General features: G+C 73.2%; 42 protein-coding genes (2 of these 42 running past the window's edge). 35 read left to right on the forward strand and 7 right to left on the reverse strand.

Annotated elements, in window-relative coordinates:
* The 12 genes from ligA to ACH4K1_RS07885 all read left to right on the forward strand — a co-directional run.
* Positions 1-157 carry the final stretch of an NAD-dependent DNA ligase LigA gene (gene ligA, locus ACH4K1_RS07830; RefSeq protein ID WP_398087619.1) on the forward strand. Its footprint begins 2,063 nt before the window's first position, so only the last 157 of its 2,220 coding nucleotides appear in the window; its start codon lies off the left edge, out of view; it ends in the stop codon at positions 155-157.
* A gap of 392 nt (positions 158-549) precedes the next feature.
* A complete protein-coding gene (locus ACH4K1_RS07835; RefSeq protein WP_398087621.1) occupies positions 550-2,778 on the forward strand; it encodes a putative bifunctional diguanylate cyclase/phosphodiesterase in 2,229 nt (742 codons plus the stop codon).
* A 114-nt stretch (positions 2,779-2,892) separates the two neighbouring features.
* A complete protein-coding gene (gatC, locus tag ACH4K1_RS07840) occupies positions 2,893-3,189 on the forward strand; it encodes an Asp-tRNA(Asn)/Glu-tRNA(Gln) amidotransferase subunit GatC (RefSeq protein WP_003966094.1) in 297 nt (98 codons plus the stop codon).
* A gap of 5 nt (positions 3,190-3,194) precedes the next feature.
* Entirely contained in the window at positions 3,195-4,688 is a 1,494-nt protein-coding gene (gene gatA / locus ACH4K1_RS07845) for an Asp-tRNA(Asn)/Glu-tRNA(Gln) amidotransferase subunit GatA (protein WP_398087623.1), read from the forward strand.
* A 5-nt stretch (positions 4,689-4,693) separates the two neighbouring features.
* On the forward strand, positions 4,694-4,927 hold the full coding sequence (locus ACH4K1_RS07850) for a hypothetical protein (RefSeq protein ID WP_073771756.1): 234 nt from the start codon (positions 4,694-4,696) through the stop codon (positions 4,925-4,927).
* Positions 4,928-4,943: 16 nt separating this feature from the next.
* Entirely contained in the window at positions 4,944-6,452 is a 1,509-nt protein-coding gene (gene gatB / locus ACH4K1_RS07855; protein WP_398087624.1) for an Asp-tRNA(Asn)/Glu-tRNA(Gln) amidotransferase subunit GatB, read from the forward strand.
* 164 nt (positions 6,453-6,616) lie between these two features.
* Entirely contained in the window at positions 6,617-7,888 is a 1,272-nt protein-coding gene (locus ACH4K1_RS07860) for an arsenic transporter (RefSeq protein WP_398087920.1), read from the forward strand.
* Between the two features lie 144 nt (positions 7,889-8,032).
* On the forward strand, positions 8,033-10,141 hold the full coding sequence (locus ACH4K1_RS07865; RefSeq protein ID WP_398087626.1) for a phosphocholine-specific phospholipase C: 2,109 nt from the start codon (positions 8,033-8,035) through the stop codon (positions 10,139-10,141).
* Between the two features lie 207 nt (positions 10,142-10,348).
* Positions 10,349-12,589 carry an MMPL family transporter gene (locus ACH4K1_RS07870; protein ID WP_398087628.1) on the forward strand — a complete coding sequence of 747 codons (2,241 nt, stop codon included), beginning with the start codon at positions 10,349-10,351 and terminating at the stop codon, positions 12,587-12,589.
* The gene (locus tag ACH4K1_RS07875) at positions 12,567-13,148 is read left to right on the forward strand and encodes a GNAT family N-acetyltransferase (RefSeq protein WP_398087630.1); all 582 of its coding nucleotides are present in this window, start codon (positions 12,567-12,569) and stop codon (positions 13,146-13,148) included. Before ACH4K1_RS07870 ends, ACH4K1_RS07875 begins: the two co-directional genes overlap by 23 nt.
* A gap of 264 nt (positions 13,149-13,412) precedes the next feature.
* Complete coding sequence (locus ACH4K1_RS07880) at positions 13,413-13,589, forward strand: hypothetical protein (RefSeq protein ID WP_398087632.1); 177 nt, start codon at positions 13,413-13,415, stop codon at positions 13,587-13,589.
* A 134-nt stretch (positions 13,590-13,723) separates the two neighbouring features.
* Positions 13,724-16,864 carry an AAA family ATPase gene (locus tag ACH4K1_RS07885; RefSeq protein ID WP_398087634.1) on the forward strand — a complete coding sequence of 1,047 codons (3,141 nt, stop codon included), beginning with the start codon at positions 13,724-13,726 and terminating at the stop codon, positions 16,862-16,864.
* 56 nt (positions 16,865-16,920) lie between these two features.
* On the opposite strand, the gene ACH4K1_RS07890 is transcribed toward ACH4K1_RS07885, so the two are convergent.
* The 3 genes from ACH4K1_RS07890 to ACH4K1_RS07900 form a co-directional block, all read right to left on the reverse strand.
* A complete protein-coding gene (locus tag ACH4K1_RS07890; protein WP_398087636.1) occupies positions 16,921-17,232 on the reverse strand; it encodes a DUF6191 domain-containing protein in 312 nt (103 codons plus the stop codon).
* A 38-nt stretch (positions 17,233-17,270) separates the two neighbouring features.
* Complete coding sequence (locus ACH4K1_RS07895; RefSeq protein WP_398087637.1) at positions 17,271-18,482, reverse strand: PQQ-dependent sugar dehydrogenase; 1,212 nt, start codon at positions 18,480-18,482, stop codon at positions 17,271-17,273.
* Between the two features lie 183 nt (positions 18,483-18,665).
* Positions 18,666-19,622 (reverse strand): aldo/keto reductase, encoded by a 957-nt coding sequence (locus ACH4K1_RS07900; protein WP_228990251.1) that lies wholly within the window; start codon positions 19,620-19,622, stop codon positions 18,666-18,668.
* Positions 19,623-19,785: 163 nt separating this feature from the next.
* Between ACH4K1_RS07900 and ACH4K1_RS07905 the strand changes: the two genes are divergently transcribed.
* From ACH4K1_RS07905 to ACH4K1_RS07945, 9 genes are all read left to right on the forward strand, one after another.
* The gene (locus tag ACH4K1_RS07905) at positions 19,786-20,733 is read left to right on the forward strand and encodes a 2-hydroxyacid dehydrogenase (RefSeq protein ID WP_398087638.1); all 948 of its coding nucleotides are present in this window, start codon (positions 19,786-19,788) and stop codon (positions 20,731-20,733) included.
* A gap of 409 nt (positions 20,734-21,142) precedes the next feature.
* Positions 21,143-23,968 carry a putative bifunctional diguanylate cyclase/phosphodiesterase gene (locus tag ACH4K1_RS07910; RefSeq protein WP_398087639.1) on the forward strand — a complete coding sequence of 942 codons (2,826 nt, stop codon included), beginning with the start codon at positions 21,143-21,145 and terminating at the stop codon, positions 23,966-23,968.
* A 225-nt stretch (positions 23,969-24,193) separates the two neighbouring features.
* Positions 24,194-26,044, forward strand: a complete 1,851-nt coding sequence (locus ACH4K1_RS07915) for an acetolactate synthase large subunit (RefSeq protein WP_398087640.1) — start codon at positions 24,194-24,196, stop codon at positions 26,042-26,044.
* 23 nt (positions 26,045-26,067) lie between these two features.
* Complete coding sequence (ilvN, locus tag ACH4K1_RS07920; protein ID WP_073771744.1) at positions 26,068-26,595, forward strand: acetolactate synthase small subunit; 528 nt, start codon at positions 26,068-26,070, stop codon at positions 26,593-26,595.
* A 117-nt stretch (positions 26,596-26,712) separates the two neighbouring features.
* Positions 26,713-27,714: a ketol-acid reductoisomerase gene (gene ilvC, locus ACH4K1_RS07925; RefSeq protein WP_228990023.1), complete on the forward strand. Its 1,002-nt coding sequence runs from the start codon at positions 26,713-26,715 to the stop codon at positions 27,712-27,714.
* 294 nt (positions 27,715-28,008) lie between these two features.
* Positions 28,009-29,601: a phosphoglycerate dehydrogenase gene (serA, locus tag ACH4K1_RS07930; protein WP_398087642.1), complete on the forward strand. Its 1,593-nt coding sequence runs from the start codon at positions 28,009-28,011 to the stop codon at positions 29,599-29,601.
* Between the two features lie 284 nt (positions 29,602-29,885).
* Positions 29,886-32,420 (forward strand): Tox-REase-5 domain-containing protein, encoded by a 2,535-nt coding sequence (locus tag ACH4K1_RS07935; protein ID WP_398087643.1) that lies wholly within the window; start codon positions 29,886-29,888, stop codon positions 32,418-32,420.
* 115 nt (positions 32,421-32,535) lie between these two features.
* The gene (locus tag ACH4K1_RS07940) at positions 32,536-33,234 is read left to right on the forward strand and encodes a hypothetical protein (RefSeq protein WP_398087645.1); all 699 of its coding nucleotides are present in this window, start codon (positions 32,536-32,538) and stop codon (positions 33,232-33,234) included.
* The gene (locus ACH4K1_RS07945; RefSeq protein ID WP_398087646.1) at positions 33,231-33,782 is read left to right on the forward strand and encodes a hypothetical protein; all 552 of its coding nucleotides are present in this window, start codon (positions 33,231-33,233) and stop codon (positions 33,780-33,782) included. Before ACH4K1_RS07940 ends, ACH4K1_RS07945 begins: the two co-directional genes overlap by 4 nt.
* Before the next feature lie 231 nt (positions 33,783-34,013).
* Here ACH4K1_RS07945 and ACH4K1_RS07950 read toward each other — a convergent pair whose 3' ends face one another.
* On the reverse strand, positions 34,014-35,636 hold the full coding sequence (locus tag ACH4K1_RS07950; RefSeq protein WP_398087648.1) for an amidohydrolase: 1,623 nt from the start codon (positions 35,634-35,636) through the stop codon (positions 34,014-34,016).
* A 141-nt stretch (positions 35,637-35,777) separates the two neighbouring features.
* Positions 35,778-36,404: a TetR/AcrR family transcriptional regulator gene (locus tag ACH4K1_RS07955; protein WP_398087650.1), complete on the reverse strand. Its 627-nt coding sequence runs from the start codon at positions 36,402-36,404 to the stop codon at positions 35,778-35,780.
* Between the two features lie 69 nt (positions 36,405-36,473).
* Between ACH4K1_RS07955 and ACH4K1_RS07960 the strand changes: the two genes are divergently transcribed.
* A complete protein-coding gene (locus ACH4K1_RS07960; protein WP_398087651.1) occupies positions 36,474-37,949 on the forward strand; it encodes a purine-cytosine permease family protein in 1,476 nt (491 codons plus the stop codon).
* A 140-nt stretch (positions 37,950-38,089) separates the two neighbouring features.
* Positions 38,090-39,160 (forward strand): polyprenyl synthetase family protein, encoded by a 1,071-nt coding sequence (locus tag ACH4K1_RS07965; RefSeq protein WP_398087653.1) that lies wholly within the window; start codon positions 38,090-38,092, stop codon positions 39,158-39,160.
* Positions 39,161-39,229: 69 nt separating this feature from the next.
* On the opposite strand, the gene ACH4K1_RS07970 is transcribed toward ACH4K1_RS07965, so the two are convergent.
* Positions 39,230-40,378: a PucR family transcriptional regulator gene (locus ACH4K1_RS07970; protein ID WP_398087655.1), complete on the reverse strand. Its 1,149-nt coding sequence runs from the start codon at positions 40,376-40,378 to the stop codon at positions 39,230-39,232.
* Between the two features lie 191 nt (positions 40,379-40,569).
* Between ACH4K1_RS07970 and ACH4K1_RS07975 the strand changes: the two genes are divergently transcribed.
* A complete protein-coding gene (locus ACH4K1_RS07975; RefSeq protein ID WP_145799077.1) occupies positions 40,570-41,496 on the forward strand; it encodes a proline dehydrogenase family protein in 927 nt (308 codons plus the stop codon).
* Positions 41,497-41,549: 53 nt separating this feature from the next.
* Positions 41,550-43,181 (forward strand): L-glutamate gamma-semialdehyde dehydrogenase, encoded by a 1,632-nt coding sequence (gene pruA, locus ACH4K1_RS07980; RefSeq protein WP_398087657.1) that lies wholly within the window; start codon positions 41,550-41,552, stop codon positions 43,179-43,181.
* 227 nt (positions 43,182-43,408) lie between these two features.
* Here the strand turns inward: pruA and ACH4K1_RS07985 are convergent, their stop codons facing one another.
* Positions 43,409-44,134, reverse strand: coding sequence for a nitroreductase family protein (locus ACH4K1_RS07985; RefSeq protein ID WP_398087659.1), 726 nt, complete (start codon positions 44,132-44,134; stop codon positions 43,409-43,411).
* Positions 44,135-44,356: 222 nt separating this feature from the next.
* Between ACH4K1_RS07985 and ACH4K1_RS07990 the strand changes: the two genes are divergently transcribed.
* From ACH4K1_RS07990 to ACH4K1_RS08035, 10 genes are all read left to right on the forward strand, one after another.
* Positions 44,357-45,418: a S1 family peptidase gene (locus ACH4K1_RS07990; protein ID WP_398087660.1), complete on the forward strand. Its 1,062-nt coding sequence runs from the start codon at positions 44,357-44,359 to the stop codon at positions 45,416-45,418.
* Between the two features lie 168 nt (positions 45,419-45,586).
* A complete protein-coding gene (locus ACH4K1_RS07995; RefSeq protein ID WP_398087662.1) occupies positions 45,587-46,138 on the forward strand; it encodes a GNAT family N-acetyltransferase in 552 nt (183 codons plus the stop codon).
* Positions 46,139-46,466: 328 nt separating this feature from the next.
* Complete coding sequence (locus ACH4K1_RS08000) at positions 46,467-46,595, forward strand: hypothetical protein (RefSeq protein WP_398087663.1); 129 nt, start codon at positions 46,467-46,469, stop codon at positions 46,593-46,595.
* Between the two features lie 124 nt (positions 46,596-46,719).
* Positions 46,720-47,763, forward strand: a complete 1,044-nt coding sequence (locus ACH4K1_RS08005; protein ID WP_398087665.1) for a 3-isopropylmalate dehydrogenase — start codon at positions 46,720-46,722, stop codon at positions 47,761-47,763.
* Between the two features lie 255 nt (positions 47,764-48,018).
* Entirely contained in the window at positions 48,019-49,122 is a 1,104-nt protein-coding gene (locus tag ACH4K1_RS08010) for a branched-chain amino acid aminotransferase (RefSeq protein ID WP_398087667.1), read from the forward strand.
* A 160-nt stretch (positions 49,123-49,282) separates the two neighbouring features.
* Entirely contained in the window at positions 49,283-50,314 is a 1,032-nt protein-coding gene (locus ACH4K1_RS08015; protein ID WP_398087669.1) for an agmatine/peptidylarginine deiminase, read from the forward strand.
* Between the two features lie 71 nt (positions 50,315-50,385).
* Positions 50,386-51,030: a TetR/AcrR family transcriptional regulator gene (locus tag ACH4K1_RS08020; RefSeq protein ID WP_398087671.1), complete on the forward strand. Its 645-nt coding sequence runs from the start codon at positions 50,386-50,388 to the stop codon at positions 51,028-51,030.
* 274 nt (positions 51,031-51,304) lie between these two features.
* Positions 51,305-52,912: a citramalate synthase gene (cimA, locus tag ACH4K1_RS08025; RefSeq protein ID WP_398087673.1), complete on the forward strand. Its 1,608-nt coding sequence runs from the start codon at positions 51,305-51,307 to the stop codon at positions 52,910-52,912.
* Positions 52,913-53,388: 476 nt separating this feature from the next.
* Positions 53,389-56,505 (forward strand): glycoside hydrolase family 3 N-terminal domain-containing protein, encoded by a 3,117-nt coding sequence (locus ACH4K1_RS08030; protein ID WP_398087675.1) that lies wholly within the window; start codon positions 53,389-53,391, stop codon positions 56,503-56,505.
* 66 nt (positions 56,506-56,571) lie between these two features.
* Positions 56,572-57,671 carry the 5' portion of a hypothetical protein gene (locus ACH4K1_RS08035; RefSeq protein ID WP_398087676.1) on the forward strand. 283 nt of this gene lie beyond the right edge of the window, so the window shows 1,100 of its 1,383 coding nt (coding positions 1-1,100); the start codon lies at positions 56,572-56,574; its stop codon lies beyond the right edge, outside the window.

The following is a 57,671-nucleotide window of genomic DNA, read 5'->3' on the forward strand; positions in this document are numbered from 1 at the left end:
CGACAACCCCGGCTCCAAGTACGACAAGGCGATGCAGCTGAAGGTCCCCGTGCTCGACGAGGACGGCTTCGCGATCCTGCTCGAAGACGGACCCGAGCGCGCCCGGGAGGCCGCGCTGCCCGTCCCGGAGGCCGCGCCCGAGGCCGAGGGGGAGTGACGGCGGGGCGGCAGCGGACCGACCGGGCGGAGCAGCCGCCCGCAGGGCCGGCGTTCGCCCCCTGTTCGCCGGATCGCAACGCCTTCGAGACGCTCCCACGGAGTGGCGCGCTCCCCTCCGGGGAAGAAAAAAGGAAAGGGGACAGAGGGGCGAAGAAGGGCCGCCTGTTCCCCGAACGGCCCTGTCGCACCACCCGTTCGGGTCAATAGCAGATGGTGACGGGTGGTCGGTTCGCATTCGGGCAAGAGCTGTAGAGCGCTGCCCCTGGAAGCCTTTCGCGGCCTACTGTTGAGACGTACGCCCGCCGTGCACGGCCCCCGACCGGGCCGTGGCGCCCACGGAAGCGGGCGCCACCGAGGGACAACGGCACCGCCGGCTGTGAGAGGGACGGAATGAAACCGACCGAGAGCGCCGCCCCGGTGTCGCGGCTGCAAGGTTTCGTCGGCCTCACGCCCCCCGTGGGCGCAGTCGTCGTGGCGATCGCCGCGCTCCTGCTGGCGGTCGGGTCGTACCGGACGGTCCAGCAGGACCACGCCCTCTTCCCGGACGGGGCGGTCGGCTGGTCCTTCGCCGTGCTCACCGGGATCGTCGTCGGCCATCTGGTCGCCCTCGGCCGCGACCGGTGGTGGGGCGGCACCGGCTCCGGCGCCGCCCTCACCCTCGCCGTGCTCCTGCTGTACGGCTGGCTCCCGGCCGTCCTGGTCTCTTCCGCCGTCGTGGTGCTCGTCGGGGCCGCCCGCCGGCACCGCTGGTGGCAGGGGCTGCTGCACGGCGGGGTCGACATGCTCGGCATCGCCGCGGCCGCCCTCGTGCTGGCCGCCTTCGGCGAGGTCCCCACCGTCGAGCAGCCCTGGCGGCCACTCGACTGGGGCATCACCGCCGTCCCGGAACTGCTCCTGACGGCCTCCACGTATCTGCTCGTCACCCGGGTCCTGCTGTGGTACGCCCAGGTCCCGCACAGCGGCGGGCTGCCCACCATCGCCCGGACCGCGATGCTGCGTCAGGGGCTCGTCGCCGTCGCCCTCCTCGGGCTCGCTCCGCTGATCTGCGCCGTCGCGGTCTCCATGCCGGTCCTGCTGCCGCTGTTCGCGGTGCCGCTCATCGCCCTGGACTCCACGCTCTGGATCGCCCGCGCCCGCGCCGAGGAGCAGTTGCGCGACCCGCTGACCGGGCTGCCCAACCGGCAGTGGCTGCTGGAGCGGACCTGGTCGGCGCTGGAGGACGCGGAGTCCATCGGCGGCCGCTCCGCGCTGGTCCTCATCGACCTCGACCGGTTCCGCGCGGTCAACGACACCCTCGGGCACCTGGCCGGCGACCGGCTGCTGCTCCAGATAGCGGAGCGCCTGCGGCTCGCCCTGCCGCGCGGCGCGGAGGCGGCCCGGCTCGGCGGCGACGAGTTCGCCGTGCTGCTGCCGCACACCGACTCCACCACCAGCGCCCAGCAGGTCGCCCGTCACCTGGTCGCCGAGCTGTCCTCGCCGCTCGACCTCGACGGGCTGACCCTCGTCCTGGAGGCCAGCGCCGGGGTCGCGGTCCACCCGGACCACGCCCTGGACGCCGAGGGCCTGCTGCGCCGGGCGGACGTCGCGATGTACCAGGCCAAGCGGGACCGCACGGGCGTGGAGGTCTACGAGTCCAAACGGGACAGCAACACCCCCGACCGGCTCGGGCTCCTCGGCGACCTGCGCCGGGCGCTGGACGCGGGCGAGGTCGAGCTGCACTACCAGCCCAAGGTCCGCTTCGACGGGCAGGTCGCCGGGCTGGAGGCGCTGGTGCGCTGGGTGCACCCGGAGCGCGGCCGGGTTCCCCCGGACGAGTTCATCGCCATCGCCGAGTCCTCCGGGCTGATGCCGCACCTCACGGAGTACGTCCTGGAGACGGCGCTGGCCCAGGTCGCCCGCTGGCGGGGGCAGGGCCTGTTCGTGCCGGTGGCGGTCAACGTCTCCCCCCGCGACGTGCACACCCCGGGCTTCGCGGGGAGCGTCGCCGCCCGGCTCGCCCGCCACGGCGTGCCCGCGGGAGCGCTCCAACTGGAGATCACCGAGCATGTGCTGCTGGAGGACCCGCAGCGTGCCGCCGACACCCTGGCCGGTCTCACCGCGCACGGGGTGAAGATGTCCCTCGACGACTTCGGCACCGGTTACTCCTCCCTGGTCCACCTGCGCCGGCTCCCGGTCAGCGAGCTGAAGATCGACCGCTCCTTCGTGGCCCGCCTCGCGGTCGACCACGAGGACGCCGAGATCGTCCGCTGCACCATCGATCTGGCCCACTCGCTCGGCCTGGTCGTCGTCGCGGAGGGCGTCGAGGACGATACGACGTGGGAGCGGTTGCGGGACCTGCGGTGCGACGCGGTGCAGGGCTGGCTGGTGGCCGCCGCGATGCCGCCGCAGGAGACGACGGCCTGGCTGCGGGCGCGCGGCGAGCACGGCTGGCGGCGGCCCGCGGAGCTGAAGGCCCAGGCGGCCGCCGCCACCGGCTCCGCGACCGGCTCGCTGAACCCGTCGCTCAACGGCGCGGTCAACGGCGCGGTGAACGGCGCGGTGAACGGCGCGGTGAACGGCGCGGTGAACGGCGCGGCGAACCGGGTGGTGAACGGCCCGGCGGAGTCCGACACCCCCTGAAGACCACAGGGGCGCGGCCCGTGAAGGCGTAGCCCGATCGGGGTGGGGCACCCGCCCTCGGGAGACCCCATAGGATTGGGCCAAAACCGCACACCAACCCCTGAGGATCGCTGCATGCCTGGCATCACGCGCGAGGAGGTCGCCCACCTCGCCCGGCTGGCGCGTCTGGAGCTGAAGGGCGAAGAGCTCGATCACTTCGCCGGTCAGCTCGACGACATCATCGGCGCGGTCGCCCGCGTCTCCGAGGTCGCCGACCAAGACGTACCGCCGACCTCCCACCCGCTGCCGCTGACCAACGTCATGCGCGCGGACGAGGTCCGTCCGTCGCTCACCCCCGCGCAGGCACTCTCCGGCGCCCCGGCCCAGGAGCAGCAGCGTTTCAAGGTGCCGCAGATCCTGGGGGAGGACTGATCATCATGACGGATATCATCAAGCTCACCGCGGCCGAGATCGCCGCGAGGATCGCCTCCGGCGAACTGACCGCCGTCGAGGTCACCGAGGCCCACCTGGCCCGGATCGACGCCGTCGACGAGAAGGTCCACGCCTTCCTGCACATCGACCGCGAGGGCGCACTCGCCCAGGCCCGCGCCGTGGACGCCAAGCGGGAGGCGGGCGAGAAGCTCGGCCCGCTGGCCGGCGTCCCGCTCGCGCTCAAGGACATCTTCACCACCAAGGACATGCCGACCACCGTCGGCTCCAAGATCCTCGAAGGCTGGGTGCCGCCGTACGACGCGACGCTCACGCAGCGGCTGCGCGCCGCCGACGTCGTCATCCTCGGCAAGACCAACATGGACGAGTTCGCCATGGGGTCCTCCACCGAGAACAGCGCCTACGGCCCCACCGGCAACCCCTGGGACCTCACCCGCATCCCCGGCGGCTCCGGCGGCGGCTCCTCCGCCGCCCTCGCCTCCTACGAGGCCCCGCTCGCCATCGGCACGGACACCGGCGGTTCGATCCGCCAGCCCGCCGCCGTCACCGGCACCGTCGGCGTCAAGCCCACCTACGGCGGCGTCTCCCGCTACGGCATGGTCGCCTTCTCGTCCTCCCTCGACCAGGGCGGGCCCTGCGCCCGTACGGTCCTGGACGCGGCGCTGCTCCACGAGGCCATCGCCGGGCACGACCCGATGGACTCCACCTCCATCGACGCCCCTGTCCCGCCGGTCGTCGAGGCCGCCCGCAACGGCTCCGTCCAGGGCATGCGCGTCGGCGTCGTCAAGCAGTTCCGCGGCGAGGGCTACCAGGCGGGCGTCCTCCAGCGGTTCGACGAGTCGGTCGAGCTGCTGACGTCGCTCGGCGCCACGATCGTCGAGCTGGACTGCCCCTCCTTCGACCTGGCGCTCTCCGCGTACTACCTGATCGCCCCGTCCGAGTGCTCCTCCAACCTGGCCCGCTTCGACGCCATGCGCTACGGGCTGCGGGTCGGCGACGACGGCACCCGGTCGGCCGAGGACGTCACCGCGCTCACCCGCGAGGCCGGCTTCGGCGACGAGGTCAAGCGCCGCGTCATCCTGGGCACGTACGCGCTCAGCTCCGGTTACTACGACGCGTACTACGGCTCGGCCCAGAAGGTCCGCACCCTCATCACCCAGGACTTCGAGAAGGCGTTCGAGCAGGTCGACGTGATCGTCTCCCCGACGACCCCGACCACCGCCTTCCCGATCGGCGAGCGCGCCGACGACCCGATGGCGATGTACCTCGCGGACCTGTGCACCATCCCCACCAACCTGGCCGGCAACTCCGCCATGTCGCTGCCCTGCGGCCTGGCCCCGGAGGACGGCCTGCCGGTCGGGCTGCAGATCATCGCCCCCGCCATGAAGGACGACCGGCTCTACAAGGTCGGAGCGGCCGTCGAGGCCGCCTTCGTGGAAAAGTGGGGGCACCCGCTGCTTGAGGAGGCTCCGTCGCTGTGAGTGCCATGGCAAAGAAGGCCAGTAACTTCAAGAAGTCCAGGACCGGGCTGTACGTCTCGCTCGGCAGTACCGCGTTCGGCGCGATCAGCGTCGCCAAGCAGGCGAAGCTCGCCCGCAACGACAACGACGTGCTGCGGCTCGTCGACGCGGCGGTCTCGGCCGCCGCCATCGTCACCGGACTCGCGATCCTCTATCGCGAACTGAAGCGTCTCGGCGACGACGACGTTCTGCTGGGCTGAGAGGGAAAGTTTCACCGTGACTGTCACCGACCTGGTGTCGTACGAGGACGCGCTGGCGTCCTACGACCCCGTCATGGGCCTCGAAGTCCATGTCGAGCTCGGCACCAAGACCAAGATGTTCTGCGGCTGCTCCACGGAGCTGAAGCAGGACGCCAACTCCCAGACCTGCCCGGTCTGCCTCGGACTGCCCGGCGCGCTGCCGGTCGTCAACGAGATCGGTGTGGAGTCGGCCATCAAGATCGGTCTCGCGCTCCACTGCGAGATCGCCGAATGGTGCCGTTTCGCCCGGAAGAACTACTTCTATCCGGACATGCCGAAGAACTTCCAGACCTCGCAGTACGACGAGCCGATCGCCTTCAACGGCTACCTGGACGTCCAGCTGGAGGACGGCGAGATCTTCCGCGTGGAGATCGAGCGCGCCCACATGGAGGAGGACACCGGCAAGTCGACCCACGTCGGCGGCGCCACCGGCCGCATCCACGGCGCGTCCCACTCCCTGCTCGACTACAACCGGGCCGGCATCCCGCTCATCGAGATCGTCACCAAGCCGATCGAGGGGGCCGGGGCCCGCGCCCCCGAGGTCGCCAAGGCGTACGTCGCCGAGCTGCGCGAGCTGATCAAGGCCCTCGGGGTCTCCGAGGCACGCATGGAGATGGGCCAGATGCGCTGCGACGTCAACCTGTCGCTGCGCCCCAACGGCACCACCGCCTTCGGCACGCGCTCCGAGACGAAGAACGTGAACTCGCTGCGCTCCGTCGAGCGGGCCGCGCGCTTCGAGATCCAGCGCCACGCCGCCGTGCTGTCCTCGGGCGGCACGATCGTGCAGGAGACCCGGCACTTCCACGAGGAGGACGGCTCCACCACGGCCGGCCGCATCAAGGACAACGCCGAGGACTACCGCTACTTCCCCGAGCCGGACCTGGTCCCCGTCGCCCCCGCGCGCGACTGGGTCGAGGAGCTGCGCAAGGGCCTCCCCGAGCTGCCCCGGCTGCGCCGGGCGCGGCTCAAGGAGGAGTGGGGCGTCTCCGACCACGACATGCAGTCCATCCTCAACGCGGGCGCGGTCGACCTGATCGTCGCCACGACCGAGGCGGGCGCCCCCGCGGACCAGGCCCGCAAGTGGTGGATGGGCGAGCTGGCCCGCAACGCCAACGAGACCGGCCGCGGTCTGGACGAGCTGCCGATCACCCCGGCGCAGGTCGCCCGGGTGGCCGCGCTCGTCGCCGCGGGCGACCTCAACGACAAGCTGGCCCGCCAGGTCATCGAGGGCGTCCTCGCGGGCGAAGGCGACCCGGACGCCGTCGTCGAGAAGCGCGGTCTGAAGGTCGTCTCGGACGAGGGCGCGCTGTCCACGGCCGTGGACGAGGCCATCGCGGGGAACGCGGCCATCGCGGACAAGATCCGCGGCGGCAAGGTCGCGGCGGCGGGCGCGCTCGTCGGCGCGGTCATGAAGGCCACCCGGGGCCAGGCGGACGCGGCGCGCGTACGCGAGCTGATCCTGGAGAAGCTCGGCGTCGAGGGCTGACCGCCCGATCGTCCCGAAGGGGCGGCGCGCCCGTACGTACCCCTTGTACGTACGGGCGCGCCGCCCCTTTCACCGTCCCGCGCCGCCCCTTCAACCGTCCCGTCCCGCCCGGACCCGCACCGGGCCGGCCCCGGCGGTCGCCACGCAGAACCTGAGAGCATCCGCTGAACACCCTCACCGCCGAGCTCGTCTCCTTCGCCCTGCTCCTGGGCGTCCTCGCCTTCGCGGTCCTGCGCCCCCGCGGCCTGCCGGAGGCGACCGCCGCCGTACCCGCCGCGATCCTCGTGGTGGCCGTGGGGGCGGTCTCCTGGTCCGAGGCGCGGGAGCAGGCCGGAGAGCTGCTGCCCGTCGTCGGGTTCCTCGCCGCGGTCCTCGTGCTGGCCCGGCTCTGCGCGGACGAGGGGCTGTTCCGGGCCGCCGGTGAACTGGTCGCCCGCGCCTGCCGGGGCCGGACCCGGCCCCTCCTCGGCGGCGTCTTCGCCGTCGCCGCGATCGTCACCGCCGTCCTCAGCCTGGACGCCACCGTCGTCCTGCTCACCCCGGTCGTCCTCGCCACCGCCGCCCGGGTCGGCGCGCGGCCCCGCCCCTACGTCTACGCCTGCGCGCACCTCGCCAACTCCGCCTCCCTCCTGCTCCCCGTCTCCAACCTCACCAACCTGCTGGCGTTCACCGCGAGCGGCCTCTCCTTCACCCGGTTCGCCGCGCTGATGGCGCTGCCGTGGCTCGCCGCAGTCGCCGTCGAGTACGCGGTGTTCCGCCGGGCGTTCCGGGCCGACCTGGCCGCCGGGGCGCACCCGCCCGATCCCGAGGCGGAGCGCACGCCCGTGCCGGTCTTCACGCTCGTCGTGCTGGCGCTGACGCTGGCCGGGTTCGTCGCCACCTCGTTCGCGGGGGCCGAACCGCTGTGGGCGGCGCTGGCCGGGGCCCTGGTGCTCGGCGCGCGGGCGCTCGCCAAGCGGGAGACCACGCCCCTGGCGGTCGTCCGCTCGGCCAACCCGCTGTTCTGCCTCTTCGTCCTCGCGCTCGGCGTCGTCGTGAAGGCGGTCGTCGACAACGGGCTCGGCGACGGGATCGCCGCCCTGCTGCCCGACGGCGACACCCTGCCCGCCCTGCTCGGCGTCGCCGCGGTCGCCGCGCTGCTCGCCAACCTGATCAACAACCTGCCCGCCGTCCTCGCCCTGCTCCCGATCGTCGCGGCCGCGGGGCCCGGACCGCTGCTCGCCGCCCTCATCGGGGTCAACATCGGGCCGAACCTGACCTACGTCGGATCGCTGGCCACCCTCCTGTGGCGGCGCATCCTGCACGCCCACGGCGACGCCCCCGAACTGGGCCGCTTCACCCGGCTCGGGCTGGCGACCGTACCGGCGACGCTCCTGGCCGCCACCCTCGCGCTGTGGGCGTCGCTGCACCTCATCGGGGCGGGAACCGGGGCGTGACCGGGGCGTGCATCGAGGGGGAGCGGCCGGTTGGACTTCTCGTCCGACCTCTTGGACGTTCACCACCGGGCCGTACGCAGTCCTTCCCGAAGCCACCTGGCGTGGCTAGCTTCCCGGCTGTAACCACCGGACCAGGAGGCTCCTTTGACCACGGACATGTCACGGCGACGGCTCTTCGCGCTGGGCGGCGGCGCGCTCGGCGCCGCTGCGGCCGGATCGTTCCTGCCGCCCTCGCTCCAGGCCGCCATCGCCGCGCAGCCCGCGCACGCGGGGTCCGGGGGAGGAGGCCTCGACTCGATCAAGCACGTGGTGATCCTCATGCAGGAGAACCGTTCCTTCGACCACTACTTCGGCACCCTGCGCGGCGTACGCGGTTTCGGCGACCGCAACGCCGTGGAGCTGCCCACCGGCGGGACGGTGTTCGAGCAGCCCGGTGCGGCCGGCGCCGCCGTGCTGCCCTTCCCGGTGCGCGAGGCGGCCGAGAAGCAGAAGAAGGACCTCCAGTACATCGGCGCCCTCGACCACTCCTGGAACGGCGGGGCGAAAGCCTGGGGCGGCGGCTGGATGAACGGCTGGATCAGCGCCAAGACCGCGGCCACCATGGCGTACTACGACCGCCGCGACATCCCGCTCCACTACGAGCTGGCCGACACCTTCACCGTCTGCGACGCCTACCACTCCTCGATCCACACCTCCACCAGCCCCAACCGCAACCACCTGTGGAGCGGGAAGACCGGCTTCGAGCCGAACGGGAAGCGGGCCGTCGGCAACGACGCGTACAACGAGGGCACCCACCCCGGCTACGACTGGTCCACCTACGCCGAGCGACTGGAGGACGCCGGGCGCAGCTGGCGGACGTACACCGAGTGGGAGAACTTCACCGACAACCAGATCGAGTTCTTCGCCACCTTCAAGGCGATCGCCCGCAAGGCGCTGGCCAGGACCGGCGGCCACACCTACATGGAGTCCTTCTACGCGAAGGTCCGCGGTGCGTCCGAGGCCGAGCGCACCCGGCTCCTCGGCCTGCTGGACGAGGGCGTCGCCACGCTCGACCGGCGCGAGCGGTCCCTGTTCGAGCGGGGGCTGCGCCGGGTTCCCACCGGCTCCCTGGCCGACGAGTTCGCCAAGGACGTGGCCGCCGGGACGCTCCCGGAGGTCTCCTACCTGGTCCCCTCGGCCATCGACTCCGAACACCCGAGCGTCTCCTCGCCCGTGCACAGCGCCACCATCGTCTACAAGATCCTCGACGCGCTCGGCAGCCACCCCGACGTGTGGCGGCACACCGCCGTGCTGATCAACTACGACGAGAACGACGGCTTCTTCGACCACGTCCCGCCGCCCGTCGCGCCCCCCGAGGTGACCGACGAGCAGTGGGGCGGCCGCCCGACCGGGCTCGGCATCCGGGTGCCGATGCTGGTCGTCTCGCCGTGGACCGTGGGCGGCTACGTCTGCTCCGAGGTCTTCGACCACACCTCCGTCATCCGCTTCCTGGAGCGCTGGACCGGGGTGGAGGAGCCCAACATCGGCCAGTGGCGGCGCCGCGTCACCGGCGACCTCACCTCCGCCTTCGACTTCACCCGGGCCCGCCGGCAGCCCGCCGTCGAGCAGCCGGCCGCCATCCCGCCGCTCAGCGGGCGCTGGCAGCCCCAGCCGCCCGCCGTCCAGCACCTGCCCGAGCAGGAGCCCGGCGTACGCCCGGCGCGCCCGCTGCCCTACCAGCCGGACGCGCAGGCGCGCAGGACGGACGGCGGAGTGCGCGTGGAGCTGGCCAACACCGGCCGGTCCTCGGCGCACTTCGCGCTGTACCCCTACACGGGCGAGTTCCCCGCCCCGCAGCACCAGGACGTCCGGGGCCGCGCGCACTGGACCGTGCCGGTGAGCGGGGACGCGTACCGCTTCACGGTCACCGGGCCGAACGGCTTCCGGCGCGAATTCGCCGGACCGGCCGACGGGGGAGCGGAGGTCGCCAGCCGCATCGACCCCCGCGACCGCGACCTCCACCTCACCCTGCGCAACACCGGCCGCCGGACCCTGACCTTCCTGGTGCGGCCGCTCGGCTACGTGGACGAGGACGACGTACGGGACTGGACCCGCCGCGTCACGGTGAAGCCGGGCCGCAGCCGGTCGCTGGTGCACTCGGCGGCCGACGCCCACGGCTGGTACGACCTCGAGGTCACGGCCGAGGGGGAGGACGGCTTCCGGCGGCGGCTCATGGGCCACATCGAGAACGGCCGCGCCAGCGTCTCCGGCTGACCCCGCCGTTCCGGCCCGGCCCGCCGACGGGTCGCAGGGCCCGATCCGTCCCGTATAAGGGGCAGATCAGGCCCTGTGACCATGGCCACGAAACGGACAAAGGATCATCTATTGCTGTCAGAGTGGCGTTCTCAGGTCATGAGACGTTTACGGGCAGATCACATTATCTGCGGGTAAAGGTCCACGAACCCGCAGGGAGCTCGTCCGTTGGCTGCCATCGCCCGCTGGTGCATCAGGCACCGTCTCGTCGCCGTCCTCATCTGGCTCGCCGCCCTCGGCGGTGCCGCGGCCGCCGCGGGGTTGGCGGGTTCCGCGTACTCCAACGACTACGAGGTCCCCGGCGCCGAGTCCGGCCGGGCCGCCGAACTCCTCACGCGCGGCTTCACCGACCTCGGCGGCGACACCGCCACCGTGGTCTGGCACACCGCCGACTCCACCGTCCGGGCCGCCGACGTCGAACAGACCATGAGCCGCACGCTCCACGCGATCGAGGAGCTGCCCGGCGTCGGTGCGGTGACGAGCCCCTACGGGGCCCCGGACACCGGCCAGATCAGCGAGGACGGCCACACCGCCTACGCCGCGGTCACCTTCGACCGCCCCGCCGACGAGATACCCGCGGCCCAGGCCCAGGCCCTCGTCGACACCGCGAAGGCCGCCGAGGGCGACGGGCTCCACGTCGAACTGGGCGGCGCCGTCGTCGCCCTCACCGAAGCGCCCTCCGTCCACCTCACCGAGGGCATCGGCGTCGTCGTCGCCGCCGTCGTCCTCTTCCTCGCCTTCGGCTCGCTCGCCGCCAGCCTGCTGCCCATCGCCACCGCCCTGGTCTCCGTCGGCACCGCCTACGCGGGCATCGTGCTGCTCGGCCACCTGATGACCGTGGCCGACTTCGCCCCGATGCTCGGCATGCTCATCGGGCTCGGCGTGGGCATCGACTACGCCCTGTTCATCGTCACCCGGCACCGCAGAGGGCTCCGGCGCGGCATGTCCGTGCCCGAAGCGGCCCGGAACGCCGTCGCGACCACCGGCCGCGCCGTCGTCTTCGCCGGAGCCACCGTCTGCATCGCCCTGCTCGGCATGCTCGTCCTGCGGCTCGGCTTCCTCAACGGCGTCGCCATCGCCGCCTCGCTCACCGTCGTCCTCACCGTGCTGGCCTCGGTCACCCTGCTGCCCGCACTGCTCTCCCTCATCGGGATGCGGGCGCTCAGCCGCCGCGAGCGCCGGCAGCTCGCCGAACACGGGCCCCGGCCCGAGGTGCCCACCGGCTTCGCCGCCCGCTGGTCCGCCTTCGTCGAGCGCCACCCCAAACTGCTCGGCGCCATCGCCGCCGTCGTCATGGCGGTCCTCGCCCTGCCCGCCCTCGGCCTCCACCTCGGCACCTCCGACCAGGGCAACAACCCGGCCACCGCCACCACCCGGCAGGCGTACGACCTCCTCGCGGACGGTTTCGGGCCCGGCGTCAACGGGCCCCTCACCATCGCCGCCCGGCTCGACGGGGCGGACGACCGGCTCGCGCTGAACTCGCTGCCCGAGAAGCTGCGGACCACCGAGGGCGTCGCCTCCGTCAGCCCGGTCACCTACAACGGCTCCGGCGACACCGCCTTCCTCACCGTCGTCCCCGACTCCTCCCCGCAGTCGCAGGACACCAGCGAGCTGGTCGACCGCATCCGGGACGACGTCCTGCCGCCGGTGAAGGCCGACACCTCGCTGGAGGCCCACGTCGGCGGGGTCACGGCGAGCTACGACGACTTCGCCGAGATCATCGTCGGCAAGCTGCCCCTCTTCGTCGGGGTCGTCATCGCCCTCGGCTGCCTCCTGCTGCTCCTGGCCTTCCGCTCCATCGGCATCCCCCTCAAGGCCGCCGTGATGAACGTGGCCGCCGTCGCCTCCTCCTTCGGCGTCGTCGTCGCCGTCTTCCAGTGGGGCTGGGGCAGCGAACTGCTCGGCCTCGGCAGCGCCGGACCCATCGAGCCCTTCCTCCCCGTGATCATGGTCTCGGTCCTCTTCGGCCTCTCCATGGACTACCAGGTCTTCCTGGTGGGCCGGATGTACGAGGAGTGGCTGGAGACCGGCGACAACCGGCGGTCCGTCCGGGTCGGCCTCGCCGAGACCGGCAGGGTCATCAACTCCGCCGCCGTGATCATGATCTCCGTCTTCCTCGCCTTCGTGCTCAGCGGCGACCGGGTCATCGCCATGTTCGGCATCGCGCTGGCCACCGCCGTCGCCCTGGACGCCTTCGTCCTGCGCACCCTGCTGGTGCCCGCCCTCATGCACATGCTCGGCGGGGCGAACTGGTGGCTGCCGGGCTGGCTGGAGAAGCGGCTGCCGCGGATCAGCATCGAACCGCCCGACCGCGTACCGCTCCGTGCGAAGATCCCGGGGGTGCGCGCCCCGGAGGAGGGCGTCGCGCGGTCCGAGGAGGAGCACGATGTTCGCCATATCGCTGGGTGACGACCGGGCGGAACTGCGCCCGCTGGAAGTCTGGCAGGACGAGGAGTTCCTGGCCCACATGGACCGGGCCCGCGAGCTGGTCGACCCCTGGATCCCCTTCGCCTCCTTCGCCACCGACCGGGAGTCGGCCCGCGGGCTGCTCCAGCGGTACGCGGAGAAGCAGGCGACGGACACCGGGCGGCTGTACGGCATCTGGCTGGAGGACGTCCTCGTCGGCGGCGTCCTCTTCCGGATCTTCGACACGGCGTCCGGCACCTGCGAGATCGGCGTGTGGCTGGAGCCCGCGGCCCAGGGCCGGGGCCTGATCACCCGCGCCGCCGAGCGCCTGATCGACTGGGCGGTGTACGAGCGCGGCATGCACCGCGTCGAGTGGGACGCCTCCGCCGCGAACACGAAGTCGATCGCGGTGGCGAAGCGGCTCGGCATGACCCGCGACGGGGTGATCCGGCAGAACTACCTCTACCGGGGCGTCCGCCACGACACCGAGGTCTGGTCCGTCCTCGCCCCGGAGTGGAAGGCGCGGCGCGACGCCGGAGCGGACGCCCCGGCCGCCGGCTGACCCGGCCCCGGAGCTCCCGCCGCCCCAGGGCTCCCTACGGCACGGAATCCGGGATTCCCCGGCCGCCCGCGCTCCGGCCCCGGAACCGTCCTGAACGACGGGACGCGCCCTAAGGCCCCCGCCCCCGCGAAGATGCGGAACTCGCCCGATGCGGCGCCCCCTCCCGGCGGACGACAGTGGACCCACAGCGGAGACAGGGCCCCGGCCGACCGGCCGGGCCGCCCCACCGGCCCGCTGCCGCCGTCGACGACCAGGGAGAACCCCGTGTACGAGTACGAGATCTACCGCACCGCCTCCGCCGAGCTGATCCGCCGGGCCGACGCCGAGCGCGAGCTCGGCCGGGCCCGCACCGCCCGCCGGGCCGCCCGCCGCTCCGGACGCCGTGAACCGGAGGGGCGGGTGAGGGAGGACGACCGCGCGCGCTTCGCCCCGGCCGCCTGACCGTGGCCGGGCGCGGGACGGCCCCCGCACCCGGCCCCGCCGACGCCCCCTTCGCACCGGGCGCGGCGGGGCCCTCGGCCGCGGCCCCCGGGACGCCCGGTGGGAGCCGCGTGGCGGCGGCAGCAGGGGAGAGCATGATCACCGTGCGCGAAAAAGTTCCCGCCGCCTCGTACGCGTATGCGATGCTCGGCGGCGTGGAGACCAGGTCAGTCAGCCCCGAGTTCATCGGACGCGCCGAGGAACTCGCCTCGCTCACCGAGGCCCTGGGGCGGGCCGCGTCCGGCGACCCGCAGGCCCTGCTGATCGGCGGCGAGGCGGGCGTCGGCAAGACCCGGCTGGTCGAGCAGTTCGTCACCACCGCCGAGCGGCGCGACGCGGTGGTCGCGGTCGGTTCCTGCGTCGAGATCGGCGCCGACGGACTGCCGTTCGCCCCCTTCCCGACCGCCCTGCGCGCCCTGCGGCGGGCCCTGCCCGAGGAGATGGCCGCCGCCTGCGCCGGCCAGGAGGGCGAGCTGGCCCGCCTGCTGCCCGAACTCGGCGAGGCCCACCGGGACGCCACCGACGAGCACAGCATCGCCCGCCTCTTCGAACTCACCGCCCGCCTGCTGGAACGGATCTCCGCCGACCGGCCGGTCGTCCTCGTCCTGGAGGACCTGCACTGGGCGGACGCCTCCACCCGGCACCTCCTCGCCTACCTCTTCCGCACCCTGGGCGCCGGCCGCCTCATGGTCGTCGGCACCTACCGCGCCGACGACCTCCACCGCCGCCATCCGCTGCGCCCCCTCCTCGCCGAGCTGGACCGGCTGCGCACCGTCACCCGCGTCGAACTCGACCGCTTCAGCCACGACGAGGTCGGCCGCCAGCTCGCCGGCATCCTCGCGCAGACCCCGCAGGCCGCACTCGTCGACGAGATCTTCGAACGCTCCGACGGCAACGCCTTCTTCGTCGAGGAGCTGGCCCGCTCCCTGGAGTGCTGCGGCGACGCCTCCGGGCTGACCGAATCCCTCCGCGACCTCCTGCTCGTCCGGGTGGAGGCGCTGCCCGAACACGCCCAGCGGATCGCCCGGATCGTCGCCGAGGGCGGCTCCTTCGTCGAACACGAGCTGCTGGCCGCCGTCGCCGGGCTGGGCGAGGTCGAACTCGACGAGGCGCTGCGCGCGGCCGTCGGCGCCAACCTCCTGCAACCCGCCTCCGACAACGACGGCTACCGCTTCCGCCACTCCCTGGTCCGTGAGGCCGTCAGCGACGACCTGCTGCCCGGCGAGCGCACCCGCGTCAACCGCCGGTACGCCGAGGCCCTGGAGGCCGACCCCTCCCTCGTCCGGGACGACGAACGCGCCACCCGCCTCGCCAGCTACTGGTACGCCGCCCACGACGCCGCCAAGGCCCTGCCCGCCGTCCTGCGGGCCGCCGTCGAGGCCCGCCGCCGCTACGCCTACTCCGAACAACTTCGGCTGCTGGAGCGGGCGATGGAGCTCTGGGACGACGTCCCCGACGCGGTGCTCGCCACCCTGCGCCCCTTCGACTACGCGGAGGTCTACCCGGCCTCCGGCTGCGACCCGGAGAACACCCCGCTGCGCTACCTGGACGTGATGGCCGAGGCCACCGTCGCCGCCCACTTCGGCGGCGACCGCAAGCGCGCCCTGGCCATCTCCAAGAAGGCGATGCGGGTCCTGGCCTCCGAGGCCGACCCGCTGCGCGAGGCGTGGTTCTGGGTGCAGCGCGCCCGCCTGGTCCAAGGGCTCGACAAGGGCGACGGCTGGCAGGAGCTGGCCACCGCGCAGGAGCTGGTGCGCGGGCTGCCGCCGTCCCCCGTGCTCGCCGACGTCCTGACCAATGTGGCCAGTTGGCGGGCGCTGCACCAGCCGGGCCCGCAGGCGCTCGCCGACAGCGACCGCGCGGTGGAGTACGCCCGGCTCGTCGGCGACGAGTACATCGAGCTGCACGCCCGCCTCACCCGGGGCTGGCTCACCGCGGACGCGGGCGGTGTCGAGGACGGCCTCGCCGAGATGTACGCGGTCCGGGACCGTGCCGAGAAGCTGCACCTGATGAACCTCCTCGGCCGGGTCAGCGTCAACCTGCCCTCCTCGCTCGAGGCGATGGGCCGTTCGCTGGAGGCCGTCGCCGCCGCCGACCACGGCATCGAGATCTGCCACAGCCACGGCCTGGCCGACTCCGGGGCCTGGGTCTACGCCAACCAGGCCCAGTCCCTCTTCTCCCTCGGCCACTGGTCCCAGAGCGAGGCCGCCGCCGCGTCCGCCGCCCGCCTGGCACTGGCCCCCAAGGCGAAGGGGCTCGCCGCCCTCCGCCGTACCGAGCTGGCCGTCGCGCGCGGGGACCTGGCCGAGGGGGAGGAGCTGCTGGCCCTGGCCCGGGCCCGCTTCGGCCAGCGCGATCCGCAGCCCCAGCACCTGCTCGCCCCGGTCCGGCACACCATGCTGCTGGCCGCCTCGCAGGGCAGGCTCGCCGAGGCGCGGGCCGCGTTCGAGGAGCTGGCCCGGCACGGCTTCCCGCCCGGCACCCAGCGCTACGCCCTGCCGCTGCTCCAGACCGCCGCCATGATCGAGGCGGACGCCCGCGGGCTGCCCGCCGCCGAACCGGGCCGCCCGGAGCTGCTCGCGCTGATCCGCCGGTGCGGGAAGAACCTCCCGACGCTCGTCCCCGTCTGGGCGGCCCACGGCCTCTTCATCGACGCGGAGCTGGCCCGCGCGGAGGGCGCGGACACCCCCGGACACTGGGCGCGCGCCGCCGAGGCCTTCGCCCCGCTGAGCCGCCCGTACGAACTGGCCCAGATCCACCGCCGCTGGGCGGAGTCCCTGCTCATCGCCCCCGGCGACCGGTCCACCGCCACCGCCCTGCTCCACCGCGCGCTGGAGACCGCCCGCCGCCTCGGCGCGCGCCCCCTGGCCGAGGCGGTCGAACAGCTCGCCGCCCGGGCCCGCATCACGCTCGACGGAGCGGCCCCGGCGTTCCGCACCGACCCGGCCGTCCACCCGGCCGTCCTGACCGGCGGAGACGGCCCCGGGCGGGCACGGCCGGACGAGGAGGACCCGGCGATCGCCGCCGTGGCGTCCTTCGGACTGACCCCGCGCGAGCAGGACGTGCACCGGCTGGTCGCGGCGGGCCACACCAACCGCCGGATCGCGGAGGAGCTGTTCATCTCGCCGAAGACCGCGAGCGTGCACGTCTCCAACATCCTGGCCAAGCTCGGCGTCTCCAGCCGGGGCGAGGCCGCCGCGCTCGCCCACCGCCTGAGGCTCTACCCGACGCCGTAGGAGCGGGGGCGGGCCGGCGTCCCGCTCCGGCCCCTATGCCCCGGGGGCCTCCGGTCCTACGCCCCGGGGCCCTCCGGCTCACCGTCCTGGCGCTCCGGTGCACCCTCCCGCGCGGGCGTGCCCTTCGGAGGCCCGGGGGCCGCGGCGTCCCGGGCCGGTCCGGCGCCCTTCCGCGCGGGTGCGGCGTCCCGTCCCGCCGCGTCGTCCCGGGCCGGGGCGCGGACGGTCACCTTCCCCGAGCCAAGGTCTATCGGCCCGCGGTGCGGATCCCCGACGCCGAGGTCCACCCGGCTCAGCGCCAGCCGCTTCCGCTCGTCCGAGGTATGCCTGCGCCCCGGGGCGAACAGCTCCTCGAAGAAATTGAACACGGGCCGTGCTCCCTCCGACATGCCGCGCGGACGGCCGGCTACTCCACCTCCACCCGGAGGACTCTGTCGTCCCCGGTCTTCGGCGTGCCCCGTCCGTCCGTGTTGCTGGTGACCAGCCACAGGCGGTCGCCCCCCGCACTCACCACGGTGCGCAGGCGGCCGTGCTCCTCCTCCAGGAACGGCTGGGGGGCCGCATAAGGTTCCTTCGCCCGGTCGCCGGAGAGCGGAATCCGCCACAGCCGCTCGCCGCGCAGCCCGGCCATCCAGATCGACCCCTTGGCGTACGCGATCCCGCTGGGGGACGCCTCCGAGGTCTTCCACTGCGCCACCGGGTCGATGAACCCGGCCTCGCCCTTCTTGCCCTCGGCCTCGGGCCAGCCGTAGTTCCCGCCGGGCTCGATCAGGTTCAGCTCGTCCCAGGTGTCCTGCCCGAACTCGGCGGCCCACAGCCGTTTGTCCGCGTCCCAGGCCAGGCCCTGCACATTGCGGTGGCCGTACGAGTACACCACCGAGTCCGCCTCCGGATTGCCGTGCACCGGCTCGCCGTCCGGGGTCATCCGCAGGATCTTGCCCGCCAGCGACTCCTTGTCCTGGGCCAGCCCGGTGTCCCCGGTCTCGCCCGTGCCCGCGTACAGCATCTTGTCCGGCCCGAAGGCGATCCGGCCGCCGTTGTGGACGCCGCCCTTGGGGATACCGCGCAGCACGGTGTCCGGAGCCCCGAGCTGCCGCCCCTGCGGGCGCTTCTCGTCATAGCTCATCCGTACGATCCGGTTGTCGGACGCGGTGGTGACGTAGGCGTACACCAACTGGTCCGCGCCGAAGGTGGAGGCGACGGCGAGCCCCAGCAGCCCGCCCTCGCCGGACGACGACACCCCGGGCACCGAACCCAGCAGCGTCCGCTTCCCGCTCCCGCCGTCGATCCGGTGGACCGTGCCCTCGTCGCGCGAGGAGACCAGCAGGTCGCCGCCGGGCAGCGCGGCCAGCCCCCAGGGCGACGCCAGCTTCTCCGTCAGCGTCGCCACGACCTTCGCCGAACCCTTCGCCGGCGGCAGGTCGGCCGACCGGCTCGGGGAGGCCGGGGGAGCGGAGCCCCCCGAGGCCGTCGGGGAGCCCGCGGGCTGCCCGGACGAACTCCCGCCCCCGTCGCCGGAACACGCGGCGGTCAGCAGCAGGGCGGCCGACGCCAGCGCGGCCACCACCCCTCTGCGCACGGCCGGGGACTGCACAGGTCCGAACAGAGCACCACGCACGGAACCGATCCTTTCGACGGTTGCCCGACTACCCGCTCCCGCACCGTGTACGTACCGCGCACCCGGCCCGGGAGCTCCCGATCCGCCCATTCTCCCGCCGTACCGGCCGCGGCGCCCCGGACGACGGGGACCGGCCGCGCCACCCCCGCAGGGGAGGGGACCGGCGCCCCCGCGCCCACCCCCTCAGTCCCACGACTCACGGGCGGCGGGCAGCGCGTCGATCTCCGCCAGGTCCCGGCCCTCCAGGGCCACGCGGGCCGCCCCGGCGTTCTCCACCGCCCACTGCTCCCGCTTCGCCCCCGGCACCGGCACCACGTGCGGGCCCTGGCGCAGCACCCAGGCCAGCGCCACCTGGGCCACGGTCGCCCCGCGGCGCTCGGCGACCCGCCGCAGACCGGCCACCACCGGCTGGTTCGCCGCCATCACCTCCGCCGTGAACCGGGGGTGCCGGGCCCGCAGGTCCTCCGGCTCGAACCCCTGGCCCGGCTTCAGCGTTCCGGTCAGGTACCCGCTGCCCAGCGGCATCGCGGCCAGCAGCCCCACCCCGCGCGCCACGCACCACGGCAGCAGCTCGGCCAGCGCTTCGCGCGACCACACCGACAACTCCGCCTGGACGGCGCTGACCGGAAAGATCTGCTGGATCCGCTCCAACTGACGGACCGTTCCCTCATGCGGGCCCGCGCCCGACCGGCGCGGCGCCCGGGCCCCCACCGCGCACAGCCCGAGCGAGCGCACCTTGCCCGCCGCGACCAGCTCCGCCATCGCGCCCCAGGTCTCCTCCACCGGCACCTCGGGGTCGGCCCGGTGGAGCTGGTACAGATCGATCACATCGGTCTGGAGCCGTCGCAGCGAGGCGTCGCAGGCCCGCCGGACGTACCCCGGGCGGCCGTTGGCGACGATGTGCCCGTCGCCCACCAGCAGCCCGCACTTGGTGGAGACGAACGCCTCGTCGCGGCGGCCCTTCAACGCCCGCCCCACCAGCAGCTCATTGGTGAACGGACCGTACATGTCGGCGGTGTCGAGCAGCCGGACGCCCGCGTCCAGCGCCGCGTGCACCGTCCGCACCGAACGGTCGCCGAGCTGCTGCGACGCGCTGTAACCCCAGCTCATCGGCATGCACCCCAGACCGACCGCGCCCACGGCAAGCCCCGCCGCCCCGATAGTCCTGCGCTCCAACTCCCCGAACCCTTCCTCGTATGCGGTCACGGGGCCGTACCGCGACCCAAAAGTAACCTCTGGCCTCCCCGGCCCTCCGCGCAGCCGTCCTGGAGCGTCCGCACCTCTGTCGCATAGCCTCCTGACCATGACTGCGACGAAACCCGCTGTGTGGCTGCCCTTCCCGGCCGAAGAGATCGACGGGCTCCCCGACGGCCTCGACTACCGCTACTGGGACGGCGAACCGGACTACCCCGGGGACCCCGCCGACTGCGCCTACTACGTCGTGCCCTACATGAAGGGCCCCGAGGTCGCGGTGCGCCCGCTCGCGAAGATGGGCTCCGTCCAGGTGGTGCAGACGCTCTCCGCCGGCATCGACCACGTGGAGCCCGGCCTCGACCTGCTGCCGGCCGGGGTGCGGCTCTGCAACGCCAAGGGGGTCCACGAGGCGTCCACCGCCGAACTGGCGCTCGCCCTGGTCCTCGCCTCCCTGCGCGGGCTCCCCGGGTTCGTCCACGGCCAGGACGAGGAGGAGTGGCGGTCCGGTTTCTACCCGGCGCTCGCCGACAAGTCCGTCCTCATCGTCGGCTACGGCTCCATCGGCTCGGCCATCGAGGACCGGCTCGCCCCGTTCGAGTGCGCGCGGGTGACGCGCGTCGCACGCTCCGCACGTGCCTCCGCACGCGGCCCCGTACAGGCGATCGACCAACTGCCCGCCCTGCTCCCCGCGTCCGACGTCGTGATCCTCTCCACCCCGCTGAACGCGTCCACGCGCGGCCTGGTGGACGCCGGCTTCCTCGCCGCGATGCCCGACGGCGCCCTCCTGGTCAACGTCGCACGCGGCGCAGTCGTCGACACCGGAGCCCTGCTGGCCGAACTGGAATCCGGACGCCTGCGTGCGGCACTCGACGTGACCGACCCGGAACCCCTGCCCGCCGGCCATCCTCTCTGGCATGCTCCTCATGTCTTGATCACGCCTCATGTGGGCGGCAGCACCTCCGCGTTCGAACCGCGCGCCAAGCGGCTCCTGGCCGCACAGCTCACCCGGTTCGCCGCCGGGGAGCCGGTGGACAACGTCGTCCGCACCACCGGCTGAACCCTCCCGGACAGCCACGCTACGGGGCGGTCCGGATGCGCACAGTACCGCTCACCTCGCCTTTCGTCACTGAGCGTAGAGAAGCTATGGCCCTGCGTGACCGACCTGGTGTATCGTCCGATCCGGGGGGCTGCGCTGTGAAAGGGACGGCGCGGGGGGAGCACCGGAACGCGAGGGGGCGACGGGCGATGTGCTGGCCATGGAGAGACGATCCGACGTGGACGAGCGAGCGGCTGAGGCCGTCCGCGCCGACGGAGCGCGGCGCCCGCCGATGGCCGGATCCCTGCCCCGGGCGGGGAGCGCCGAAGCGCCTGCGCCCGGCCCGCGACGGGCGGTTCCGCGGCGGTGCGGACGAGAGCCGGGCGCCGGGGGCCGACTGCCCGGCCGGCCCGGGCCGGGGAGCCCTCCGGTGAGCGCGCTGGGGGCCCCGCTCTCCCCGGGACCCGCCGGCTCCTCCGGGATGCGGTCCCGGGTCCTGCTCGGCCTCGTCTGCGCGGGGTATTCGGTGGGCGCCGCCGCGGGCTGGGGCTCGCCCCGCGTCGCCGTCTTCATGGGGGACTTCGGCCTCGCCGCCGCCGCGCTGGTCGCCGCCGTCTCCTGCTTCCTGTACGCGCGGGCGGTCGGCGGCCGGCTCCGGCCCGCCTGGCTGCTGTTCTCGCTCTCCTCCCTCATGGCGGCCTGCGGCAACGCCGTCTGGGGCTGGTACGAGGTGGTCCTCGGCGTCCCCGTGCCCGCCCCTTCCCTCGCCGACGTCTTCTTCCTCTGCTTCGCGCCGCCCGCCATCATCGGCCTGCTGGTGCTCGCCAAGCGCCCCGTTACCCGGGCCGGCTGGATCTGCCTGGGGCTGGACGCCTGGTTGATCGGCGGCTCCCTGCTGACGCTCGCCTGGAGCCTCGCCCTCGCCCACGCCCACGCCACGCAGCTGGCGGGCGTGCAGGACCCCGACGTGGCGCCCGCCGCCCTCGCGCTGGCCTACCCCCTGCTCGACATCGTGCTCGTCTCGATGGTGCTCGCCCTGCACTTCCGCCGCTCCGGGGTGAACCGCTCGGCGGTGAACACCGCCATCGCGGCCCTCGCCCTCACCGTCCTGAGCGACGCGGTGTTCACCTCGCCGCTGCTCCGCTCCACCTACCACTCGGGCCAACTCCTCGACGCCGGGTGGTTCGCCGGGTCGCTGCTCCTCGCCTACGCCCCCTGGGGCGCCCGGCGGGCGCACCGCCCGCCCCCCCGGCCCGATCCGCCGCGGGCCGTCGCCAGCCGGCCGATCGCCGGTTCGCTGGCCGCCCTGACCCCGTATCTCGCCGCCGCCGTCTGCACGCTGGGCATCCTGTACAACGTGGTCGACGGCCGGCGGGTGGACCGGGTCGTCATCTTCACCGCCTGCACCGTCGTCCTGGCGCTGGTCGTCCGGCAGGGCATCATGCTCCTCGACAACATCTCCCTCACCCAGGAACTGGCCCAGAAGGAGAACCACTTCCGCTCCCTGGTGCAGGGTTCCAGCGACGTCATCATGATCGCCGCGCCCGACGGCACCCTGCGCTACGTCAGCCCCGCGGCCGCCGGGGTCTACGGACGGGACGCGGAGGACCTCGTCGGCTCCGAGCTGTCCTCGCTCATCCATCCCGACGACCTCGGCCGGTTCGTCCACGAGGTGCGGCGCTTCCTCGCCGCCCCGCCGCACGAGGAGCCCACCACCCGCATCGAGTGCCGCTTCCGCTCGGGCACGGGCGACTGGCTCCACGTCGAGTCCACCGTCAACCGCCACCAGGGCGGCCTCCTGCTCAACAGCCGGGACGTCACCGAACGGGTCCGACTCCAGGCGCAGTTGCAGCACAACGCCGAACACGATCCGCTCACCGACCTGCCCAACCGGGCCCTGTTCACCGCCCGGGTCCGCCAGGCGCTCGGCGGCCGGCGGGCGAGCGACCCGGGCACCGCCGTCCTCTTCATCGACCTCGACGGCTTCAAGCAGGTCAACGACACCATCGGCCACCAGGCGGGCGACGAACTGCTCATCCAGGCCGGACGACGGCTCCAGGACTCCGTCCGGGCGGGCGACACCGCCGCCCGGCTCGGCGGCGACGAGTTCGCCGCGCTCATCCTCGGGGACGGCACCCGCGACCAGGGCGCCCGGGAGTACCAGGTCCACGAGATCGCCGAGCGGCTGCGCCTCACCCTCTCCCAGCCCTACCGGATCGGCTCCCACGAGGTCCGGGTGGCCGCCTCCATCGGGGTGGCCTTCGCGGAGCCCGCCATCAGCCCCACCGACCTCATGCGCAACGCCGACCTCGCGATGTACCGCGCCAAGGCCGGCGGCAAGGACCGGGTCGAGCTGTACGCCCCGCAGATGCAGGCCGACGTCGTACGCCGCACGGAGCTGGCCACCCGGTTGCGCTCCGCCCTGCGCGACGGCGAGTTCGCCCTGCTCCACCAGCCCGTCGTCCACCTCGCCAGCGGCTCCGTCGCCGCCGTCGCCGCCCAGGCCCGCTGGCGCTCCGCCCAGGGCATCCTGTTCACTCCCGCCGAGTTCCTGCGGGTCTCCGGCGACGACGACCGCACCGCCGAGCTCGGCCGCTGGCTCCTGGAGGAGGCGGTGGCCCAGGCCGCCGAGCGGACCAGGGCGGGCCATCCCGTCGCCGTCTCCGTCCGGCTCTCCGCCGCCCGGCTGCTGGAGGCCGGCCCGCCCTTCGGCTCGGTCGAGGCGCTGCTGACCCGCCACGGGCTGCCCTCGGGCGCGTTGATGATCGAGGTGGCCGACAGCGACCCCCGGGTCTCCTTCGACGCCCTGGAACAGCGCCTCGTGGCCCTGCGCCGGCTCGGCGTGCGGATCGCGCTCGACGGCTTCGGCAGCGGCTACGCGGCGATCAACGCGCTGCGCCGGCTCCCCATCGACGTCCTGAAGCTCGACCGGAACCTGGTGGAGGGCGTGGTCGAGTCGGCCAGGCTGCACAAGATCACCAGCGGCCTGCTGCGGATCGCCTGCGACCTCGGTCTCCAGTCCGTCGCGGACGGCGTCGACGTTCCCGAGCAGGTGCTCGCGCTGCGCGCCATGGGGTGCACCCACGGCCAGGGGATGGCCTTCTCCGGCCCGCTCGACGAGTACCGGCTGCGACGCGCCCTGGTCCGGGGGGAGTTCCCCGTACCGGGCGTCCCGGCCCCCCGGCCCGTGATGGCGGGCGGCTCGATCCCGCTGCTCGCCGGATCACATACTGAGACGCCCGTCCCACCCACTTGACACGTCATGCGTGCCGGAGAGAGGGTCAATGCCATGCGCACCCGAATTCTCGTACTTGGAAAGCGCGTCGGCTGAAGCAGAGTCACTCCGGTGACACTCTGCGGACCGCACCCGGCGCGCTCCCCTCGCTTGCCTCACGGCACGAGGGGTTTTTTGTTGCATTGACGCCTCTCAAAACGCCGCAAAACACCCGCGAAAACCCTCAGCTCCGAGAAGAGAACGCAGATGACCGAGCAGGCCACCGGGGCCCACCACCCGCAGCCGCGCGCCCGTACCGGCGGACAGCCCTCCGCCACCGTTGAGCACGTCACGGGCGCGCAGTCCCTCATCCGCTCGCTCGAGGAAGTCGGCGCCGACACCGTGTTCGGCCTCCCCGGCGGCTGCATTCTTCCCGCCTACGACCCGCTGATGGACTCCACCCGGGTCCGCCACATCCTGGTCCGCCACGAGCAGGGCGCCGGCCACGCGGCCACCGGCTACGCGCAGGCCACCGGCAAGGTCGGCGTCTGCATGGTCACCTCGGGCCCCGGCGCCACCAACCTGGTCACCCCGATCGCCGACGCCGCCATGGACTCGGTGCCGATGGTCGCGATCACCGGCCAGGTCGCCTCCTCCGCCATCGGCACCGACGCCTTCCAGGAAGCCGACATCTGCGGCATCACGATGCCGATCACGAAGCACAACTTCCTGGTCACCCGCGCCGAGGACATCGCGCACACCATCGCCGAGGCGTTCCACATCGCCTCCACCGGCCGCCCCGGACCGGTCCTCGTCGACATCGCCAAGGACGCGCTGCAGGCGCGGACGACCTTCAGCTGGCCGCCCACGATGGACCTGCCCGGCTACCGCCCCGTGACCAAGCCGCACGCCAAGCAGATCCGCGAGGCCGCCAAGCTGATCACCCAGTCCAAGCGCCCCGTGCTGTACGTCGGCGGCGGCGTCCTGAAGGCCGGGGCCACCGCCGAGCTGAAGGTCCTCGCGGAGCTGACCGGAGCGCCGGTCACCACCACCCTGATGGCGCTCGGCGCCTTCCCCGACAGCCACCCGCTGCACGTGGGGATGCCGGGCATGCACGGTTCGGTCACCGCCGTCACCGCGCTGCAGAAGGCCGACCTGATCGTCGCCCTGGGAGCCCGCTTCGACGACCGCGTCACCGGCAAGCTGGACAGCTTCGCCCCGTACGCCAAGATCGTCCACGCCGACATCGACCCCGCCGAGATCGGCAAGAACCGCACCGCCGACGTCCCGATCGTCGGCGACGCCCGCGAGGTCCTGGCCGACCTGGTCCAGGCCGTCCAGGCCGAGCACACCGAGGGCAACACCGGTGACTACAGCGCCTGGTGGAAGGACCTCAACCGCTGGCGCGAGACCTACCCGCTCGGCTACGACCTGCCCGACGACGGCAGCCTCTCCCCGCAGCAGGTCATCCAGCGCATCGGCGAGCTCGCCCCCGAGGGCACGATCTTCACCGCCGGCGTCGGCCAGCACCAGATGTGGGCCGCCCACTTCATCGACTACGAGCAGCCCGCCACCTGGCTCAACAGCGGCGGCGCCGGGACGATGGGGTACGCGGTCCCGGCCGCGATGGGCGCCAAGGCCGGTGCGCCCGACCGCACCGTCTGGGCCATCGACGGCGACGGCTGCTTCCAGATGACCAACCAGGAACTGACCACCTGCGCGCTCAACAACATCCCGATCAAGGTCGCCGTCATCAACAACGGCGCCCTCGGGATGGTCCGCCAGTGGCAGACCCTCTTCTACAACCAGCGCTACTCCAACACCGTGCTGCACTCCGGCCCTGACGCGGACGGCACCCCCGCCAGGGGCACCCGCGTCCCGGACTTCGTCAAGCTGTCCGAGGCCATGGGCTGCTACTCCATCCGCTGCGAGGACCCGGCCGACCTGGACAAGGTCATCGAAGAGGCCAACTCCGTCAACGACCGCCCCGTCGTGATCGACTTCATCGTCCACGAGGACGCCATGGTCTGGCCGATGGTCGCCGCCGGCACCTCCAACGACGAGGTCCAGGCCGCACGCGGCGTCCGCCCCGACTTCGGCGACAACGAAGACGACTGAGAGACAGAGAGAGAACGACTCCCATGGCCGAAAAGCACACACTCTCCGTCCTGGTCGAGAACAAGCCCGGTGTCCTCGCCCGGATCACCGCCCTGTTCTCCCGACGCGGCTTCAACATCGACTCGCTCGCGGTCGGTACCACCGAGCACCCCGACATCTCCCGCATCACCATCGTCGTGAATGTCGAGGGCCTGCCCCTGGAGCAGGTGACCAAGCAGCTCAACAAGCTGGTCAACGTCCTGAAGATCGTCGAACTCGAGCCCTCCGCCGCGATCCAGCGGGAGCTCGTCCTGGTGAAGGTCCGCGCCGACAGCGAGACCCGCTCCCAGATCGTCGAGATCGTCCAGCTGTTCCGCGCCAAGACCGTCGACGTCTCCCCGGAGGCCGTCACGATCGAGGCGACCGGAGGGGCCGACAAGCTGGAGGCGATGCTCAAGATGCTGGAGCAGTACGGCATCAAGGAGCTCGTCCAGTCCGGCACCATCGCCATAGGGCGCGGCGCGCGCTCGATCACCGACCGGTCCCTGCGCGCCCTCGACCGCTCGGCCTGAGCGGACGCGCCCCGGGCGGAGCCGCCGGCTCCGCTCGCATGGCGAGACCCGACAACGCACACGACGCACCCCGCCGTACGGTGGGACGCAACACCTGCACACCAAGGAGAAGACCCAGTGGCCGAGCTGTTCTACGACGACGATGCCGACCTGTCCATTATCCAGGGCCGCAAGGTCGCGGTTCTCGGATACGGCAGCCAGGGCCACGCCCACGCGCTGTCGCTCCGCGACTCCGGCGTCGACGTCCGCGTCGGTCTGCACGAGGGCTCGAAGTCCAAGGCCAAGGCCGAGGAGCAGGGCCTGCGCGTGGTGACCCCCTCCGAGGCGGCCGCCGAGGCCGACGTCATCATGATCCTCGTCCCGGACCCGATCCAGGCCCAGGTCTACGAGGAGTCCGTCAAGGACAACCTCAAGGACGGCGACGCGCTGTTCTTCGGCCACGGCCTGAACATCCGCTTCGGCTTCATCAAGCCGCCGGCCAACGTCGACGTCTGCATGGTCGCCCCCAAGGGCCCCGGCCACCTGGTCCGCCGCCAGTACGAGGAGGGCCGCGGCGTCCCCTGCATCGTGGCCGTCGAGCAGGACGCCTCGGGCAAGGGCCTGGAGCTGGCCCTCTCGTACGCCAAGGGCATCGGCGGCACCCGCGCCGGCGTCATCAAGACGACCTTCACCGAGGAGACCGAGACCGACCTCTTCGGTGAGCAGGCCGTCCTCTGCGGTGGCACCGCCGCCCTGGTCAAGGCCGGTTTCGAGACGCTGACCGAGGCCGGCTACCAGCCGGAGATCGCGTACTTCGAGTGCCTGCACGAGCTGAAGCTCATCGTCGACCTCATGTACGAGGGCGGCCTGGAGAAGATGCGCTGGTCCATCTCCGAGACCGCCGAGTGGGGCGACTACGTCACCGGCCCCCGCATCATCACCGACGCCACCAAGGCCGAGATGAAGAAGGTCCTCGCCGAGATCCAGGACGGCACCTTCGCCAAGAACTGGATGGCCGAGTACCACAACGGCCTGCCCAAGTACAACGAGTACAAGAAGGCGGACGGCGACCACCTGCTGGAGACCACCGGCCGTGAGCTGCGCAAGCTCATGAGCTGGGTGAACGACGAAGAGGCGTAGCCCTCGGGGGAGCGGGGCGGGTCCTGGTCACGGGGCCCGCCCCGCTTCGTACCACCGGAGGAGTCGCTCCGTACGGGGGCGCCGGAGGGGCCGCTCCGTACGGGTGTACACGACGTCCACCCTCGTGCGGGTGATCCTTCCACCGGGGCGCAGTACACAGCCCGTCGCATGACTACACTTCTGAACACATACACGCGTCAGGGCCCACAGTGTCGTGCGTCTACCACGCGGCTAGCCCCTCCACCGCCTGCGGCCGTCGGGACGGCCGTCCGCACTGGACTTGTGAGGACTCACGTGAGCTCGAAACCTGTCGTACTCATCGCTGAAGAGCTGTCGCCCGCCACCGTCGACGCCCTGGGTCCGGATTTCGAGATCCGGCACTGCAACGGCGCCGACCGCGCCGAACTGCTCCCCGCCATCGCCGACGTCGACGCCATCCTGGTGCGCTCCGCGACCAAGGTGGACGCCGAGGCGATCGCCGCCGCCAGGAAGCTCCGGGTCGTGGCCCGCGCGGGCGTCGGTCTGGACAACGTCGACGTCTCCGCCGCCACCAAGGCCGGCGTGATGGTCGTCAACGCCCCGACCTCCAACATCGTCACCGCCGCCGAGCTGGCCTGCGGCCTGCTGGTGGCCACCGCGCGCAACATCCCGCAGGCCAACACCGCCCTCAAGAACGGCGAGTGGAAGCGCTCCAAGTACACCGGGGTCGAGCTCAGCGAGAAGGTGCTCGGCGTCGTCGGCCTCGGCCGCATCGGCGTCCTGGTCGCCCAGCGCATGTCGGCCTTCGGCATGAAGATCGTCGCCTACGACCCCTACGTGCAGCCGGCCCGCGCCGCGCAGATGGGCGTCAAGCTCCTCAGCCTGGACGAGCTGCTGGAGGTGGCCGACTTCATCACCGTGCACCTGCCCAAGACGCCGGAGACGCTGGGTCTGATCGGTGACGAGGCGCTGCACAAGGTGAAGCCCTCGGTGCGCATCGTCAACGCCGCCCGCGGCGGCATCGTCGACGAGGAGGCGCTGGCCTCCGCGCTCAAGGAGGGCCGCGTCGCCGGCGCCGGCCTCGACGTGTACACGAAGGAGCCCTGCACGGACTCCCCGCTGTTCCAGTTCGACCAGGTCGTCTGCACCCCGCACCTCGGGGCCTCCACGGACGAGGCGCAGGAGAAGGCGGGCATCGCGGTCGCCAAGTCCGTCCGCCTCGCGCTCGCCGGCGAGCTGGTCCCGGACGCGGTCAACGTCCAGGGCGGCGTCATCGCGGAGGACGTGCGTCCCGGTCTGCCGCTGGCGGAGAAGCTCGGCCGGATCTTCACCGCGCTCGCGGGCGAGGTCGCGGCCCGGCTCGACGTCGAGGTGTACGGCGAGATCACCCAGCACGACGTCAAGGTGCTGGAACTGTCCGCGCTCAAGGGCGTCTTCGAGGACGTCGTCGACGAGACCGTCAGCTACGTCAACGCCCCGCTGTTCGCGCAGGAGCGCGGTGTCGAGGTCCGTCTCACCACCAGCTCCGAGTCGCCCGACCACCGCAACGTGGTCACCGTGCGCGGCACGCTCGCCGACGGTCAGGAGGTCGCGGTCTCCGGCACGCTGGCGGGCCCGAAGCACCTCCAGAAGATCGTCGCCATCGGTGAGCACGACGTCGATCTGGCGCTGGCCGACCACATGGTCGTCCTGCGCTACCAGGACCGTCCCGGTGTGGTGGGCGCGGTCGGCAAGATCCTCGGTGAGGCCGGGCTGAACATCGCGGGCATGCAGGTCTCGCGTGCCGCGGAGGGCGGCGAGGCGCTGGTCGTCCTCACCGTGGACGAGACGGTCCCGCAGCCGGTGCTGACCGAGATCGCGGACGAGATCGGCGCCTCCTCGGCCCGCTCGGTGGACCTCACCGACTGACCTCGCCCGCCAGGCGCACGGACAGCTGCACGACCCCGCTCCGTACCCGGTGGCAGGCCCGCTCGTTCCGCACGAGTGGTCCCGCCACCGGGTACGTCGCGTCGGGGGCGCGTGACCGGTGCCCGGGGCCGGTGTCGGGGGCGCGTGACCGGCGTCCGGGGCGGGTGGCAGAACCGTCCGTATGGGCCCGGGGTTGGGTCCGGGGGCCCACGACGTGAGCGGCCCGCGACCCTAGGGTGACCGGTTGTCATGTCACTCATGGGCGCCCCGGGGGTCGGTCACGTATGTCTGCTGTCGGTGGCATACCCGTAGCGGGGGGCCCGGCCCCGGCCGCCGCCCCGCGGCGTGAACTCCCGGGCCCGCTCGTCCTGGTGCGCGTCCTGCTCCTCGTGCTGTTCGGCGCGACGGTCCTGGGGGCGGTCGGCCTGTCCGGCTCCGCCATCGCGGTGGGGGCGATGGGCGCCGAGGTGCTCGGCATCCTGCTGTACGCCTCCGCGCCCGGGGTGCTCGCGGTGCTCCTGGCCCGGCATGTGCGCACGGGCGGCCCCCGGGTGCGGTGGGGTGTGGTGGCCGTCCAGGTGTGGCTGGTCCTCGGCGGCCTCGCCAACGTGGGCGAGGGGTCGCCGGACGGGTTCACCCAGCTGGTCCTGCCGATCCTGATCCTCGTCCTGATCAACCGCGCGGGCAGCCGGGCGTGGTTCCGGCTGCCGGCCGCCGAGCGCGGGCAGCCGCCGAGGTTCTCGCTCCCGCACATGATCACCTGGAAGCGGGACCGGGGGCAGACCGCCCTGGAGTACCTGGGCCTGGTCCTGATCGTCGTGGCGCTGATCGCCGCCCTGACCGTGGGCGGCCTCGGCGGCCGGATCACCGAGGGCCTCCAGTCCGCGATCTGCTCGCTGACCGGCAGCTCCTGCCCGGTCTCCCCGGGCGGCTCCGTCGAGGCGGGCGAAGGCCCGGACGGCAGCACGGACGGCAGCACGGACGGCGCCACGGGCGGCGGCGAAGCGGACGGGGGCACGGACGGCGGTACGTCGGGCAGTGCGGACGGTGGTACGTCGGGCAGTGCTGACGGGGGCGCCGACGGAGGGACGACGACCACGGGCGGCACCACGGGCGGCGCGGCGACGGGCGGCTCGGAGGGGACCGGCGGAAGCGGGAGTCCGGGCGGCAGCGAAGGAGCGGGCGGAACCCAGGGTTCGGGCGGCGCCGGAGGGACCGGGGGCTCCGGAGGTACGGGCGGGGCCGGGGGCCCCGCCGCGTCCGGCGGCACCGGGGGCCCCGACGACCAGGGGCGGCCCGGCACCGGGGAGGACACCTTCCCCGAGGACCACGAGGAGCCCGAGGCCGCCTACGACGCCCAGCCGGTCGACGACGGCGGGGGCGAGGGCGGCGAGAAGGCCGAGGAGCAGGAGGACTGCGGCGGCTGGGGCTTCTTCGGCTGCGCCTGGGACCGGACGACGCAGGTCTTCAAGGGCCTCGTGGTCGACGGGATCTGGGGCGACATCTCCGGGATCATCGACCTGTTCAAGCCGGAGACATGGTCGGGCCTGGTCGACTACGGCAAGCAGCTCGGCGACCAGTGGGTCCAGGACTCCTCCGGCGCGGGCGACAAGTGGGCCGACGGCGACTACCTCGGCGCGCTCCTGGACTGGGGCGGGGCCTCCGTCAACACCGTGATCACGGTCGGCGACGACGTCTTCGTCGGGGACGAGGTCCGCGAGCGCTGGAACAACGGCGAGAAGACCCGGGCCGTCACCGATGTGATCTGGAACGTCGGATCGATCTTCATCCCCGGCTACAACGTCGCGAAGGTCGTCGGCAAGGTCGGGAAACTCGGCAAGCTGGGCAAGATCGCCTCGGAGGTCGCGGAGGCGGCGGGCGACGCCAGCTCCGCCGCCCGCCGGGCCCGCAAGGCCGCGGAGGCCGGCGACCTCGACGGCGTACGGAAGGCGGCGAAGGAGGCCGACGAGGCGGCGGACAGCGCCGAGGACGCGGCGCGCCGGACCGGTTGCGCGATCGCGGGCGGACCGCCGAGAGTGCCGTACGGACCGGGCGGCGGCCCCGGCGGCGGTGGCGTGCCGGGCTCGGGAACCGGTGTGCTGGCGGGCAGCTCCCCGGGCCGGGTCGTCCTCGCCGAGGGCGGCTGCGACGAGACGGCCAAGAAGGCGGCCGAAGAGGCGCGGGCGGCGGAGCGGCAGGCGCACCTGGAGCAGAAGCGGCTGGAGGAGCCGGAGCGGGCGCGGAAGGCGGCGGCGGACAAGAAGCAGTACCCGGAGCCGCAGCGCAACGACACCTCCGACCCCCGCAACTACAACCCGCCGTCCTGGGCCGACGACCTCAAGGACCGCACCCTCGGCGACGCGGACGCGGGCGACGGCTACTGGGCGAGCCGGGACCGTAACCCCGCGCCCAACTGGAAGAACGAGTCCTGGCTCCGCTACCAGGAGCAGATCACGGGGACGAACCGGGGCCAGGAGTACGTCGTACCGCACCCGCGGGAGGGCAAGCCGGCCGTGGAGTACGACGGTTGGGACTCCTCCCGGCAGACGTACCTGGAGGCCAAGAACGGTTACGGCAGCTATCTGTCCAAGACCGACAAGGGCACGCTCACCCCCTCGGGGAAGGACAAGTTCGTCACCGAGGCCCGTGCGCAGGTGGAGGCGTCCGGCGGCCGGACCGTGGAGTGGCACTTCTCCGACCCGGAGGTGGCCAAGGCGGCACGCAAGGCGTTCCGTGACGAAGGGCTGCCGATCAAGGTGGTGCACAGCCCGACGAAGCCCAATGACAGCACCCGGAAACCGGAGGCGTTCGACGAGTAGGCGCTGCCCCGGTGGGGACGGCGCGCCGAGTAGCCTGCAACGCGGGGCGATCCCGGCCGCCGAGCGGCCGGGGGAGCCGTACGCGGACCGGTCGGGCGACGGAGGAGAGACGAGCATGCGACGTGTAGTGCGGGGCTTCTGGGGCCCCCGGCCGGAGCCGGTCGAGGCCCTGGCCGGCCGGTGGCGGCGGACCCTCGACGGGCTCGCCGAACTGGTTCCGCAGGCGGCCGACGTCTGGAGCCAGGTCCACGGCAACGGCCCCGCCACCGCCTTCGCCGCCGACGAGGACGCGCTGCTCGGCGCGCTCCGCACCGCGCAGAGCGCCGCCGACTGGTCCGACCTCACCGGCACCGGGCTGCGGCTCGTCGGCACCGGGGCGCCGGGCTGGCAGGCCGAGGTCAGCGGACTGGCGGGCGGGGCGCCGGAGTTCCTGCTCCAGTCGCTCGCGATCATCCTGCACGCCCCGGACGAGGCCGTGGTGCCGGAGGAGGAGCTGCTGTCCCTCGTCGCCCGGGTGTGGGAGCCGGACTTCGGCGACGTGAGCGACGACGACGTACTGGACGCGCTGGAGGACGAGGCCGGGTACTCCGTCGGCGATCCCGTCGTCGGCCGGGTCGGCTACCTCTCCCCGGCCCGCGCGGCTCTGGTCCCCGACGGCCTGGAGGCGGTCCGCGCCCCCCTGCCCGGCGGCGGAGAGCTGCTGAGCGTCGCCGCCCCGGGCGACAGCGCGACGGTGGTGCGGGTGTACGAGCGTCTGCGCGGGTCGGGGGCCCTGGCGCCGCTGCCCCGCCCGATGGACCGGGCGGTGCTGTGACCTCACGGGCGGGCGAGCCCTTCGTGCCGGCCCGGGCGGTGGCCGAGGCCGAACGGCTCCTGGCCGCCCCTGTGCCGTCCGCCGGCCCCACCGCCGCGCAGGGCGACCCGGCGACCGGCGAGTGGACCGCCACCGAAGGCGCGGGCTTCCGTATCGTGCCGCTCTGGGAGAGCGATCCGCTGACCGGCGTGTACGCCCCCGAGTGGAACGACGCCGAAGACGCCGCCGAGGGCCATCTGGCTTCCCTCGCGCGGGAGTTGGATCACCGCTTGGGGCCGCACGCCACCGTTCGCCTGCACGTTCCGCTGCGACGGTGGCTGAGCGGCGGTTCTCCCGTGGAGCCCCTCTTCCAGGCGCTGTTCCGCGCGGACCTGTACGGGGACCTGGCCCTGTGGGGGCCGGTCGGCGCGGCCGGCCCGGACGGCTCCGACGACCGGTGGCTGGCGGTGACGGTCGGCCACAGCGACGGGGACGCGCCGTTCGTGCTGGCCGCCCTGGTCAGCGACCGCCCGGTCCTCGAACCGGCGGACGACGACGGGCTGTTCTGAGGCCGCAGGCCCTGTCCGGCCCCCCGGGGCCGCTGATGAGATCCCTCGCCGCCGCCCGGCCCGTACGGGAGTGGCAGGCGGCGGGCGGGGCCGGTGGCCGGCCTCCCGGCGGGTGGACTTCCCGGGCGCGCTGCGCTCGTACACGGACCGGGAACGCCGTTTCGGCAGGTGGGCGGGGCCGGTGCGGGGGCGGGGGCGCGGAACCGTGCCCCCGCCCCCGCCCGGACCGGCTCAGAGCGACGCGGCGCGGTGGGTGGGGCGGCCGTCGACGACGGTGAGCAGCACCGGCAGCTCGGGCAGGTCGAGGGCCCCCGTGGTCAGCGGGCTCTCCGCGAAGACCGTGAAGTCGGCGCGGTGGCCGACGGCGAGCCGCCCGGCCTCGTGCTCCTCGCCCGCCGCCCAGGCGGCGTTGACCGTCATGGACTGGAGCGCTTCGAGGGCGGTGAGCGCCTGGTCGGGGCCGTGCGGCGGCTGGGTGAGGTCGCGGCCGGGGCGGCGGTGGCGGGCGCCCGCCATCACGCCCAGCGGCGGGAACGGCGCGATCGGCCAGTCCGAGCCGAGGACCACCCGCGCGCCCGCGTCCCACAGGTCGCGGCAGCGCCAGGCACGGGACGCGCGCTCCTCGCCGAGCCGCCGCGACCAGTTGTCGGTGTGGTCGGCCCGGGTGAAGTCGCAGCAGTGCGTGGGCTGCATGGAGGCCACGACCCCCAGCCGGGCGAACCGGGCCACGGTGTCGTCGGGCACCGTCTCGATGTGCTCGACCCGGTGGCGTACGTCCGGACCCCCGGCGGTCCGGGCCCGCTCCACGGCGTCCAGGGCGTGCCGTACGGCCGCGTCCCCGATCGCATGGGTGGCGGTCGGCACCCCGGCGGCGTGCAGTTCTCCGATCACCCGGGTGTAGACCGCGGGGTCGGGCCAGAAGGAGTGCGTGGACTCGCCGTGGCAGTCGGGCCGTTCCAGCCAGGCCGTGCCGTTGTCGATCGTGCCGTCCATGAACAGCTTGACGCCCTCCGTCCGCCACAGCGTCCCGCCCGCGCCCTGCTGCCCGATGAGCGCCCGTACGGCGTCCGTGTCCGCGCCGGGCTGGCACCAGGGCGCGACCCGCAGCCGCAGCGGCAGCTCGCCCGCCGCGTCCAGGTCGGCGTAGAGGGCGAGGCTGTCCCCGTTCGCGTCCATGGCGTGGCCCCCGGTGAGCCCGGCGGCGGCCATCGAGCGCAGGGCGGCGGCCAGCCGGTCGCGGCTCTCCCGCCGGGTGGGCTTGGGCGCGGCCCGCTCGACCAGTTCGCAGGCGGCGTCCTCCAGCAGCAGCCCGGTCGGCCGCCCGTCCGCGTCGCAGACCACCTCGGCGGCCTGGTCGAACGTCCGGGGGCCGTCCACGCCCGCCAGCTCCAGGGCGCGCGGACTGGCCAGCACGGAGTGGGCGTCGAAGAGCTGGAGCAGGGCCGGTACGCCGTCGAGCACGGGGGAGAGGGCGGCGGACGCCACCGGCGCGTCGCCGAAGACGTTCGGGTCCAGGCCCCAGGCGTGCAGCCACGCGCCGGGGGCCAGCCGCCGGACCTCGCCCGCCAGCACCTCGCGCACCTCCGCCAGGTCGGTACAGCCGGACAGGTCGAGCCCGTGGGTCAGTTCGGCGCCGGTGACCGGGTGGAGGTGCCCGTCCACCAGGCCCGGGGTCACCACCGCGCCCTTGAGGTCGATCACCGTCGTCGAGGCGTCGGCCAGCGCCCGGATCTCGCGGTCGCCGCCCAGGGCGGTCGTCCGCCCGCCGGACACGGCCAGCGCGGTCTCCGGCAGGAACCTGCCCGTGACCGGGTCGAGCAGACGGGCGGAGAGCAGGACGAGTGAGGTGCGCACGGGGACTCCAAGGGGTCGTTCGCTCGGGGCTGTTCGGGCGGGGCCGGGGTGCACGCCGGCCGGACGAGAGGGTGGGCGGGAAAGGGGCCGGGGACGGCCCCTCAGGCGGGCAGGGCGCCCGGGTGGGGCGGGGACGGCCCGTCAGGCGGTCAACGTGCCCGGCGGCAGTCCCAGTTCGCGTTCCGCCGTGGTGAACGCCATCCGGGTCACCGCCGCGGGCCGCTCGTTCGTCTCGGTGTTGACGTGGGCGTCGAGTCCGTCCAGCACGACGAGGATCTGCATGGACGTCAGCTTCGGGTCGGGGGTACGGAATTCGTCGCGCTCCACGCCCTCCCGGATCAGCCCCTCCAGCCGTCCGCGCCACGCGGCCTCCTGCTCGGCGACCCGCTCCCGCAGGGCGGGCCGGTAGCGGCTGAGATGGCGGGCGTTGATCCAGAGCCGGCTGATCGCGTCGTACTCCTCGCCCGTCGTGCGGGCGAGGAAGCCGGCCAGTCGCCGCACGGGCGAGGCGTCCGCCGGGCCCTCCGGCAGCAGCGCGTCCAGCTCGCCGTCGGCCGCGGTGCCGAACGCCTCGGCCACCAGCTCCTCGGCGGACGGGAAGTAGTGGCTGATCAACCCCGGACGGACGCCCAGCTCGTCACCGATCCGGCGCAGGGTGACGCACTCCAGCCCCTCGGCGAGCGCGACCGCGGCGGCCGCCTCGACGATTTCCGCACGTCGGGCGGCGGGGCTTTTCCGAATTCGGGGGCGCTGAACGCTTGACGACATGCCGGGAACGTTATTGAGTGTGCGACCAATAAGCAAGCAGGTGGGGTACGACCAGCACCCGGAGGGCCCATGGCGTCCACGATTCCCGACCCGATCCCAGGGCGGCGCGACACCGCACACGTCCCGCCCCGGGGGGACGGGAAGGCCCTGCCGGACGACGGGGCCGCCGCCGCCCCCGAGCGCGCCGTGCCGCGCATCGAGGCCCACGGCATCGACCACATCCCCGACGCCGACCGGCGCGGGAGGCCGCGCGAACTGTTCTCGGTCTGGGCCGCCGCCAACGTCAACTACCTGAGCCTGCTGTCCGGCGGGGTGCTCGTCCTGCTCGGCCTGACCCTGGCGCAGACGCTCGCGGTGATCGTGGTCGGCAACCTGTTCTGGGTGCTCACGGGCGTGCTCGCGGTCTCCGGCCCGGCGTCGGGCACCCCGAGCGAGGTGATCACCCGGGCCGTCTACGGCGTGCGCGGCAACCGGATCAACAACGCGATCGTCGGCTGGGCGATCTCCGTCTGCTACTTCGCCCTCAACCTGGCCGCCGCCGCGAGCGCCGCCACCGCCCTCGTCGAACGGGCGGGCATCGCTCCCGGCGACGGGGTGACGGCCGCCGTCGTGGTGGTGATCGCCGCGCTCACGCTGGTCATCAGCGTCTGGGGCCACGCCGCGATCATGAAGCTCTACCTGCCGATCACGCTCGTGCTGGCCCTCGCCTTCGCGGTGGTCGCCGCTATCGTGTTCGACCACGCCGACCTCTCCTACCGGCCCGCCGAACCGCTGGGCGGCACCGCCCTGTGGGCCACCCTCGCCGCCGGTCTCGCCCTGGTCGCCTCGGGCCCGCTGTCCTACACCACCAGCGCCGACTTCTCCCGCTACCTGCCCCGTACGACGTCGAAGCGGGCGATCGTCGGCTGGACCGCGCTCGGCGGCTTCGTGCCCGGCGTCGTCGTCTGCTCGCTCGGCGCGCTGGCCGCCACGGCGGTGGACATGAACGACCCGCAGACCGGGCTCGAAACCATCCTGCCCGGCTGGTTCGCCCCCGTCTTCCTGCTCGCCCTGGTGCTCGGCACCATCGCCATCAACGCCCTGACCGCCTACAGCGCGGGCCTCGCCCTCCAGGCCGTGGGCCTGCGCATCCGGCGCTCGTACAGCGTGCTCGTGGACGGCTTCGCGGCGGTCTCCCTCACCCTGTACGCCCTGCTGGTCTCCAACCTGCTCGACACCATGAGCGACGTCCTCCAGCTCACCGTCGTCCTGCTCGGCCCCAGCACGGCCGTCTACGCCACCGACATCCTCCTGCGCCGCAACCGCTACGACGGCATCGCCCTGTCGGACGAGAGCCGCGCCAGCCGGTTCTGGTACACCGGCGGCTTCCACGTCGCGGGCGCCCTCGCCCTCCTGGCGGGCGTCGCCGCGGCGGCCCTGTGCGTGGACACGGTGTACACCGGGCCGGTCGCCGCGGCCCTGGGCGGCGTGGACCTCTCGCTCCCGGCGGGCATGCTCGTCGCCTCCGGATGCTACGCGCTGCTGATACGCCGCCGGCGGCCCTGAGGCCCCGGGCCGCGGGCGGACACGGGCGGGCGCCGGGTGCGCGGTGACCTACGGGGCCGGGCGTCGTTGGAAGGGGAATGATCCTCTCGTCGCCCGCCGGGCAGCCTTCGGCCGTCGATGCGCGTGACCGTCTCCCCGGCGTGGAGACCGACGCGGTGGAGCTGTACCCGCTCGCGCCCGATCCGCACGGACTGGAGCAGTGGATGCCCGGCCATGTACCGGACGGGACGGACCGGTCCCTGCTGGCCGAGCGGATCCACCGGTCGCTGGTCGCTCCGGTGCGGGAGGTGATGGAGGCCGGCGGCCGGCGGTGGCGGCCTGCGATCGGCGGCCAGGTCGTGAGTGTCCTGGGCGGCGACCGGGCCCGGTTCGCGCTGGTTCTGGCGGCGATGGAGATCGCGCACACCGGCTCGCTGATCGTGGACGACGTCGAGGACGGGGCGGCTCTGCGGCGGGGGCGGCCCGCGGCCCACCTGGTGCACGGCGTGCCGACGGCGCTGAACGCGGGTACGAACGCCTACTTCGCGATGGACGTGGCCCTTCGGCGCTGCGTTCCGGACGACGTGCTGCTGCGGGGGGAGATGCGCGAGAGGTACATGGAGGCCCTGCGCGCCGCCCACACGGGACAGGCCCTCGACATCCAGGGGCACCGCGAGGAGATGGACCGGGCGGTGGCCCGCGGCGACGCCGCGGGCCTGCTGGAGGTCGTCCGCCTGACCCACCGGCTCAAGTCGGGGGCCGTGGTCGGGGCCGTCCTGGAGATGGCCGCCCTCTTCACCGCTGCCGGATCCGCGCTGCGGGGCGCGCTCACCGCTTTCGGCTCGGCCCTGGGCACCGCCTACCAGATCGCCGACGACGTCGCCGACCTCCACGGGGTAACCCGTCAGGGAAAGGCGACCAGGCGCGCCGCCGAGGACCTGCACCACGGCAAGATCACCATGCCCCTGGCCCACAGCGTGCGGCTGATGCCGCCGCCGGAGCTGGACGCGGTGTGGCGGACGCTGCGCACGGGCGCCCCCTCACTGCGCGAAGTGGAGCGGGCGCGGGAGGCCATCGAGGCGTGCGGAGCCCCGGCGGCGTGCGCGGAGGAGGCCCGGGCCCTCCTCGACGGAGCGTGGACGCGGCTGCGGCCCCTCCTCCCCGATGAGCCGGCTGCCGACCGCATCCACGACAGTGCGCGGGCCTTCGTCGACGGCAGCCTGTTCAGCTGACGGCAGGCCGCCCGGCACGGCCGCCGGTGCTCGGTCCCGGCCCCCGGCGGGGGCTCGTCGGCACGCTCGCTACAGCCGGGCCCGCTTGAGCGCCATGTGCAGCAGCAGCCGGTCCTCGCCGTCGTTCAGGTCCAGGCCGGTGATCTGCTGGATGCGGGAGAGCCGGTAGTACAGCGTCTGGCGGTGGACGCCCAGCGCCGCGGCGGTCCGGCCCGCCTGGCCCGCGTGGTCCAGGAACACCTCGGCGGTGTGCGCCAGCTCCCGGTGCACCGGGAGCAGCAGCGGGGCGACCGCCGGATCCCCGCCCCCGCCCCCGGCGTCCGGGAGGGAGGTCAGCAGGCGGTACGGGCCGATCGAGGACCACCGGGCCACCGGGCCGAGCCGGGGCTCGGCCCGGGCCGCGCGGGCCGCCGCCCTCGCCTCGCGCCAGGAGGCCGTCAGCTCCGCCAGCCCCCGGCGCGGCGCGGCGATCCCCGCGGTGGCCGCCGGTCCGGCGTCGGAGCGCAGCCGGTCCCCGGCGCTCAGGGCGGGGTCGAGCCGGTCGGACGAACGGAGCCGGACCAGCGCGGCCAGCGACGGCGGCCCGGCCGCCCCCGGCCCGGGGACCGCGGCGAGCGCGGCCGCCGACGCCACGGTCCGTACCGACGGGGTGTCGTCCGCCCACGGGGTCACGCACACCACCGCGTGCAGCCCCTCCGCGTCCCGGCCCAGCGCCTCGCCCAGCGCGGCGACGGCCGCGTCGTGCTGGCGGCCGGGGCCCGCCGTGAGCACCGCGCCGAACTCCCGCGAGAGGTCCGCACCCGCCCGTGCCTCGTCGGAGAGCAGCGCCCCGATCCGGGCGGCGACCTCCATGGCGGCGGCCAGCCGCTCGTCGGTCGGCCCCGGGACGGTGTCGAGGAGCCAGACGTAACCGAGGACCACACCCCGATGGCGTACCGGAAGGCAGACGCGGTCCCGGAACACCCCGGCCTCGGGCGCGGCGGGGATACGGACAGGCCCGGTGGCCCGGGTGATGCCGAACCCCTCGAACCAGGCGCGCACGGCGGGGGTGGAGCGGCGGGTCAGGATCGAACGGGTCCTGACCGGGTCCATCGCCGTGTCGTCGTCGCTGTCATGGGCTCCGAAGGCGACCAGGCCGAAGTCGCGGTTCTCCAGGGTCGCCGGGGCGCCGAGGAGGGCCGAGATCTCGTCGACCAGTTCCTGGTAGTCGCCTTTCACCCCGCCATTCTGCACCCCCGCGCCCGCTTCTTCAGACAGATGTATGAGATGGCGGCCACGGATGCGTGACAGCTGTCGATGGCACAGCCCGCACGGGGTGCCTAGATTTCACCGTGGTTATCCGTGCCGTACCGGTCCGTTCACGTTCGTACCGATGCGGCCCCTCGTCCGTACATTCGTGGAGGTGCCCCGTGCTGGGTCCCGTGATTCTCGCCGCATCGCGCAGCGACAAGATGCGCCGGTTCGTCTCGGCCGCGCCCGGCACCAAGCAGGTCGTCGACCGCTTCATCGCCGGGGAGACCGTCGACCAGGTCGTGCCGATCGTGGTGGACGCCGCGGACAAGGGGCTGGAGGTCACGCTCGACGTCGTCGGCGAGGACATCACCACCCCCGCGCAGGCCGAGGCCGCCCGGGACGCCTACCTGGAGCTGATCGAGCGCCTGAAGGACCTGGAGCTGGGCCCCCGCGCCGAGATGTCCGTCAAGCTCTCCATGTTCGGACAGGCGCTGGAGGGCGGCCACGAGCTGGCCCTCGCCAACGTCCGCCCGGTCGTCGAGGCCGCCGCCGCCATCGGCACCACGGTCACCCTGGACGCCGAGGACCACACCACCCTCGACTCGATGTTCGCCATCCACGAGGAGCTGCGGAAGGACTTCCCGCAGACCGGCTGCGTCATCCAGTCGTACCTGTTCCGCACCGAGGACGACGCCCGCCGCCTGGCCGCCGCCGGAAGCCGCGTCCGCATCGTGAAGGGCGCCTACAAGGAGCCCGCCTCCGTCGCGTACCAGGACAAGGCCGAGATCGACAAGGCGTACGTCCGCATCACCCGCATCCTGATGGAGGGCGAGGGCTACCCGATGATCGGGTCGCACGATCCCCGTCTGATCGCCATCGCCCAGGAGCTGGGCCGCAAGGCCGGGCGCAAACTGGACGAGTACGAGTTCCAGATGCTGTACGGCATCCGCAGCGAGGAGCACGTCCGGCTCGCGGCCGAGGGCCACCGGATGCGCGTCTACACGGCGTACGGCACCGACTGGTACGGATACTTCATGCGCCGCCTCGCGGAGAAGCCGGCCAACCTGCTGTTCTTCGGCCGCTCGATCCTCACCAAGGGCTGAGCGGCCCCCGGGCTGACCCACATTCCCGCCGACACCAAGGAGACAAGGCAACCATGGACGCCGTCACCCAGGTCCCCGCGCCGGTCAACGAGCCGGTCCACTCCTACGCCCCGGGCTCCCCGGAGCGCGCCCGCCTGGAGAAGAAGCTCAAGGAGCTGAGCCAGAACCCGATCGACCTGCCGATGACCATCGGCGGCGAGAAGCGGATGGGCGGCGGCGAGCGGGTCGACGTCGTGCAGCCGCACAACCACAAGGCGGTCATCGGCACCTTCGCCGGCGCCACCGAGCAGGACGCGAAGGACGCCGTCGACGCGGCCCTCGCCGCCGCCCCCGCGTGGCGCGCGATGTCCTTCGACGACCGCGCCGCGATCATCCTGCGCGCCGCCGAGCTGCTGGCCGGCCCCTGGCGCGAGACCATGGCCGCCTCGACCATGCTCGGCCAGTCCAAGACCGCCCAGCAGGCCGAGATCGACACCCCCTGCGAGCTGATCGACTTCTGGCGCTTCAACGTGCACTACGCGCGCCAGATCCTCGCCGAGCAGCCCCCGGCCAACTCGCCGGGCGTGTGGAACCGCATGGACCACCGCCCGCTGGAGGGCTTCGTCTACGCGATCACGCCGTTCAACTTCACGGCCATCGCGGGCAACCTCCCCACCGCCCCCGCCCTCATGGGCAACGTCGTGGTGTGGAAGCCGTCCCCGACCCAGACCCACGCCGCCGTGCTGCTGATGCAGCTCCTGGAGGAGGCCGGTCTGCCCAAGGGCGTCATCAACCTGGTCACCGGCGACGGCAAGGCCGTCTCCGAGGTGGCGCTGAACCACCGCGACCTGGCCGGCATCCACTTCACCGGCTCGACCCCCACCTTCCAGCACCTGTGGAAGACGGTCGGCAACAACATCGCCAACTACCGCACCTACCCGCGGCTCGTCGGCGAGACCGGCGGCAAGGACTTCGTCGTCGCGCACCCCAGCGCCGACCGCGCCGTCCTGAAGACCGCGCTGACCCGCGGCTCCTTCGAGTTCCAGGGCCAGAAGTGCTCCGCCTCCTCGCGCGCGTACATCCCGGCCTCCATCTGGAACTCCGGTTTCAAGGAGGAGTTCGCGGCCGAGGTCGAGTCGATCACCATGGGCGACGTCACCGACCTGAGCAACTTCATGGGGGCCGTCATCGACGAGCGCTCGTTCGCCAAGAACAAGGCCGCGATCGACCGCGCGAAGACCGACCCGGCGTGCACGATCGTCGCGGGCGGCACCTACGACGACTCGGTGGGCTACTTCGTCCGCCCGACCGTCATCGAGTGCACCGACCCCGAGAACGAGGTCTTCACGACCGAGTACTTCGGCCCGATCCTCGCGGTCCACGTCTACGAGGACGAGAAGTACGACGCGATGCTGGAGCAGATGGAGTCGGTCTCCGACTACGCGCTGACCGGCTCGGTCATCGCGGGCGACCGCGCGGCCGCCGCGTACACGATGGACAAGCTCCGCTACGCCGCGGGCAACTTCTACATCAACGACAAGTCGACCGGTGCGGTCGTCGGCCAGCAGCCCTTCGGCGGCGGCCGTGCCTCCGGCACCAACGACAAGGCGGGCGCCCCGCAGAACCTCCAGCGCTGGACCCTGACCCGGGCCATCAAGGAGACGCTGGTCCCGCCGACCGACTACACCTACCCTCACCAGGGCTGACGCCCGCCCCGGGGCGCCGCAGCACGACGCCCCGGACCGGGGTCTCCGCCACGGAGCCCCCCCCAGCACCGCCCCCCGACCGGCCCCCCTGCCGGACGGGGGGCGGTTTCCATGGGCGGGGGGTCTCGGTGCGCGGGGGCCGGCTCCCTGTGCGGGGTGCCTTGGGCGCGGAGGACGGTTCCCTGCGCAGGGGAGCCGTGTGCGCGGGGGGCCGATGCGGCGCGCGCTCAGATCTCCACCAGCACCTGGTCCAGCGATTTGCGCACCAGGTCGGGGACCTCGCAGTCCTCGGCGGGGTGGCCGACCGGGATCACGGCGAACGCCTTCTCGTTCTCCGGCCGGTTCAGGACCTCGGCCAGGAAGCGCATCGGGCTCGGGGTATGGATCAGCGCGGCGAGCCCGGACAGGTGCAGGGCGGTGAGCAGCATGCCCACCGCGATCCCGACCGACTCGTCCACGTAGTAGTGCTTGCGCTTCGTGCCGTCCTCACCCAGCCAGTAGCGCTGCTGGAAGACCACGATCAGGGCCGGCGCGTCCGTCATGTGCGCCTTCACCGCGTCGGTGCCCAGGGGGCGCAGCGCGGCGAGCCACTCCTCGCCGAGCCGCCCGTCGTAGCTCACCTTCTCCTCGTGCTCGGCGGCCTCCCGGATGCGGCGGCGCACCTCGGGGTCCTTGACCAGGACGAAGGTCCACGGCTGCTGGTGGGCGCCGGAGGGGGCGGTGGCCGCGCAGGCGATGGCGTCGCGCAGCACCTGCTCGGGGACCGGGTCGGAGGAGAAGGCGCGGACGGTCCTGCGCTCGTCCATGCGCCGCCGCAGCCGGGCGGCGCGCTCCAGGGACTCCTCGGCGGCGATCCGCTCGGGGCGGTAGGGCGCGGGGCGGTAGGGGGCGCCGTGGGTGGGCGACCAGGGGCCGGGGGCGGGCGCGGGGGGCGTGGGCGTCGTCTCGGACATGGGCGCAGTGTGCGCGGCGGGGGAGGGGCGGGGGAAGCGGCGGACCGGACAGGCGCGGGACCGGTCCCGGTCAGTGTCCGATGAGCGGGACCGGCTGTCCGCCCGCCGGGGGAGGGCGGGGCGGAAGGGGCGCCGGGGCACGCGGTCTTGTGGATTAGGTAATGAGCATGTCAAATTCCTTCTCGGTACGTCCCCACACGTCACCCCAGAAGGAGCTCCCCCATGAGACGCAACTCCCGTGCGCGCCTGGGCGTTTCCCTGCTGCTCGTCGCCGGGGCCCTCGGCCTCGGAGCCACCCCCTCCACCGCCGCCGGCGCCCCCGCCCCCTCGGCGATCCCCTCCCCGTCCGCGTACGCGCTCGACGCCGCCGTGGAGCGGCAGCTCGGGGGCGCCACCGCCGGAACCTACCTCGACGCGAAGACCGGGAAGCTGGTCGTGACCGTCACCACCGACCGGGCCGAGGAGCAGGCCCGCGCCGCCGGGGCCGCCGTCCGCCGGGTGGCCCGCAGCGCCGCCCAGCTCGACGCCGCGATGGACACCCTGGAGGCCGAGGCGAAGATCACCGGCACCTCCTGGGGTGTCGACCCGCGCGCCAACCGGATCGCCGTCGAGGCCGACTCCTCCGTCTCCGCACGGGAGATGGCCCGCCTCGAAGCCGTCGCCGAACGGCTCGGCGGCGCGGTCGACATCAAACGGGTCCCCGGCGTCTTCCAGCGCGAGGTGCTCGGCGGCGGCGCGATCTACGGCGGCGGCAGCCGCTGCTCGGCCGCCTTCAACGTCACCAAGGGCGGGGCCCGTTACTTCGTGACCGCCGGGCACTGCACCAACATCTCCGCCAACTGGTCGGCCACCTCCGGCGGTCCGGTCGTCGGCGTACGGGAGGGCACCAGCTTCCCGACCAACGACTACGGCATCGTCCGCTACACCGACGGCTCGTCGCCCGCCGGGACCGTGGACCTCTACAACGGCTCCACCCAGGACATCTCCTCGGCCGCCAACGCCGTCGTCGGCCAGGCGATCAGGAAGAGCGGGTCCACCACCAAGGTGACCTCCGGCACGGTCACCGCCGTCAACGTCACCGTGAACTACGGCGACGGCCCCGTCTACAACATGGTCCGCACCACCGCCTGCTCGGCCGGCGGCGACAGCGGCGGCGCGCACTTCGCCGGCTCCGTCGCCCTCGGCATCCACTCGGGCAGCTCCGGCTGCTCGGGCACCGCGGGTTCGGCCATCCACCAGCCGGTCGCCGAGGCGCTGTCGGCGTACGGCGTGACGGTGTACTGAGCCGCGTTCCGTACGGGCTGCGACGGCCTGTGCGGCCTCCCCCGGTGTACGCCCCGCCCGCCCGGACCACCGCCCCCGGTCCGGGCGGGCTCGCCTGTGCGGCGGCGCGCCCCCGAGCGCGGGCGTAACTCGCTGTCGGGCGGGGAAGCGGCCTGGGAGGCTGTCGTCATGGACCCGACCCCCGCCGTACGGATCGCCCACACCGGCGAACTCACCCCCGTCGAACTGGCCCGCGTCCGCGACATGCTCGACGCCGCCTTCGAGGGGAACTTCGACGACGACGACTGGGACCACGCGCTCGGCGGTCTGCACGCCCTGGTCCTCGACCCGTACGGCCGCCCGATCGCCCACGGCAGCGTCGTCCAGCGCCGGGTCCAGCACGCCGGCCGCTCCTACCGTGCCGGATACGTCGAAGCCGTCGCCGTGCACGCGATCCACCGCCGCGAGGGCCTCGGCCACCGGGTAATGGCGGCGCTGGAGCAGGTCATCGACACGGCCTACGAGTTCGGGGCGCTGTCGGCGTCCGACGCCGGGGCGGCCCTCTACGCGGCACGCGGCTGGCGGCTCTGGCCCGGCGGACTCGCCGCGCTCGGCCCGGCCGGACCCGTCCCGCTGCCCGAGGAGGAAGGCAGTACCTACGTCCGCCCGGCGGCGGGCCGCCCCCTGCCCGACCCCGGCCACCCGCTCCGCTTCGACTGGCGGGACGGCGACCTGCTCTGAGGGCGTGATCCGTACGGCTCCTCGGTGGAAGCTTCCCCTCCACCGCTGTGACCTGCTACGACGCCGCGGCCGTCTCAGATAGTAGGAAGTCCGACTAACGGTGGAGACAGGACGCCCCGACTGTCCTACCGTGGGAGGAGCCGAACGCATCGCTCGATCGAGCGGTTGGCGGATGCGGGCGCGCGCCCCGAAGCAGGCAACCCCTGCGGCGTACGCTCCCCGCCCCTTCCGGCGCCTCGAAATCCGATCCCGGCCCCGGCCCCGCACCGCGATGTGCGGCCCGTTCCCGGCATCCACGCGATCCGCGATCTCAAGGAGTCGATCCATCATGGCCAACGTCACCACGCGCCGCGTCCGCCACGCCTCCCGTCAGGGCGAGGCCGAGCGCAAGAACGCCGCCGCCGCCCTCCAGCGCGCCCTGGACCGCCGCGACAACGGCGGCTCGACCGGCCACTGAGCCGCCCCGGCCCGTCGTCGCTGACCCCTCCGGCTCCCGCCACCCGTACCCCGAACGCACCTGCCCTCGTCCATATGGTGGACATCGAATGTCATGGGGTGGGACGCACCGTTAGGCTTCCGGCATGTCTCGCAGCATCGATCTCGCAGTGATCCCCGGTGACGGAATCGGCCAGGAAGTCGTGGCCCAGGGCCTCAAGGTCCTCAACGCTGTCCTCCCGCAGGATGTGAAGCTGGAGACCAAGGAGTACGACCTCGGCGCCCAGCGCTGGCACCGCACCGGCGACACCCTCCCGGACGCGGAGCTGGAGGCCCTCAAGGGCCACGACGCCATCCTGCTCGGCGCGATCGGCGACCCGTCCGTCCCGTCGGGCGTCCTGGAGCGCGGGCTGCTGCTGAAGCTGCGTTTCGCCTTCGACCACTTCATCAACCTGCGGCCCTCCAAGCTCTTCCCGAACACCGCGACCCCGCTCGCCGGCCGCCCCGACATCGACTTCGTCGTCGTCCGCGAGGGCACCGAGGGCCCGTACACCGGCAACGGCGGCTCGCTGCGCACCGGCACCCCCGCCGAGGTCGCCACCGAGGTCAGCGTCAACACGGCGTACGGCGTCGAGCGCGTGGTCCGGGACGCCTTCGAGCGGGCGGCCGCCCGGCCGCGCAAGAAGCTGACGCTGGTCCACAAGAACAACGTCCTCGTCTACGCCGGCCACCTCTGGAAGAACACCTTCGACCGGGTCGCCGCCGAGTACCCGCAGGTCAGCACCGACTACCTGCACGTCGACGCCGCGACGATCTTCTTCGTCACCCAGCCGGAGCGCTTCGACGTCATCGTCACCGACAACCTCTTCGGCGACATCCTCACCGACCTGGCCGCCGCCGTCACCGGCGGTATCGGCCTGGCCGCCTCCGGCAACATCAACCCGACGGGCGCGTTCCCGTCGATGTTCGAGCCGGTCCACGGCTCCGCCCCCGACATCGCGGGGCAGGGCAAGGCCGACCCGACCGCCACGGTCCTCTCCGTCGCCCTCCTGCTGCGCCACCTCGGCCACGAGACCGAGGCCGCGCGCATCGAGGACGCCGTCTCCGCCGATCTCGCGGAGCGCGACGGGGCCACTGCGCGCACGACCGACGAGATCGGCGACGCCCTCGCGGTACGCGTAGCGGGCTGACCCGACGACTCCACTTCGAAGCCGCCGGGTCGCAACAGCGCCCGGCGGCTTCACCTGTGCGGCCCCCGGGTGCCACCATCGACCTCTGGACCGCATTCACACCATTTCGTGCACGGCCTCCCGCAAGCGATAATCGAACGCGGGGCCGTGGCTCGCGGTGAAGCTCGGACGTCCTAGGACCTGACCGGAAAGCGTCGGGCCGAGACGGTGTGAGCGCGGTCCATCACACACAAGATTGGTGAAGGACACGCACTCATGACGACGCCCACGATCGAGCTCAAGCCCTCCTCGAACCCGCTGTCCGACGCGGAGCGCGAGGCGATCCTGGCCAACCCGGGATTCGGCCGGTACTTCACCGACCACATGGTGACCATCCGCTGGACCGAGGGCCGCGGCTGGCACGACGCCCAGCTCGTCCCCTACGGCCCGCTGTCGCTGGACCCGGCCAACATGACCCTGCACTACGCGCAGGAGATCTTCGAGGGGCTGAAGGCCTACCGCCAGCCCGACGGCTCGGTCGCCTCCTTCCGCCCCGACGCCAACGCCCGCCGCTTCCAGCGCTCGGCCGCCCGGCTCGCCATGCCCGAGCTGCCCGTCGAGACGTTCATCGCGGCGTGCGACGCGCTGGTGCAGCAGGACAAGGCGTGGGTTCCGGAGCACGGTGGCGAGGAGTCGCTGTACCTGCGTCCGTTCATGATCGCCGCCGAGGTCGGCCTCGGTGTGCGGCCGGCCAACGAGTACCTCTTCCTGGTCATCGCCTCGCCCGCCGGCGCCTACTTCCCCGGCGGCGTGAAGCCCGTCTCCATCTGGCTCTCGGAGAACCGCGTCCGCGCCGTCCCCGGCGGCATGGGCGACGCCAAGACCGGCGGCAACTACGCGGCGTCCCTCCTGGCCCAGGCCGAGGCCGCCGAACACGGCTGCGCCCAGGTCGCCTACCTCGACGCGGTCGAGCACAAGTGGGTCGAGGAGCTCGGCGGCATGAACCTCTACTTCGTGTACGCCCAGGAGGACGGCTCGAAGAAGATCGTCACCCCGTCCCTCACGGGCTCGCTGCTCGCCGGCGTCACCCGCGACTCCCTCCTCAAGGTCGCCCGCGACCTCGGTTACGGCTCCGAGGAGGGCCGCGTCTCCATCGACCAGTGGCGCGAGGACACGGCGAACGGCAGCCTCGTGGAGGTCTTCGCCTGCGGCACCGCCGCCGTCATCACCCCCGTCGGCCTGGTGAAGTCCGCGGGCGGCGAGTGGACCCAGAGCGGCGGCGAGCCCGGCGAGGTCACCATGAGGCTGCGGGAGCGCCTCCTCGACATCCAGCGCGGCATCGTCGAGGACACCCACGGCTGGATGCACCCGCTCGGCTAGGCACGTCCCGTCCGAGGACCGGGCCGCACCGGCTCCCCGCCGGTGCGGCCCTTTCTCGGGCCGGAAACTGGAGCGGCACTCGAAAAGCACAGGCAGTTGTTCCCTACGCCGCTGCTCATTGATTAGAGTGGCGCTCTAACTCTCTCGACCAGGAGCCCCCATGCCCCTCGCCCCCGCCCCCTTCCGCATGCCTCCCGAGTGGGCCCCGCACGAGCGCACCTGGATGGCCTGGCCGGGGCCCAACCCCACCTTCGCCTCCGACGCCGAGCTGGACGAGGCCCGCCGGGCCTGGGCCGGTGTCGCGCGGGCCGTACGCCGCTTCGAGCCGGTCACGATGGTCGTCGGGCCGGGCCAGGAGGAGGGCGCCGCAGCCCTGCTCGGACCCGACGTCGAGCTGGTCGTCCGGCCGCTCGACGACGCCTGGATGCGGGACATCGGCCCCACCTTCGTCACCGACGGCTCCACCCTCGCCGCCGTCGACTGGACGTTCAACGGCTGGGGCGCGCAGGGCTGGGCCCGCTGGGAGCACGACCAGCACATCGCGCGGGCCGTCGCCGAGGTGGCCGGAACCCCCGTGCGCTCCTCCCCGCTCGTCAACGAGGGCGGCGCGATCCACGTCGACGGCGAGGGCACCGTCCTGCTCACCGAGACCGTCCAACTCGGCCCGGAGCGCAACCCCGACTGGACCAGGGAGCGGGTGGAGACGGAGATCCACGCCCGCCTCGGCACCGAGAAGGCGATCTGGCTGCCCCGCGGGCTGACCGGCGACTACGGGACGTACGGCACGCTCGGCCACGTCGACATCGTCGCCGCCTTCGTCCGCCCCGGCACGGTCGTCGCCCACGTCCAGCCCGACCCGGCCCACCCCGACCACGAGGTCACCCGGGAGCTGCTGGCCGTCCTGCGCGCCGCCACGGACGCCAAGGGCCGCCCGCTGGAAGTCGTGGAGGTGCCCGCCCCCACCGTGCTGCGCGACGAGGACGGCGAGTGGGTCGACTACTCCTACATCAACCACTACCTCTGCAACGGCGGTGTGGTCCTCTGCGCCTTCGACGACCCGCGCGACGAGGAGGCCGCCGCGATCTTCCGCGGGCTGTTCCCGGACCGTACGGTGTCCCTCGTCGACGCCCGTACGATCTTCGCGGGCGGTGGCGGCATTCACTGCATCACCCAGCAGCAGCCCGCCGTCTGACCTCGCGGGAGCCGGTCGCCCGGCCCCGCGGCCCGATGCCCCCGCGCGACCCGACCCGAAAGCCCGGCCCCATGCCCTCCGCCCCGCGCCGCACCCACCAGGCCGCCCCGCCCCGCGAGGACGTACTCGCCGCCGTCATGGCCACCGTCGCCGAGCGCGGGCTCGACGGGCTGACCATGGCCGGGCTCGGGCGGGAGGTCGGCATGAGCAGCGGGCACCTCCTCTACTACTTCCGCACCAAGGACGAGCTGCTGCTCCGGACCCTGGAGTGGAGCGAGAACCGCCTCGGCGCCGAGCGCCGCGCCCTGCTCGCCCGGCCGGGGAGCGCCCGCCGGCGGCTGGACGCGTACATCGGGCTCTACCTGCCCGCCGGCCACCGCGATCCGCACTGGACGCTCTGGCTGGAGGTCTGGGGCCGCTCGCAGAACGCCGACGACGACGCCCGCGCCCGGCAGGCCGCCATCGAGGGCGCCTGGCACCGCGACCTCGTGGCGCTGCTGGCCGAGGGCGTTTCACGCGGCGAGTTCCGGCCGGTGGACGCCGACCGGTTCGCCGCCCGGCTGCGGGCGCTGCTCGACGGGTTCAGCGTCCATGTGACGGTCGGCGTCCCGGGCACGGGGCGGGAGCAGGTGCTCGCCCAGGCCGCGGAGTTCCTGGACGAGACGCTGACGCCGGGGCCGGGCCCGGATGCGACCGGCGTCACGACCGCATCCTGAGACACCGCCGTCACGGGGCGCTCGCTGTGCCAGACTGCTGCCGTGTCCTCGTTCGTCATGATTATTGGCAGCAGGCGCGCCGGTCCGCAGTGACCGCCCCGTACCACCCCGTACGGCGCGGCCACCGTGCCCCAGACCCGCGCGCAGACCTCTCGCACCCGCGAGGGGTTTTTTGTTTTCCGGTCCCCACCCGGGCCGGGACGGCGCGCGCGGGATGATGGGGCAAGTGGAACCAGATCGTCCGGTCCACTCATCCGACAGGAGCCAGATCAGCATGACCACCAAGGCCAACGCCACCGACGACGGTTTCCATGTCTTCGACACCACGCTGCGCGACGGCGCCCAGCGTGAGGGCATCAACCTGACGGTCGCCGACAAGCTGACCATCGCCCGTCATCTGGACGACTTCGGGGTGGGGTACATCGAGGGGGGCTGGCCGGGGGCCAACCCGCGCGACACCGAGTTCTTCGCCCGCGCCCAGCAGGAGATCACGTTCGAGAACGCGCAGCTCGTGGCGTTCGGCGCGACCCGCAGGGCCGGCGGCAGCGCGGCCGAGGACCCCCAGGTGAAGGCGCTCCTGACCTCCGGCGCCCCGGTGGTCACCCTGGTGGCCAAGGCCCACGACCGCCACGTCGAACTGGCCCTGCGCACCACCCTGGAGGAGAACCTGGAGATGGTCCGCGACACCGTCTCCCACCTGCGCGAGCAGGGGCGCCGGGTCTTCGTGGACTGCGAGCACTTCTTCGACGGCTACCGCGCCAACGCCGCGTACGCGAAGGCCGTGGTCCGTACCGCCCACGAGGCGGGCGCGGAGGTCGTCATCCTCTGCGACACCAACGGCGGCATGCTCCCCGCCCAGATCCAGGCCGTCGTCTCCACCGTCATCGCGGACACCGGGGCCCGGCTCGGCATCCACGCCCAGGACGACACCGGGTGCGCCGTCGCCAACACCCTGGCCGCCGTGGACGCCGGCGCCACCCACGTCCAGTGCACCGCCAACGGGTACGGCGAGCGGGTCGGCAACGCCAACCTCTTCCCCGTCGTCGCCGCCCTGGAACTCAAGTACGGCATGAAGGTGCTGCCCGAGGGCGCGCTCGCCGAGATGACCCGGATCTCGCACGCGATCGCCGAGGTCGTCAACCTCACCCCCTCCACCCACCAGCCGTACGTCGGCGTCTCGGCCTTCGCCCACAAGGCCGGGCTGCACGCCTCCGCGATCAAGGTCGACCCCGACCTCTACCAGCACATCGACCCCGAACTGGTCGGCAACACCATGCGGATGCTGGTCTCCGACATGGCCGGCCGCGCCTCCATCGAGCTGAAGGGCAAGGAGCTCGGCATCGACCTCGGCGACGACCGCGCCCTGGTCGGCCGGGTGGTGGAGCGGGTCAAGGAGCGCGAACTCCAGGGCTACACCTACGAAGCCGCCGACGCCTCCTTCGAGCTGCTGCTGCGCGGCGAGGTCGAGGGCCGGGCCCGCCGCTACTTCCGCACCGAGTCCTGGCGGGCGATCGTCGAGGACCGCCCCGACGGCACCCACGCCAACGAGGCGACCGTGAAGCTGTGGGCCAAGGGCGAACGGATCGTCGCCACCGCCGAGGGCAACGGCCCGGTCAACGCCCTGGACCGGGCCCTGCGCGTCGCCCTGGAGCGGATCTACCCGCAGCTCGCCAAGTTGGAGCTGGTCGACTACAAGGTCCGCATCCTGGAGGGCCGTACCGGCACCGAGTCCACCACCCGCGTCCTCATCACCACGGGCGACGGCGACGGCGACTGGGCGACGGTGGGGGTCGCCGAGAACGTCATCGCCGCCTCCTGGCAGGCGCTGGAGGACGCGTACACCTACGGACTGCTGCGCGCGGGCGTCGAGCCCACCGAGTAGCGCCGCACCACCGCCTTCCGCGAGAGCCGTCGCCCCGCCGGGCGGCGGCTCTCGCACGTTCAAGAGGTGAACGCACAACGCCCGCCGCCTGCGCGGCAGATGGGGCAGTGCCAATCTCGACGTGAAGTATTGACGGCACCCGATCGGCGCGATTGACTCCAGCCGCAACGTCGGCGCCGGGTCCGGAGCCGGCGCCGAAGGCCGCCCACGGCCACCGCGCGGTCCACGAGCGGCGCGCCGAGGGACGGACGGCCGGGGCCGCTTCGCCGGGCCGTCGACGGGCGGCGTCGCGTGAGCGCCCGGCTACGGTGGGCGGTCGGACGCCGTCCGCGCTCGCCGCCCGGACCCGCGCGCCCGAGGACGGCGCGCGGCGGTACCGCGACACGATCCGCCCCGCCTCCACCGCGTGGTGCGCCACCACCCCCGACCCGTCACCCCGTCCGACACGCCGACCCGAGAAGAGAGCGCTCTCAACAATGCCCCGCACCCCGAACCTCCGCTCCCGCAAGGGGAGAAGCAGACCCGCGACCGCCGCCGTCGCCGCCGCGGCCGTCCTGGCCGCCCTGCTCGCCGGATCGGCCACCGGACCCGCCGTGGCCGCCGACGACGAACCCGCCCCCGTCCTGGTCGACCGCTTCGAGGGCGAGGTCCCGCTCGGCGGGCAGCCGCCCGCCGACGCGATCTTCACCTGGGGCGGCGACGCGGACGACCACCCGAAGCTGAAGCTGGCCGAGCGCGCCGACGCCCCCGAGGGCGGGCAGGTCCTCGAAGGCTCCTACGACATCAGCGCGTACGGCGGGTTCAGCCACGAGTTCGCCGTGGACGCCCCGCCGCGGAACTGGACCGCCCACCAGGGCATCCGCTTCTGGTGGTACGGCCAGAACACCGCCCCCCTGCCGCCCGGTTCCGGCAAGCGGGTCAACTTCGAGATCAAGGACGGCGGCGCCAACGGCGGCGCGTCCGAGCTGTGGACCACCTCGTTCACCGACGACTGGGAGGGGTGGCACCTCGTCGAGATCCCCTTCGCGGACTTCGTCTACCGCGCCGACTACCAACCCGTCGGCGGCATCGACCAGGTCCTCGGCCTGAACGAGATGTGGGGCTACGCCGTCACCCTCCCCGGCGGCGCCCCCGGCACGTTCGCCATGGACGCCGTCGAGCTCTACGGCAAGGCGGACCCGGCGCTCACCGCGAGCCTCGTCACCGACACGCCCGTCCGCACGGTGAAGAACGGCGGCAGCGCCGACATCACGCTCTCCGTCGCCACCACCGGCTCCGTCCCCATCGAGGAGCCCGTCACCGTCACGTACGCCACGAAGGGCGGCACCGCCGAGGCGGGCACGGACTACACCCCCGTCACCGGCAGCCACACCTTCCCCGCCGGCACCGCCTCCGGGACCGCCCACAAGGTCACCGTCCGCACGGCGAAGGCGGCGAAGGCGTCCGGGGCGAGGACGATCCCGCTGGAGCTGACCGTCACCGGTGCGAAGGCCCCGAAGGAGAACCCGCAGGTCGTCATCGACGCCCACGGCCTCCCGTACCAGGACGCCCGACTGCCCGTGAAGAAGCGGGTGGCGGACCTTCTCGGGCGGATGTCCCCGGCGGAGAAGGCCGGCCAGATGACCCAGGCCGAGCGCAACGCCCTGCGCGCCCCCGGTGACATCGCCGCCTACGACCTCGGCTCGCTGCTCTCCGGCGGCGGCTCGGTCCCCACCCCGAACACCGCCGCCGCCTGGGCCAGGATGGTCGACGCCTACCAACTGCGCGCCCGCGCCACCCGCTTCCAGATCCCGCTGATCTACGGCGTGGACGCGGTGCACGGCCACAACAACGTCGTCGGCGCGACGATCATGCCGCACAACATCGGCATCGGAGCGGGCCGCGACCCCGGGAGCGCCGAGAGGACCGGGGCGGTCACCGCCAAGGAGGTCCGCGCCACCGGCGTCCCGTGGGACTTCGCCCCCTGCGTCTGCGTCACCCGCGACGAGCGCTGGGGCCGCTCCTACGAGGCGTTCGGCGAGGACCCGGCGCTGGTCGAGGCCATGGAGACGGTCATCCAGGGCATGCAGGGCCGCCCCTCCGGCAAGGACCTGCACCGCAACGACAAGGTGCTCGGCAGCGCCAAGCACTTCGTCGGGGACGGCGGCACCGCCTACGGCTCCTCCACCACCGGCTCGTACACCACCGACCAGGGCGTCACCACGGTGACCCGGCAGGAGCTGGAGGCCGTCCACCTCTCCCCGTTCGCGGAGTCGGTGAAGCGCGGCGTCGGCACGGTCATGCCGTCGTACTCCTCGCTCGACGTCATCGGCGACGGCCAGGGGCCGGTGAAGATGCACGCCCACGGCGAGATGATCAACGGCGTCCTCAAGGACCGGATGGGCTTCGAGGGCTTCGTCATCAGCGACTGGCAGGCCATCGACCAGATCCCCGGCGACTACGCGAGCGACGTCCGCACGTCGGTCAACGCCGGACTCGACATGATCATGGTCCCGACCGCGTACCAGGACTTCACGAAGACGCTCAAGGACGAGGTCGCGGCCGGCCGGATCAGCCGGGCCAGGATCGACGACGCGGTCGCCCGCATCCTCACCCAGAAGTTCCGCCTCGGCCTCTTCGAGAAGCCGTACGCGGACACCACCCACCTCGACGCGGTCGGCTCGGCCGCACACCGGGCGGTGGCCCGCGAAGCGGTCGCCAAGTCGCAGGTGCTGCTCAAGAACGGCGACCGGAACGAAGGGCCGGTCCTGCCCCTCGCCCCGGACCAGAAGGTGTACGTCGCCGGGTCCAACGCCGACGACATCGGCAACCAGGCGGGCGGCTGGACCATCAGCTGGCAGGGCTCCTCCGGGAAGACCACCACCGGCACCACGATCCTGGAGGGCATGAGGAAGGCGGCGAAGAGCCCCGACTCCGTCACCTACTCCAAGGACGCCTCCGCCGCCACGGACGGCCACGACGTCGGCGTGGTGGTCGTGGGCGAGACCCCGTACGCCGAGGGCATCGGGGACGTCGGCAACGGCCACGACCTGGAGCTGACGGCCGCCGACAAGAAGGCGGTCGACACGGTCTGCGCCGCCATGAGGTGCGCCGTCCTCGTCGTCTCCGGCCGCCCGCAGCTCATCGGCGACCGGCTCGGCTCCATGGACGCGCTGGTGGCGTCCTGGCTGCCCGGCTCCGAGGGCGACGGCGTGGCCGACGTGCTCTACGGCAAGCGGCCCTTCACCGGTCAGCTCCCGGTAACCTGGCCCAAGGCGGAGTCCCAGCTCCCGATCAACGTCGGGGACAAGGCCTACGACCCGCAGTTCCCCTACGGCTGGGGGCTGACCACCCTGAAGAAGCCCCCGGTCGGCGGCGAGCTGACCCTGGCCGCCCTCGCCGTGGCCGCCGGGGCCGCGGAGAAGGCGGGGCTGGGGAAGACCCCGGCGGGCAAGGCGATCGTGGACCGGGCCCGGCTGCTGGTCCAGCAGAAGATCGGCGGCACGTTCACCCAGGCGGTCTCCCAGCCGTTCGCGGAGGCGGACCACCTGCTGCTCACCGGTGACCTGACCGGCGCGGTGGCCGAGCTGCGCACGGCGTACCGCGCCGCGTAGCGCCGCGCGGAAGGCGCTCTCCGGGCGGGCGACGACGTTCGCCGCCCGCCTGGAGTAGCGTGAAGTATGAGGAAAAGGCTCTTTCCCGCGCTGCTGGCGGGCCTGCTGCTCATCATCGCGGCGGCGGCCCTCGCCCTGACCTCCCCGGCCTCGGCCGCCCCCGCCGGGACCGTCCAGGACGCCGCACAGGCCCTGCGCGACGACCCGGTGTACGTGGATCCGGCCGCCCGCGACCAGCTCTCCGCCGCCGACGAGAAGGCCCTGGAGAAGAAGATCACGGACGCCGGCAAACCGGTGTTCGTGGCCGTCCTCCCCGACACCCCCGCCTTCCCCGAGGACACCCTCCTGAGGACCCTGCGCAACGACACCGGGATCACCGGCGTCTACGCGGTCCGCCTCGGCGACGGCTTCGACGCGGGCGCGGACCCGCAGGTCATGTCCGTCCGGGCCGTCGACAACCTCACCGCCGCCGTGAAGGACCCGGTCACCGCCCGAAACGCCGACGCCCAGCTCGACGCCTTCGTCGACCGGGCCGTCGAACAGGCCCGCGGCTCGGCCCCCGCCTCCTGGTCCGGCGGCTCCGGCGCGGGCGACGCGTCCGGGGCCCCGGTCGGCGGCCTCATCACCCTCGGCGCCCTCGTCGCGGCGGGCGGCGCCGGGGCGTACGCGATCTCCCGCCGGAACAAGCGCCGCAGGGAGGAAGAGGAGCGCGCCGCACTCGACAAGCTCCGGGTCGTCGTGGACGAGGACATCACCGCGTACGGCGAGACGCTGGAACGGCTCGACTTCCACCCCGCCGAGAAGGGCGCGGACGACGCCATGCGCGCCGACTACGAACGGGCCCTGGACTCCTACGAGAGCGCCAAGGCGAAGATGGACCGGGCCGCGCACCCCTCGGACGTGCGGGGCGTCACCCAGACCCTGGAGGACGGCCGCTACTCCCTCGCGGTCCTGGAGGCCCGCCGCACCGGCACGGAGATCCCGGCCCGCCGCCCGCCGTGCTTCTTCGACCCCCGCCACGGCCCCTCGGCCGCGGACGTCCGCTGGATCCCGCCCGGCGGCGCGCCCCGCGAGGTCCCGGTCTGCACCGCGGACGAGGCCCGCCTGGCCCGGGGCGAGGACCCCATGAGCCGTACGGTCGACGTGGGCGACGGCCGCCGCCGCCC

The organism is Streptomyces sp. NPDC017448, from assembly GCF_044330565.1.
GTDB lineage: Bacteria > Actinomycetota > Actinomycetes > Streptomycetales > Streptomycetaceae > Streptomyces.

Excerpts from the sequence above, each read along its gene's own strand:
- ACH4K1_RS07835 (WP_398087621.1), top strand. The coding sequence starts at position 550 with ATGAAACCGACCGAGAGCGCCGCCCCGGTGTCGCGGCTGCAAGGTTTC.
- ACH4K1_RS07875 (WP_398087630.1), top strand. The coding sequence starts at position 12,567 with ATGTTCGCCATATCGCTGGGTGACGACCGGGCGGAACTGCGCCCGCTG.
- ACH4K1_RS07850 (WP_073771756.1), top strand. The coding sequence starts at position 4,694 with ATGGCAAAGAAGGCCAGTAACTTCAAGAAGTCCAGGACCGGGCTGTAC.
- ACH4K1_RS07885 (WP_398087634.1), top strand. The coding sequence starts at position 13,724 with ATGATCACCGTGCGCGAAAAAGTTCCCGCCGCCTCGTACGCGTATGCG.
- ACH4K1_RS07935 (WP_398087643.1), top strand. The coding sequence starts at position 29,886 with ATGTCTGCTGTCGGTGGCATACCCGTAGCGGGGGGCCCGGCCCCGGCC.
- ACH4K1_RS07955 (WP_398087650.1), bottom strand. The coding sequence starts at position 36,404 with ATGTCGTCAAGCGTTCAGCGCCCCCGAATTCGGAAAAGCCCCGCCGCC.
- ACH4K1_RS07990 (WP_398087660.1), top strand. The coding sequence starts at position 44,357 with ATGAGACGCAACTCCCGTGCGCGCCTGGGCGTTTCCCTGCTGCTCGTC.
- ilvN (WP_073771744.1), top strand. The coding sequence starts at position 26,068 with ATGGCCGAAAAGCACACACTCTCCGTCCTGGTCGAGAACAAGCCCGGT.
- ACH4K1_RS08020 (WP_398087671.1), top strand. The coding sequence starts at position 50,386 with ATGCCCTCCGCCCCGCGCCGCACCCACCAGGCCGCCCCGCCCCGCGAG.
- ACH4K1_RS08030 (WP_398087675.1), top strand. The coding sequence starts at position 53,389 with ATGCCCCGCACCCCGAACCTCCGCTCCCGCAAGGGGAGAAGCAGACCC.
- pruA (WP_398087657.1), top strand. The coding sequence starts at position 41,550 with ATGGACGCCGTCACCCAGGTCCCCGCGCCGGTCAACGAGCCGGTCCAC.
- ACH4K1_RS07960 (WP_398087651.1), top strand. The coding sequence starts at position 36,474 with ATGGCGTCCACGATTCCCGACCCGATCCCAGGGCGGCGCGACACCGCA.
- ACH4K1_RS07985 (WP_398087659.1), bottom strand. The coding sequence starts at position 44,134 with ATGTCCGAGACGACGCCCACGCCCCCCGCGCCCGCCCCCGGCCCCTGG.
- gatA (WP_398087623.1), top strand. The coding sequence starts at position 3,195 with ATGACGGATATCATCAAGCTCACCGCGGCCGAGATCGCCGCGAGGATC.
- ACH4K1_RS08010 (WP_398087667.1), top strand. The coding sequence starts at position 48,019 with ATGACGACGCCCACGATCGAGCTCAAGCCCTCCTCGAACCCGCTGTCC.
- gatC (WP_003966094.1), top strand. The coding sequence starts at position 2,893 with ATGCCTGGCATCACGCGCGAGGAGGTCGCCCACCTCGCCCGGCTGGCG.
- ACH4K1_RS08000 (WP_398087663.1), top strand. The coding sequence starts at position 46,467 with ATGGCCAACGTCACCACGCGCCGCGTCCGCCACGCCTCCCGTCAGGGC.
- ACH4K1_RS07995 (WP_398087662.1), top strand. The coding sequence starts at position 45,587 with ATGGACCCGACCCCCGCCGTACGGATCGCCCACACCGGCGAACTCACC.
- cimA (WP_398087673.1), top strand. The coding sequence starts at position 51,305 with ATGACCACCAAGGCCAACGCCACCGACGACGGTTTCCATGTCTTCGAC.
- ACH4K1_RS08005 (WP_398087665.1), top strand. The coding sequence starts at position 46,720 with ATGTCTCGCAGCATCGATCTCGCAGTGATCCCCGGTGACGGAATCGGC.
- ACH4K1_RS07915 (WP_398087640.1), top strand. The coding sequence starts at position 24,194 with ATGACCGAGCAGGCCACCGGGGCCCACCACCCGCAGCCGCGCGCCCGT.
- ACH4K1_RS08015 (WP_398087669.1), top strand. The coding sequence starts at position 49,283 with ATGCCCCTCGCCCCCGCCCCCTTCCGCATGCCTCCCGAGTGGGCCCCG.
- ACH4K1_RS07905 (WP_398087638.1), top strand. The coding sequence starts at position 19,786 with ATGACTGCGACGAAACCCGCTGTGTGGCTGCCCTTCCCGGCCGAAGAG.
- ACH4K1_RS07940 (WP_398087645.1), top strand. The coding sequence starts at position 32,536 with ATGCGACGTGTAGTGCGGGGCTTCTGGGGCCCCCGGCCGGAGCCGGTC.